General features: G+C 66.8%; 50 protein-coding genes, 1 tRNA gene and 1 pseudogene (2 of these 52 only partly in view). 46 read left to right on the forward strand and 6 right to left on the reverse strand.

Annotated elements, in window-relative coordinates; all coding sequences use genetic code 11:
* The 11 genes and pseudogenes from carB to ABIB54_RS10235 form a co-directional block, all read left to right on the forward strand.
* Nucleotides 1-429: the end of a carbamoyl-phosphate synthase large subunit gene (gene carB / locus ABIB54_RS10185; RefSeq protein WP_354575411.1), read on the forward strand. It extends 2,877 nt beyond the left edge of the window; only the last 429 of its 3,306 coding nucleotides appear in the window; its start codon lies off the left edge, out of view; its stop codon occupies nucleotides 427-429.
* Complete coding sequence (gene pyrF / locus ABIB54_RS10190; RefSeq protein ID WP_502917114.1) at nucleotides 389-1,324, forward strand: orotidine-5'-phosphate decarboxylase; 936 nt, start codon at nucleotides 389-391, stop codon at nucleotides 1,322-1,324. Before carB ends, pyrF begins: the two co-directional genes overlap by 41 nt.
* Nucleotides 1,312-2,235 carry a guanylate kinase gene (gene gmk / locus ABIB54_RS10195; protein WP_354575413.1) on the forward strand — a complete coding sequence of 308 codons (924 nt, stop codon included), beginning with the start codon at nucleotides 1,312-1,314 and terminating at the stop codon, nucleotides 2,233-2,235. The genes pyrF and gmk overlap by 13 nt, the downstream gene beginning before the upstream one ends.
* The gene (gene rpoZ, locus ABIB54_RS10200; protein WP_185200659.1) at nucleotides 2,228-2,494 is read left to right on the forward strand and encodes a DNA-directed RNA polymerase subunit omega; all 267 of its coding nucleotides are present in this window, start codon (nucleotides 2,228-2,230) and stop codon (nucleotides 2,492-2,494) included. Before gmk ends, rpoZ begins: the two co-directional genes overlap by 8 nt.
* A 39-nt stretch (nucleotides 2,495-2,533) precedes the next feature.
* A pseudogene (coaBC, locus tag ABIB54_RS10205) lies at nucleotides 2,534-3,727 on the forward strand (bifunctional phosphopantothenoylcysteine decarboxylase/phosphopantothenate--cysteine ligase CoaBC); the annotation flags it as partial.
* A gap of 54 nt (nucleotides 3,728-3,781) precedes the next feature.
* Nucleotides 3,782-4,990, forward strand: coding sequence for a methionine adenosyltransferase (gene metK / locus ABIB54_RS10210; RefSeq protein ID WP_354575415.1), 1,209 nt, complete (start codon nucleotides 3,782-3,784; stop codon nucleotides 4,988-4,990).
* Between the two features lie 20 nt (nucleotides 4,991-5,010).
* The gene (locus tag ABIB54_RS10215; protein ID WP_502917115.1) at nucleotides 5,011-7,062 is read left to right on the forward strand and encodes a primosomal protein N' family DNA-binding protein; all 2,052 of its coding nucleotides are present in this window, start codon (nucleotides 5,011-5,013) and stop codon (nucleotides 7,060-7,062) included.
* A gap of 35 nt (nucleotides 7,063-7,097) precedes the next feature.
* Entirely contained in the window at nucleotides 7,098-8,018 is a 921-nt protein-coding gene (gene fmt / locus ABIB54_RS10220) for a methionyl-tRNA formyltransferase (RefSeq protein WP_354575592.1), read from the forward strand.
* Nucleotides 8,015-9,445 carry an RsmB/NOP family class I SAM-dependent RNA methyltransferase gene (locus ABIB54_RS10225; RefSeq protein ID WP_354575417.1) on the forward strand — a complete coding sequence of 477 codons (1,431 nt, stop codon included), beginning with the start codon at nucleotides 8,015-8,017 and terminating at the stop codon, nucleotides 9,443-9,445. The genes fmt and ABIB54_RS10225 overlap by 4 nt, the downstream gene beginning before the upstream one ends.
* A gap of 52 nt (nucleotides 9,446-9,497) precedes the next feature.
* Nucleotides 9,498-10,160, forward strand: coding sequence for a ribulose-phosphate 3-epimerase (gene rpe / locus ABIB54_RS10230; RefSeq protein WP_354575418.1), 663 nt, complete (start codon nucleotides 9,498-9,500; stop codon nucleotides 10,158-10,160).
* Nucleotides 10,161-10,195: 35 nt separating this feature from the next.
* Entirely contained in the window at nucleotides 10,196-10,570 is a 375-nt protein-coding gene (locus ABIB54_RS10235; RefSeq protein ID WP_354575419.1) for an FKBP-type peptidyl-prolyl cis-trans isomerase, read from the forward strand.
* 73 nt (nucleotides 10,571-10,643) lie between these two features.
* On the opposite strand, the gene ABIB54_RS10240 is transcribed toward ABIB54_RS10235, so the two are convergent.
* Both ABIB54_RS10240 and ABIB54_RS10245 read right to left on the reverse strand, forming a co-directional pair.
* Entirely contained in the window at nucleotides 10,644-11,828 is a 1,185-nt protein-coding gene (locus tag ABIB54_RS10240; protein ID WP_354575420.1) for a molybdopterin molybdotransferase MoeA, read from the reverse strand.
* A complete protein-coding gene (locus tag ABIB54_RS10245) occupies nucleotides 11,825-12,745 on the reverse strand; it encodes an NTP transferase domain-containing protein (protein WP_354575421.1) in 921 nt (306 codons plus the stop codon). Before ABIB54_RS10245 ends, ABIB54_RS10240 begins: the two co-directional genes overlap by 4 nt.
* Before the next feature lie 98 nt (nucleotides 12,746-12,843).
* On the opposite strand from ABIB54_RS10245, the gene fdhD reads away from it, so the two are divergent.
* The 18 genes from fdhD to ABIB54_RS10335 all read left to right on the forward strand — a co-directional run bounded on the left by fdhD (nucleotide 12,844) and on the right by ABIB54_RS10335 (nucleotide 33,826).
* Nucleotides 12,844-13,716: a formate dehydrogenase accessory sulfurtransferase FdhD gene (gene fdhD, locus ABIB54_RS10250; RefSeq protein WP_354575422.1), complete on the forward strand. Its 873-nt coding sequence runs from the start codon at nucleotides 12,844-12,846 to the stop codon at nucleotides 13,714-13,716.
* Entirely contained in the window at nucleotides 13,713-16,034 is a 2,322-nt protein-coding gene (locus ABIB54_RS10255) for an FdhF/YdeP family oxidoreductase (protein ID WP_354575423.1), read from the forward strand. The genes fdhD and ABIB54_RS10255 overlap by 4 nt, the downstream gene beginning before the upstream one ends.
* 10 nt (nucleotides 16,035-16,044) lie before the next feature.
* A complete protein-coding gene (locus ABIB54_RS10260) occupies nucleotides 16,045-16,308 on the forward strand; it encodes a phosphoribosyl-ATP diphosphatase (protein WP_185200648.1) in 264 nt (87 codons plus the stop codon).
* Between the two features lie 44 nt (nucleotides 16,309-16,352).
* Entirely contained in the window at nucleotides 16,353-17,192 is an 840-nt protein-coding gene (hisG, locus tag ABIB54_RS10265) for an ATP phosphoribosyltransferase (RefSeq protein WP_354575424.1), read from the forward strand.
* 2 nt (nucleotides 17,193-17,194) lie between these two features.
* Complete coding sequence (hisF, locus tag ABIB54_RS10270; protein WP_354575425.1) at nucleotides 17,195-17,959, forward strand: imidazole glycerol phosphate synthase subunit HisF; 765 nt, start codon at nucleotides 17,195-17,197, stop codon at nucleotides 17,957-17,959.
* A gap of 35 nt (nucleotides 17,960-17,994) precedes the next feature.
* Nucleotides 17,995-18,387 (forward strand): phosphoribosyl-AMP cyclohydrolase, encoded by a 393-nt coding sequence (hisI, locus tag ABIB54_RS10275; RefSeq protein ID WP_354575593.1) that lies wholly within the window; start codon nucleotides 17,995-17,997, stop codon nucleotides 18,385-18,387.
* The gene (locus ABIB54_RS10280; RefSeq protein ID WP_354575426.1) at nucleotides 18,380-19,930 is read left to right on the forward strand and encodes an anthranilate synthase component I; all 1,551 of its coding nucleotides are present in this window, start codon (nucleotides 18,380-18,382) and stop codon (nucleotides 19,928-19,930) included. The genes hisI and ABIB54_RS10280 overlap by 8 nt, the downstream gene beginning before the upstream one ends.
* A gap of 3 nt (nucleotides 19,931-19,933) precedes the next feature.
* Nucleotides 19,934-20,563: a Trp biosynthesis-associated membrane protein gene (locus ABIB54_RS10285; protein WP_354575427.1), complete on the forward strand. Its 630-nt coding sequence runs from the start codon at nucleotides 19,934-19,936 to the stop codon at nucleotides 20,561-20,563.
* A gap of 52 nt (nucleotides 20,564-20,615) precedes the next feature.
* Entirely contained in the window at nucleotides 20,616-20,846 is a 231-nt protein-coding gene (locus ABIB54_RS10290) for a DUF6704 family protein (RefSeq protein WP_354575428.1), read from the forward strand.
* A gap of 5 nt (nucleotides 20,847-20,851) precedes the next feature.
* Nucleotides 20,852-21,622 (forward strand): indole-3-glycerol phosphate synthase TrpC, encoded by a 771-nt coding sequence (gene trpC / locus ABIB54_RS10295; RefSeq protein ID WP_354575429.1) that lies wholly within the window; start codon nucleotides 20,852-20,854, stop codon nucleotides 21,620-21,622.
* 27 nt (nucleotides 21,623-21,649) lie between these two features.
* Nucleotides 21,650-22,912: a tryptophan synthase subunit beta gene (gene trpB / locus ABIB54_RS10300; protein WP_354575430.1), complete on the forward strand. Its 1,263-nt coding sequence runs from the start codon at nucleotides 21,650-21,652 to the stop codon at nucleotides 22,910-22,912.
* Nucleotides 22,909-23,721 carry a tryptophan synthase subunit alpha gene (gene trpA, locus ABIB54_RS10305; RefSeq protein WP_502917116.1) on the forward strand — a complete coding sequence of 271 codons (813 nt, stop codon included), beginning with the start codon at nucleotides 22,909-22,911 and terminating at the stop codon, nucleotides 23,719-23,721. The genes trpB and trpA overlap by 4 nt, the downstream gene beginning before the upstream one ends.
* Nucleotides 23,722-23,805: 84 nt before the next feature.
* Nucleotides 23,806-24,867: a prolipoprotein diacylglyceryl transferase gene (lgt, locus tag ABIB54_RS10310; RefSeq protein WP_502917117.1), complete on the forward strand. Its 1,062-nt coding sequence runs from the start codon at nucleotides 23,806-23,808 to the stop codon at nucleotides 24,865-24,867.
* A gap of 155 nt (nucleotides 24,868-25,022) precedes the next feature.
* Complete coding sequence (gltB, locus tag ABIB54_RS10315; protein ID WP_354575431.1) at nucleotides 25,023-29,606, forward strand: glutamate synthase large subunit; 4,584 nt, start codon at nucleotides 25,023-25,025, stop codon at nucleotides 29,604-29,606.
* Nucleotides 29,599-31,053, forward strand: a complete 1,455-nt coding sequence (locus tag ABIB54_RS10320) for a glutamate synthase subunit beta (protein ID WP_354575432.1) — start codon at nucleotides 29,599-29,601, stop codon at nucleotides 31,051-31,053. The genes gltB and ABIB54_RS10320 overlap by 8 nt, the downstream gene beginning before the upstream one ends.
* 53 nt (nucleotides 31,054-31,106) lie before the next feature.
* On the forward strand, nucleotides 31,107-32,552 hold the full coding sequence (gene pyk, locus ABIB54_RS10325; protein WP_354575433.1) for a pyruvate kinase: 1,446 nt from the start codon (nucleotides 31,107-31,109) through the stop codon (nucleotides 32,550-32,552).
* A gap of 108 nt (nucleotides 32,553-32,660) precedes the next feature.
* Nucleotides 32,661-32,933 carry a hypothetical protein gene (locus ABIB54_RS10330; protein WP_185203882.1) on the forward strand — a complete coding sequence of 91 codons (273 nt, stop codon included), beginning with the start codon at nucleotides 32,661-32,663 and terminating at the stop codon, nucleotides 32,931-32,933.
* 2 nt (nucleotides 32,934-32,935) lie between these two features.
* On the forward strand, nucleotides 32,936-33,826 hold the full coding sequence (locus ABIB54_RS10335) for an FHA domain-containing protein (protein WP_354575434.1): 891 nt from the start codon (nucleotides 32,936-32,938) through the stop codon (nucleotides 33,824-33,826).
* A gap of 44 nt (nucleotides 33,827-33,870) precedes the next feature.
* Here the strand turns inward: ABIB54_RS10335 and ABIB54_RS10340 are convergent, their stop codons facing one another.
* Together ABIB54_RS10340 and ABIB54_RS10345 are read right to left on the reverse strand one after the other, a co-directional pair.
* Nucleotides 33,871-34,218 carry a DUF7882 family protein gene (locus tag ABIB54_RS10340; protein ID WP_354575435.1) on the reverse strand — a complete coding sequence of 116 codons (348 nt, stop codon included), beginning with the start codon at nucleotides 34,216-34,218 and terminating at the stop codon, nucleotides 33,871-33,873.
* A 56-nt stretch (nucleotides 34,219-34,274) separates the two neighbouring features.
* Nucleotides 34,275-34,952 carry a DUF2510 domain-containing protein gene (locus ABIB54_RS10345; RefSeq protein WP_354575436.1) on the reverse strand — a complete coding sequence of 226 codons (678 nt, stop codon included), beginning with the start codon at nucleotides 34,950-34,952 and terminating at the stop codon, nucleotides 34,275-34,277.
* Nucleotides 34,953-34,989: 37 nt separating this feature from the next.
* Here ABIB54_RS10345 and ABIB54_RS10350 point away from each other — a divergent pair, with 37 nt between their 5' ends.
* Complete coding sequence (locus ABIB54_RS10350) at nucleotides 34,990-35,790, forward strand: class I SAM-dependent methyltransferase (protein WP_354575437.1); 801 nt, start codon at nucleotides 34,990-34,992, stop codon at nucleotides 35,788-35,790.
* A gap of 30 nt (nucleotides 35,791-35,820) precedes the next feature.
* On the opposite strand, the gene ABIB54_RS10355 is transcribed toward ABIB54_RS10350, so the two are convergent.
* Nucleotides 35,821-35,903 (reverse strand) — tRNA-Leu (locus ABIB54_RS10355).
* A 39-nt stretch (nucleotides 35,904-35,942) separates the two neighbouring features.
* Between ABIB54_RS10355 and ABIB54_RS10360 the strand changes: the two genes are divergently transcribed.
* Nucleotides 35,943-36,548 carry an ANTAR domain-containing response regulator gene (locus tag ABIB54_RS10360; RefSeq protein ID WP_185203877.1) on the forward strand — a complete coding sequence of 202 codons (606 nt, stop codon included), beginning with the start codon at nucleotides 35,943-35,945 and terminating at the stop codon, nucleotides 36,546-36,548.
* Nucleotides 36,549-36,836: 288 nt separating this feature from the next.
* On the opposite strand, the gene ABIB54_RS10365 is transcribed toward ABIB54_RS10360, so the two are convergent.
* Nucleotides 36,837-37,262 carry a hotdog fold thioesterase gene (locus tag ABIB54_RS10365; protein ID WP_185203876.1) on the reverse strand — a complete coding sequence of 142 codons (426 nt, stop codon included), beginning with the start codon at nucleotides 37,260-37,262 and terminating at the stop codon, nucleotides 36,837-36,839.
* 54 nt (nucleotides 37,263-37,316) lie between these two features.
* On the opposite strand from ABIB54_RS10365, the gene polA reads away from it, so the two are divergent.
* From polA to uvrA, 15 genes are all read left to right on the forward strand, one after another.
* The gene (gene polA, locus ABIB54_RS10370; RefSeq protein ID WP_354575438.1) at nucleotides 37,317-39,995 is read left to right on the forward strand and encodes a DNA polymerase I; all 2,679 of its coding nucleotides are present in this window, start codon (nucleotides 37,317-37,319) and stop codon (nucleotides 39,993-39,995) included.
* Between the two features lie 280 nt (nucleotides 39,996-40,275).
* Nucleotides 40,276-41,037, forward strand: a complete 762-nt coding sequence (locus tag ABIB54_RS10375; RefSeq protein WP_185203874.1) for a DeoR/GlpR family DNA-binding transcription regulator — start codon at nucleotides 40,276-40,278, stop codon at nucleotides 41,035-41,037.
* Between the two features lie 8 nt (nucleotides 41,038-41,045).
* Nucleotides 41,046-41,987, forward strand: coding sequence for a 1-phosphofructokinase family hexose kinase (locus ABIB54_RS10380; RefSeq protein ID WP_354575439.1), 942 nt, complete (start codon nucleotides 41,046-41,048; stop codon nucleotides 41,985-41,987).
* A gap of 61 nt (nucleotides 41,988-42,048) precedes the next feature.
* Complete coding sequence (locus tag ABIB54_RS10385; RefSeq protein WP_354575440.1) at nucleotides 42,049-43,281, forward strand: PTS transporter subunit EIIC; 1,233 nt, start codon at nucleotides 42,049-42,051, stop codon at nucleotides 43,279-43,281.
* A gap of 31 nt (nucleotides 43,282-43,312) precedes the next feature.
* Nucleotides 43,313-43,621 (forward strand): PTS sugar transporter subunit IIBC family protein, encoded by a 309-nt coding sequence (locus tag ABIB54_RS10390; RefSeq protein ID WP_354575441.1) that lies wholly within the window; start codon nucleotides 43,313-43,315, stop codon nucleotides 43,619-43,621.
* A gap of 3 nt (nucleotides 43,622-43,624) precedes the next feature.
* Entirely contained in the window at nucleotides 43,625-44,089 is a 465-nt protein-coding gene (locus ABIB54_RS10395) for a PTS mannitol transporter subunit IIA (protein ID WP_354575442.1), read from the forward strand.
* Nucleotides 44,090-44,094: 5 nt separating this feature from the next.
* Nucleotides 44,095-45,135, forward strand: coding sequence for a zinc-dependent dehydrogenase (locus tag ABIB54_RS10400; RefSeq protein WP_354575443.1), 1,041 nt, complete (start codon nucleotides 44,095-44,097; stop codon nucleotides 45,133-45,135).
* A 48-nt stretch (nucleotides 45,136-45,183) separates the two neighbouring features.
* Nucleotides 45,184-45,453 (forward strand): HPr family phosphocarrier protein, encoded by a 270-nt coding sequence (locus tag ABIB54_RS10405; protein ID WP_354575444.1) that lies wholly within the window; start codon nucleotides 45,184-45,186, stop codon nucleotides 45,451-45,453.
* A gap of 43 nt (nucleotides 45,454-45,496) precedes the next feature.
* Nucleotides 45,497-47,182, forward strand: a complete 1,686-nt coding sequence (locus tag ABIB54_RS10410; RefSeq protein ID WP_354575445.1) for a DUF885 domain-containing protein — start codon at nucleotides 45,497-45,499, stop codon at nucleotides 47,180-47,182.
* An 85-nt stretch (nucleotides 47,183-47,267) separates the two neighbouring features.
* Nucleotides 47,268-48,239: an epimerase gene (locus ABIB54_RS10415; protein ID WP_354575446.1), complete on the forward strand. Its 972-nt coding sequence runs from the start codon at nucleotides 47,268-47,270 to the stop codon at nucleotides 48,237-48,239.
* Between the two features lie 252 nt (nucleotides 48,240-48,491).
* Nucleotides 48,492-49,937, forward strand: coding sequence for a 30S ribosomal protein S1 (gene rpsA / locus ABIB54_RS10420; RefSeq protein WP_185203865.1), 1,446 nt, complete (start codon nucleotides 48,492-48,494; stop codon nucleotides 49,935-49,937).
* Between the two features lie 215 nt (nucleotides 49,938-50,152).
* A complete protein-coding gene (gene coaE / locus ABIB54_RS10425) occupies nucleotides 50,153-50,758 on the forward strand; it encodes a dephospho-CoA kinase (RefSeq protein ID WP_354575447.1) in 606 nt (201 codons plus the stop codon).
* 277 nt (nucleotides 50,759-51,035) lie between these two features.
* Nucleotides 51,036-53,105, forward strand: coding sequence for an excinuclease ABC subunit UvrB (uvrB, locus tag ABIB54_RS10430; protein WP_354575448.1), 2,070 nt, complete (start codon nucleotides 51,036-51,038; stop codon nucleotides 53,103-53,105).
* Nucleotides 53,106-53,195: 90 nt separating this feature from the next.
* Entirely contained in the window at nucleotides 53,196-54,908 is a 1,713-nt protein-coding gene (locus ABIB54_RS10435; protein ID WP_354575449.1) for a type III PLP-dependent enzyme, read from the forward strand.
* Nucleotides 54,909-54,954: 46 nt separating this feature from the next.
* Nucleotides 54,955-57,671, forward strand: the 5' portion of a protein-coding gene (gene uvrA, locus ABIB54_RS10440; RefSeq protein WP_354575450.1) for an excinuclease ABC subunit UvrA. The gene runs 208 nt beyond the window's last position; 2,717 of the gene's 2,925 nt are visible here — the first part of the coding sequence; the start codon lies at nucleotides 54,955-54,957; its stop codon lies off the right edge, out of view.

The raw sequence follows: 57,671 nt of genomic DNA on the forward strand, positions 1-57,671 counted from the left end.
TTCGTCTCGGTCGCGGATCGAGACAAGCGCGCGATCATCCTGCCCGTGCTGCGACTCCAGCAGCTCGGCTTCACCATTCTGGCGACGATCGGCACGGCGGAGATCCTGGCGCGAAACGGCATCACCGCGGGAGTCGTGCGCAAGTACGACCAGGGCGATGTGTCGGTCGAGGGGGAGCCCTCGATCGTCGACCTGATCAACCGGTCGCAGGTGGACATCGTGATCAACACCCCCAGCGGTCGGAGTGCCCGGGTGGACGGCTACGAGATTCGCGCGGCCGCCGTTGCGGCAGATCTTCCGCTCTTCACCACGATCGCCCAACTCGGCGCGGCGGTCGCGTCGATCGAGTCGATCCGCGACGGATTCGACGTCAAGTCCCTCCAGGACTATGCGAGCGAACGGGCAGAGCGGCTGGCCGCCCTTGTCTGACCTGCCGGCAGCGTCCTTCGGCGACCGGCTGGTCGACGCCTTCGATCGCTACGGACAGCTGTGCGTGGGGATCGATCCGCATCCGTACCTGCTGGAACGGTGGGGGCTCGGGGACGACGCCGCCGGCCTCCGCCGATTCGGACTGCGGGTGGTCGAGGCCGCCGCCGGCACCGCTGGCATCGTCAAGCCTCAGGTCGCGTTCTTCGAGAGGCACGGGTCGGCGGGATTCGCGGCACTTGAAAGCATCCTCCACGCTGCCCGCGAGGCCGGCCTCCTGGTGATAGCGGATGCGAAACGCGGCGATCTCGGCACCAGCGTCGAGGCCTACGGCCAGGCCTGGTTCTCGGAGGGAAGCCCACTCGAGGTGGATGCGCTCACCCTGACCGCCTACATGGGGCTCGGCTCGATCGAGGCCCCGATGGCCCTCGCGGTGAAGCGTGGAAAGGGAGTGTTCGTGCTCGCGGCGACCTCCAATTCCGAGGCGTATTCCCTGCAGACCGCCCGGATTTCTTCCGGATCGCATGCCGGTCAGACGGTCGCGTCGAGTATCGTCACTGGGGTGGGTGAGTGGAATACTTCAGGGGGATCGGGCACGGCCCTGGCTGACGCGCCGCTGCGAGGGGTCGGTTCGATCGGCCTCGTGCTCGGTGCCACCGTCGACTTCACCGAATTCGAGCTCGACCTCGATGCCATCGCCGCTTCTCCCGCTTCCCCGGTGCTCGCACCGGGCTTCGGCCACCAGGGTGCGCGGTTCGGCGATCTCGCCCGGCTGTACGGCCCCGCCGCGCCGGTCACGGTCGTGAGCGCCTCCCGCAGCATCCTCGAAGCCGGTCCCGATGGCATCGCGGAAGCGATCCGGGTGCAGGCCGCGGAGGTGTTCGAGTGCCGCGCGTAGCCCCGCCGGAGGTCGATCGGGTCGCGGCGGCCCACGCCGCCGTCGCCGCGCGCCGCGCCAGGGCATCCGTCAAGCTCGCCGTCCACGACCGAGAGCGCAGCGCCGTGGATGTCGTCGAGGCCGCCTGGACGGACCCCTCGGCCACCGCCGAGGCGAGCCTCCGCGTGCGTGAACTGCTCACCAGCATCCCGACTCTCGGCCCGACCCGCGCCGCGAAGGCGATGGACCAGCTCGGCATCGCCGAGTCCAAGCGGGTCGGTGGTCTCGGAGTGCGCCAGCGCCGCAAACTCGTGGAATGGCTGGCCCATCGCGAGCACCGGGACAGCCCGGATCTCGCTCGTCTCGTGGTTCTCGCCGGACCGACCGCCGTGGGCAAGGGCACCGTCTCCACCTATATCAGGGAGAACTACCCCGAGGTGCACCTCTCGGTCTCCGCGACCACCCGCGCGCCGCGCGCCGGCGAGGTGCACGGCGTCAACTACTACTTCGTGAGCGATTCCGACTTCGACCGGCTCATCGAGACGGGCCAGATGCTCGAGACGGCGACAGTGCACAACGCCTTCCGATACGGAACGCCCCGTGCGCCCATCGACGAAGCCCTCGCGGCGGGAAAGAGCGTGCTGCTCGAGATCGACCTGCAGGGCGCGCGGTCAGTTCGAGAGGTCATGCCGGAGGCGGTGCTCGTCTTCCTCCTGCCTCCCACCTGGGATGAACTCGTGCGCCGCCTCATCGGTCGGGGCACCGAGGACTCGGCGGAACAGCAGCGGCGACTCGAGACCGCGAAGGTGGAATTGGCCGCCCAGGACGAGTTCGATCACCGCGTCGTCAACTCCGAAGTGAGCGCCGCCGCCCGCGAAGTCGTAGACTTGATGGCAATCCCCAAAAACAACAGGAGTTTTACGCATGGTTGAACGCGCCAAAGGCATCATCGATCCGCCCATCGACGAACTGCTGTCGAAGGTCGACTCGAAGTATGCACTGGTGATCTTCGCTTCCAAGCGTGCTCGCCAGATCAACGACTACTACGCGGACCTTCACGAAGGCAGCCTCTTCGACAACGTCGGACCGCTGGTCGACTCCACCATCGACGACAAGCCGCTCTCCGTCGCGATGCACGAGATCAACGAGGACAAGCTCGTCGTCAAGGCCCTCGCCGAGCCCGTCGAGTAACTTCCGGAGTCTGGTGCTCGAACCCGTCGGAGGGGTGGCCAGGTGAATATCGTCGTCGGTGTCACCGGTGGCATCGCCGCCTACAAAGCGGTGAATGTGATCCGTGGACTGGTGCTGGCGGGTCACGATGTGCACGTCGTCGCGACCGATGCGGCACTGCGCTTCGTCGGAAAGCCGACACTGGAGGCCATCAGCCGCAACATCGTGCACACCGACCTCTACGAGGGTGTGGCCGAGGTTCGGCACGTGGCGATCGGACAGGCCGCCGACCTCATCGTGATCGCTCCGGCGACCGCCAACAGCATCGCGAAACTCGCCGCGGGGCTCGCCGACGACCTGCTCGGTAACACGGTGCTCGCCAGTCGCGCGCCCGTGGTCATCGCTCCGGCGATGCACACCGAGATGTGGCAGCATCCGGCTACCGTGCACAACATCGACGTGCTCCGCTCTCGGGGCGTCACCGTCGTCGGTCCCGCCGTCGGGCAACTCACCGGCGCCGACTCCGGGCCCGGTCGTCTCGAGGAGCCCGACGAGATCGTGCGGGCGGCCCTCGCCGTGCTGGAACCGAAGGATCTGGTGGGCCGACGCATCCTCGTCTCCGCGGGAGGAACCCGGGAGGCGCTCGACCCGGTGCGCTACCTCGGTAACCGGTCGAGCGGCAAGCAGGGACTCGCCCTCGCCCGCGCCGCGGTTGCGCGCGGGGCGGAAGTGACTCTCATCGGAGCGAACCTCGAGGTGCAGACGCCCGCGTCCATGCGCGTCTTGCACGTCGGTTCGACGCTGGAACTCGCGGCCGCGATGCGGGATGCCGCCCCGGAGGCCGATGTGGTGATCATGGCCGCGGCGGTGGCGGACTATCGTCCCGAATCCGTGGCCGAGGCGAAGATCAAGAAAGAGACCACCGGTGACCGGCTCACGCTCGAACTGGTGAAGAATCCCGACATCCTCGCGGGGCTCGGCGAGAGCCGGGGTCCCGGCCAGATCATCGTGGGTTTCGCGGCAGAGACGGAGCAGGATCGGGATGCCCTGCTCGCCCTCGGTCGGGCGAAGATCGTGAGGAAGGGCAGCGACCTTCTCGTCCTCAACCGGGTCGGCTGGACTGAGGGTTTCGGCACAGAAGGCAATACCGTCGTCGTTCTCGACAGGCTCGGAGATATAGTGATGGAGGCCTCCGGGAGCAAGCAGACGGTGGCCGATCGCATCCTCGATGCCGTCGTCGCGCGCTTCGCCTGATCTCGGCCCGAGGCCGTCACTCGCCCCCCGAACGACCTCCACGCTGGGAACACCATGAGCGCAGCATCCTCAACGCCACTCCGCCTGTTCACCTCCGAATCGGTGACGGAGGGCCACCCCGACAAGATCTGCGACCAGATCTCCGACAGCATCCTCGATGCCCTGTTGACGGTGGATCCGAACAGCCGCGTCGCGGTCGAAACCCTCGTGACCACCGGCCTCGTGCATGTCGCCGGCGAGGTCACCACCTCCGGCTACGTCGACATTCCCTCGATCGTGCGGGACCGCATCTGGAACATCGGCTACAACTCGTCCGATGTCTGGTTCGACGGCCGGTCCTGCGGCGTCTCCGTGTCGATCGGTGGCCAGTCGCCGGATATCGCGCAGGGCGTCGATGACGCCTTCGAGAGCCGGGAGGAGTCGAGCATCGACGACCTCGACCGGCAGGGTGCGGGTGACCAGGGCATCATGTTCGGCTACGCGACCACCGAGACACCCGAATTCATGCCCGTGCCCATCTGGCTCGCCCACCGCCTCGCCGAGCGTCTCGCCGAGGTGCGCAAGTCCGGCATGGTCGACTACCTCCGCCCGGACGGCAAGACCCAGGTGACCGTCGGGTACGACGGAATCGTTCCGCGCACCATCGAGACCGTCGTGCTCTCCACGCAGCACTCGCCGAAGGTCAGCACCGAGATGTTGCGTGCGGAGATCGAGGAGCTTGTCATTCGACCGGTGCTCGACCGGGTGGGCCTCGACAGCCTGGACGCTCGCGTGCTGATCAACCCCACCGGTCGGTTCGAGATCGGGGGGCCGCAGGGCGACGCCGGACTCACCGGCCGAAAGATCATCGTGGACACGTACGGGGGAGCGAGCAGGCACGGCGGGGGCGCCTTCAGCGGCAAGGACCCCTCGAAGGTCGATCGCTCGGCGGCCTACGCCATGCGGTGGGTGGCGAAGAACGTCGTCGCCGCTGGTCTCGCCGACCGCCTCGAGGTGCAGGTCGCCTACGCCATCGGCAAGGCCGCGCCGGTGGGACTCTACGTCGAATCCTTCGGCACGGCCCATGTCGACGAGGCGACGATCATCGAGGCGATCCGCCAGGTCTTCGACCTGCGGCCGGCCGCGATCATCCGGGATCTCGACCTGCTGCGCCCGATCTACGCCTCCACCTCGACCTACGGCCATTTCGGGCGCGAACTGCCCGAATTCACGTGGGAGAAGCTGGACCGGGTCGACGCGTTGCGCAGCCTGGCCGGCCTGTAGAAGCGGGCACCGACCTCGCCATGGAGGAGGTGCCTGGCAGGGACACCCCACGGGTCGCGCGGGTGCTCATCGACTCGCCGCTGCCGCAACTCGACAGGCTCTTCGACTACAGCATCCCGTCCGCGATGGTGGCAGATGCTCAACCCGGCGTGCGGGTGCGGGTTCCCCTCCGCTCGATGGGACGCATCGCCGACGGATTCATCGTGGAGGTGACGGGGGCGGGGGAGTTCGCCGGCACGCTGAGCGAGTTGGAGACCGTGGTCTCCACCGCCAGGGTGTTGTCGCCGGAGGTGTGGATGCTCGCCCGCCGTCTCGCCGACCGTGCCGCGGGGAGCGCGAGCGACATCGTGAGGCTCGCAGTGCCGAAGAGGCAGGTGCGCGTGGAGAAGGCCTGGCTGCTCGATGCCAGTGCCAGTGCCAGTGCCGGTGCCAGCGCCAATACCAGTGCACGAGCCGAGCCATCCGGTGTCGTAGTGGCCCGACCTGTGCCGGGCTTCGATACCGACCGAATCGATCTCGCGCTCGCCACGGGCGGACGCCTCGCGGTGGATGCCGTGCCTCGGGTGGTCGAAGTGCCCGCGGCTGGGGGCGGGGCACCGCGCTGGGTGGGACACTGGGCGACCACGATGGCTGCCAGCGCCACGCGGGCGCTGGCGGCAGGCGGATCCGCGATCCTCGCCGTGCCCGACTACCGGGACCAGGAGCAGCTGGTGACCGCACTGCGGGCGGTGCTGCCCGCGGACCGGATCGTGCATCTGGATGCCCGGCAGTCCAACCCCGATCGCTATCGCGCGCTGCTGTCCTGTCTCGGAGACACGCCGCTCGCCATCGTCGGCAACCGTTCGGTGCTGTATGCCCCTGCGGCACGACTCGGTCTGATGGCCATCTGGGACGAGGGCGATCCGCTTCACACCGAGCCGCTGAGTCCCTACGTCCATGCCCGCGACATCGCTCTGGTGCGGCAGGAGCTACAGGGCTCCGCGCTCTTCTTTCTCTCCCATGCGCGCAGCACCGAGGTGGAGCGGCTGGTCGAGGTGGGGTGGCTCGACGAGCTCACCGCCGTTCGCGCGGTTCCCCCCAAGGTGCTCCCCACGGCCCAGCAGCAGTCCCAGGATCGCCTGGCCGCTCAGGCTCGCATTCCCTCCTCCGCCTGGCGGGAGGCGCGGGCCGCGCTCGAACATGGACCGGTGCTCGTGCAAGTGGCCCGCCCCGGTTACGCCCCGCGCCTCGCCTGTGCGAGCTGCGGCACTACGGCCCGCTGCCAGCGGTGCGAGGGCCCGTTGCGCCTCAAGACGGCTCGCTCCACCCCCTCGTGTTCCTGGTGCGGGAAACTCGCCACGGACTGGAGCTGCGCGAACTGTGCGGGCACGGCATTCCGAATGATCGGGCAGGGCACGGGGCGTACCGCGGAGGATCTCGGCCGTGCCTTTCCCGGCGTCCGGATCATCATCGCCGACGGGGACCGCCCGATCCTCTCCGTCGACGCCGAGCCCGCTCTGGTCATCGCCACCCGCGGAGCCGAACCGATCGCCGCCGGCGGTTACCGGGCGGTCCTGCTGCTCGATGGCGAGCGGATGGTGGCGCGGGAGAGCCTGCGGGTCGGTGAGGACTGCCTCCGCTGGTGGGCGAACGCGATCGCCCTTGCGGCACCGGGGGCGACGACGGTGCTGGTGGGTGTTGGCGGGGCACTGGCATCCGCCCTCGCCACCTGGAGGCGTGCGGACTACCTCCGGTCCGAACTCGCTGACCGGCGCACTCTCCGGTTCCCTCCCGCGGTTCGGGTGGCTACCGTCACCGGAACCTCGGAGACGGTGCAAGCCGCGGTCGACGCCATCCACACCATCGACCGGGTGGATGTGCTCGGCCCGGTGGAAACACCGGACGGCGGTGTGCGGGCCATCGTGCGATTCGATTACGGCGAGGGCGCTGCCGTCGCGTCCGGCCTTCGAGCGGAGGTGATCCGGGCGGCGACGTCCCGGCGCAAGCGCCCCGGCGGCGCGACGGGGCGGGTCGGCCTGCCTACACTGAGAGTGCGTTTCGACGACGCACTGTCCTTCGACAGCTCAGAGTAGCCACCCCTCAACGAACGAGTTCCTCCATGTCCGATCTGGTCATCGTCTTCGCCGGAAGCCCGGCGGCCGCTGTGCCGAGCCTTCAGGCTCTCACGGCGAGTCGCCACGAGGTCGCCGCCGTGCTGACCCGTGATGACTCGCCCCGGGGGCGTCGTCGCGAACTCACCCCGACCGCGGTCGCCTCTGCCGCGGGGGAACTCGGTCTGCCGATCATCCGGGCCAATCGTCCCGCGGGACCGGCTACCGCGGAGATCACCGCGCTGCGACCCGACCTCGGGGTGATCGTGGCGTACGGCGGTCTCGTTCGCGAGCCGCTGCTCTCCGTGCCACGGCTCGGATGGATCAACCTGCACTTCTCGCTGCTGCCGCGGTGGCGCGGAGCTGCTCCGGTGCAACGGGCGATCATCGCCGGGGACGAGGTGACCGGCGCCTCCGTCTTTCAGCTGGTGCCCGAACTCGATGCCGGTGACGTGTTCGGCCAATTCACCCAGGCGATCGGTGCCCACGAGACCGCCGGGCACCTGCTCGACTCGCTGGCGGTGAGCGGCGCGGAGCTGCTGGTGCGAGTGGTGGATGCGATCGCGGACGGCATCGCGCGGGCCGAACCCCAGCGCGGAGACGTGACTCTCGCGCCCAAACTCGAGCTCGCCGATGCCCGGCTGGACTTCGCCGAGCATGCCTCCACCGTGTTCGATCGCCTGCGCGGGGTCACTCCAGAGCCCGGGGCGTTCACCCAGGTCGACGATGTGCGCGTCAAGGTGCTCGAGGCGGCGATCGTGCGCGATCAGCCGCCCCTTGCCCCCGGTCAGCTCGAACTCCGCGACGGACGGGTGCTGGTGGGCACCGCGAGCGACCCGCTCGAGCTGGTCTCGGTGCATCCGGCCGGGAAGAAGCCGATGAGGGCCGCCGACTGGTGGCGCGGGCGCCCGGCCGGAGCCGGAACGGTGGCGCGATGAACGACCGTCGCCCGGCTCGCCGCACCCGCGCGCCTGAGCCCCCGTCCCGGGTGCAGCCCGCCCGGCGAATCGCTCTCGACGTGATCATGGCGGTGCGCGAGACGGATGCCTACGCCAACCTCCTGCTGCCGGTGAAGCTCGAGCGTGCCCGACTGAACCCGCAGGATGCCGCCCTCGCGACAGAGCTCACCTACGGCACGCTGCGCCAGCAGGGATACTACGACGCGGTGATCGAGCTCGCCGCCGGGCGCTCGACCGAGGAGATCGATTCGCCGATTCTCGACGTGCTTCGGCTCGGAACGCACCAGCTGCTGTCGATGCGCGTTGCGCAGCATGCTGCGGTGGATGAGGCCGTCTCCCTCGCCAAGGAGGTCGGATCCCGGTCGGCCGCCGGCTTCGTCAACGGAGTCCTGCGCACCATCACACGAAGCGAGCCTTCGGCCTGGCACGACCGGGTGATGGCGAAGCCGCGCAATGACGACGAACGACTCTCGCTCGAGCACTCTCATCCGCTCTGGATCGTGCGCGCGTTCCGCCAGGCGCTTGCGGCGGAGGGCCGGGAGGAGGAGCTGGAAGACCTGCTGATCGCCGACAACTTCGCTCCGCGCGTGTCGTTGGTCGCGCTGCCGGGACTCGCGACCATCTCCGAGATCAGGGGAAGCCAGAAGGCGAAATACTCGCCTCTCGCAGCGGTGAGTGACGGGGGAGACCCCGCCCTCTGGCCGGCGGTGCACGAGGGGCGCGCCCGCGTGCAAGACGAGGGATCGCAACTCGCAGCCCTCGCGCTCAGCCGCGCCCGTCCGGTGGTCGCCGGCGAGCGCTGGCTCGACCTGTGCGCGGGGCCGGGAGGCAAGGCCGCACTTCTGGCCGCCGAAGCCCGTGAGGGCGGGGCGATTCTCGTCGCGAACGAGATCACGCCCGTGCGCGCGGAGCTGGTGCGCAAGGCGCTTGCCGTGTTCCCCGATCCTCCGCAGGTGCTGGTGCAGGATGGCACGCTGTTCGGCGACCGGATGCCGCAGCAGTTCGACCGCATCCTGCTCGACGCTCCCTGCACCGGGCTCGGTGCGCTTCGTCGCCGCCCGGAGGCGCGCTGGCGCAAGCAGCCGAGCGATGTCGCGGACCTCACCGGGCTGCAGATCGGGCTTCTCGAGTCCGGGCTCGCCGCTCTGAAACCCGGCGGGATCCTCGCCTACGTCACCTGCTCTCCGCACCTGGCCGAGACGAAGGTCGTGGTGGAGACGGTTCTGCGCCGCAGCCCCGGCGTCTCTCGAATCGACACCGTCGCCGTGCTCGCGGCTGTCACCAAGCGCGAGCTCGACCTGGGTGACTCCGCGGGCGACGGGCACGTGCAACTCTGGCCCCATCGACACGGCACGGACGCGATGTTCATCTGTCTGCTGGAAAAGGCCGCACCCGTCGAGCCGTGAAGCGCCTCGCGGAGATCCCCGGCGCCACAGCGCGCCGTCTAGGCTGACGCAGGTGACTGTACGAATCAATCCGAGCATCCTGACCGCCGACTTCGCGAACCTCGAGCACGAGCTCGGTCGTATCGCGACTGCCGACCTGGTGCACGTCGACGTCATGGACAACCATTTCGTGCCGAATCTCACCTTCGGACCACGCATGGTGGAATCCCTGCAGCGGGTCTCGCCCCTGCCGCTCGACATCCACCTGATGATCGACGACCCCGACCGCTGGGCTCCCGGCTACGCCGAGGTGGGTGCCTACTCGGTCACCTTCCATGCCGAGGCTGCGGCGGATGCCGTCGGCCTCGCGCGGCGCCTGCGCGCCATCGGCGCCCGGGCCGGGATCGCGGTCAAGCCCGGCACAGCGATCGAGCCCTATCTCGAGCTGCTGCCCGAGTTCGACCAGGTGCTCGTGATGACCGTCGAGCCGGGCTTCGGCGGGCAGTCGTTCATGGGCGAGACGATGCCGAAACTCGTCGCGCTTCGCGCCGCCGTGGCGGCATCCGGTCTCGACGTCTGGCTGCAGGTGGATGGCGGGATCACCGTGAGCACCATCGAGATCGCCGCGGAGGCCGGAGCCGACACCTTCGTCGCCGGCTCGAGTGTGTTCAACGTGGGGGAGCCGGTCGAACAGATCGCGCTCCTGCGAGCGGCAGCATCCGCACACTCCCACTGAACGGGCGGGCTCGCCGACTCTGCTTGAATTGACCCATGACTGAGTTCAACAAGACCAAGCCAGAAATCGAGTTCTACGAGGGAGACGTGCCCGCCGAACTGGTGTCCATCGACATCGAGGTCGGCACCGGAGACGAGGCCAAGACCGGCGACAAGGTCGACGTGCACTACCTCGGCGTCGACTTCGAATCCGGTGAGGAGTTCGACTCCTCCTGGAGCCGCGGCCAGTCCGTGGACTTTCCACTGCGCTCCCTCATCGCCGGCTGGCAGGAGGGCATCCCCGGCATGAAGGTCGGCGGTCGCCGCCAGCTGATCGTGCCTCCCGCCCTCGCCTACGGCGCAGCGGGTTCCGGCCACCGGCTCTCCGGCCGCACGCTGATCTTCGTGATCGACCTGCTCGGCGTCAGCTAGACCCCCACGGCATCCCGCCCTGCCTAGCGGGCAGGGCGGATGCCCCCGGCGCGATGGGGCAGCCGGCCGCGCGTCACTGCCAGGGCAGCGCGACGGTCTCGACCTGCTCGCCGGTGCCGGCGCCACCCGGGGGGACGACCAGTACCCCCTCGGCATCCGCGAGCCCTCGCATCATGCCGGAGCCGAGCCATGGGTTGGCCACGCCTTGTCCGTCCACGATTCGGAATGGCACGAGGATGCTCGAGGCGCCGCGACCCTCGAGGGGGTCCGCAGATACCACGCGGCCGACCTCGGAGACGCGCCCATGGAATCCGGCCAGGAGCGGTACCGCGAGGGTGAGGAACCCCATCATCGCGGCAAGCGGGTTGCCCGGAAGACCCACGACCAGGCGGCCGTCGGGCATCCGGGCGAGCATCGTCGGTCCTCCCGGGCGCATGGCGACCCGGTGCACCAGGAACTCGGCGTCGAGGAACCGTAGGGCGGACCGCAGGTGATCGGACGCGGAGTCGCCGGTGCCGCCGGTGGTGACGATGAGGTCGACGGAACCGGAGTGCCCCTGAAGCGCCTCCACAGTCGCGGCGAAGTCGTCGCGCACGCGCCGCTGTGAGACGACCGCGGCGCCCAGCATTCCCAGCACGCCGGGCAGCTGCGGACCGAAACTGTCGCGCACGCGCCCCGGACCGGGGATTCCGTGCTCGTCGACCTCGTCACCCGTGAGAAGGAGGAGCGCCTGCGGGCGTCGGATGACGTCGAGGTCATCGTGCCCGCATCCCGCGGCCAGCGCGACGTGTGCCGGATTGAGCAGGGTCCCGGCCGAAACGACGATCTCGCCGCAGCGGGCCTCGCGCCCCGGGACCCGGATGTGCTGGCCGGGATGGGGTTCGCCGCTGGAGGAGGTCGACTGGAGCACCGCGCCGGCGATGGTGCCGCTCTCGCTGCGGAGCACGGCATCGGCGCCCGGCGGCACCAGGCCGCCGGTGACGATCGCGGCCGCGAATCCGGGTTCGAGCCTCGATTCGCTGGTGAGGTGCCACGGACCCGCGCCGCTGACCGCCCAGCCGTCCATTGCCGAGGAGGAATAGTGCGGCACATCGCTTAACGCCAGAAGGTCCCTGGTGAGAATGCGCCCGATTCCGTCCTCTAGCGGCACCGTCTCGGAGGGGAGCACGGATGCCGCGGCCGCCGCGACGAGGCGTGCCGCATGCCAGTCATGGGCGAGCGGGGGTCCGGGCTCCGCACCGGGGAGGCCTCCGATCACTGTCTCTCGGATTTCGCGAGCTGCGTCGCTATTGCCACTGCCTGGCCGAAGGCGGCGGTCGCGCCTGCCGGCCCCGTCGAGGCTGCGGCGATCCCGGCGGCGTAGCCGACCAGGTAGGTCGTGAGTGGCGCTGCCGGGCGCAAGACCGCGTGGGCGGCGGTTCCGGCGAGGGCGAGTACGGCGTCGATGTCGACATCCACCGCTTCGAGGCCGAGCGCCTCGGTGAGTCGATCGCTCCACTCTGACAGTGCAACGCGCATCGCCTCATCGTCCCGGTCGCTCGTGGGCTGTCCTTTCGTTGTGGTGGGTCGCGCTGTCGCCGCGGGCTGCGGGATGCCGAAGCCCGCAGCATCCGCCCACGTGTCGATGTCATCGGTCGACCCCTCCGGCATCGGGATCTCGGCGAGATCGAGCGAGGTGAGCAGGGCGCGAACCGAGAGGCCGGTGAGGTCCCGCCCGTGCACCGCCGCGCTGAGCGGCCCGTACCGGTACAGGCCGAGCAGGGGTTGACGGCGACCCCCGGAGTCGATCGCGAGCACCCCATCTGTGCCTTCGGAGGCGTGAGTGAGCAATTCGGCCACGGCCTTCGCGCTGTTCGGCAGGTCGCTCGCGAGCACCAGCAGGTAGTCGGGGGAAGCCGCGCCACGAGATTCTGGGCCCGGCGATTCCGGGCCGAGGGCCAGTATGCCGGCTCCGATCGCCGCGGCCGGCCCGCCGTAGGCCGGATCTTCCCGGGTGACGAGGACACCGGCCGGCACTACCGAGGGCGTGCCGACGACGACGCTGTGGCGGGCACCGGATGCCGCGTCGAGGGCGCGGGAGAGCAAGGACCTGCCGTCGACCTCCAACTCTGGCTTCGAGACGCCGTCCAGTCGGGATGCCCGCCCACCGGCGAGCACGATGGCGTCGAAGATCATGCGTTCAACTCTAGGTCGCTGGCACCGCGGCTCGGTCGGTACCTGCAATTCCGGTGTGGATCACGGCGCGTCCGGCAGACGGGTGGATACTCGAGAGTATGGGCAGAATCACGGTCAGGCGCAGGGTCACACGCATCACGGTGGGAGAGGGGTCGGTGCGGCGCGAAGATGTGCTCGCCGTCGAGGAGCCTCTGGAGATCCGGGTGGGAGGCAAGGCACTCGCCATCACCATGCGTACCCCCGGGCACGACTTCGACCTGGCGGCGGGATTCCTTGTGTCCGAAGGGGTCGTTTCGAACGGAGACCACTTCGCCGCAGCCCGCTATTGCGCGGGGGCGACGGTCGACGGCGAGAACACCTACAACGTGCTGGATGTCACGCTCGGTGAGGGCGTTCCGGCGCCAGATCCCAGCCTCGAACGCAATTTCTACACCACCAGCTCCTGTGGCCTGTGCGGGAAGGCGAGCATCGATGCCGTGCGAACCCTCTCCGCCTTCGCCGTCTCCGAGGACCCGCTCGTGGTGGATGCCGAGCTGCTCGCGACGTTCCCCGACCGCCTGCGCGCCGGGCAGGATGTCTTCGACAAGACCGGGGGGCTTCATGCCGCGGCGCTGTTCGACGGTGTCACCGGCGAGATGCTGGTGCTTCGCGAAGACGTGGGTCGGCATAATGCGGTCGACAAGGTGGTGGGTTGGGCGCTCACCCAGAACCTCTTGCCGCTGCGAGGCATGGTGCTGATGGTCTCCGGGCGAGCGAGTTTTGAACTCACGCAGAAGGCGTCGATGGCGGGCATCCCGGTGCTTGCCGCGGTGTCTGCGCCGTCATCCCTCGCCGTCGAGCTCGCGAGCGAGGTGGGGATAACCGTCGTCGGCTTCCTGCGCGGACGGTCCATGGTCGTATACAGCGGCGAGCACAGGCTCGACACCGACACCCCAGCCACGAGACTCGATGAGACGGTAGCAGCGAAATGACGAAGAAGACAGAGTCCAAGGGATCCCTGAACCCGGGCCACGACTATCCGGATCTCGAGGTCTCCCCTCCCGAGGACTGGGCCGTCGGGCTTCCCGCGATCTACCACTCGATGGAGCCGGCCATCGTGCAACTCGGCCTCACGCGCACCGCGAAGCTCATGACTTCGATGAACCAGAAAGACGGGTTCGACTGCATGAGTTGCGCCTGGCCGGATCCCGACAAGCGCAAGACGCTTGAATTCTGCGAGAACGGCGCCCGCGCTGTCACCTGGGAGGCGACCCCGGTGACCGTTCCCACCAGCTTCTGGGCCGAGAACTCCGTGTCGGACCTTCTGACCAAATCGGAGTATTGGCTCGGGATGCAGGGTCGACTCACCGAACCCGTCTACAAGCCGGCGGGATCCGATCACTACGAGCCGATCTCGTGGGACAAGGCGTTCTCCCTCCTGGGCGAGCGGCTGCGCGGACTCGATTCGCCCGACAAGGCCGTGTTCTACACGAGCGGGCGCACCGCCAACGAAACGGCATTCGCCTACCAGCTCTTCGCGCGCGCCTACGGAACCAACAATCTGCCGGACTGCTCGAATATGTGCCACGAGTCGACCAGCCTCGCTCTCGGCGAGGTGATCGGGATCGGCAAGTCGACGATCGCCTACGACGATTTCGAACGCGCCGACCTGATCATCATCCTCGGCCAGAATCCGGGCACGAATCATCCGCGGATGCTCACCGCCCTCGAGGATGCGAAGAAGAACGGCGCGAAGATCGTTGCGGTGAACCCGCTGCCAGAGGCCGGGCTGATGCGCTACAAGAACCCGCAGAAGGTGCGCGGAATCGTGGGCCGGGGCACCACCCTCGCCGATCAATTCCTGCAGATCCGATCGGGCGGGGACATGGCACTGCTGCAGGCCCTGTCGAAGCGCGTGCTGGACGCCGAGGCGGCGAACCCCGGCACGGTGCTCGACCACGACTTCCTCGCTAAGCACAGCTCCGGCCTGGCCGAATTCACCGCCCATCTCTCCGGGCTGGATGAGGCGGAGGTGCTCGCGGCGACCGGGCTCGACACCGCGGAGATCGACGAACTCGCCGAACGCTATCTCTCCTCCGACCGGGTCATCATCTCCTGGGCGATGGGGCTGACCCAGCACCGCAACTCTGTCGCCACACTCAAGGAGGTCATCAACCTGCTGCTGCTGCGCGGCAACATCGGCAAGCCCGGTGCCGGGGCATCCCCCATCCGCGGCCACAGCAACGTGCAGGGGGACCGCACCATGGGCATCTGGGAGCAGATGAAGCCGCCATTCCTCGACGCTATCGAGGCGGAGTTCGGATTCTCGCCCCCACGACCGCACGGGATGGATGCCCTGAAGTCGATCGCGGCGATGCAGAAGGGCGAGGTCTCGGTCTTCTTCGCGCTCGGCGGCAACTTCGTCGCGGCGCTGTCCGACACCGAGGCGACCGAAGCCGCGATGCGGGGCTGCGATCTCACGGTGCAGGTGTCGACCAAACTCAATCGTTCCCACGCGGTGATCGGCTCGGAGGCGCTGATCCTGCCGACCCTCGGCCGCACCGAGTTCGACCTGCAGAAGTCCGGCCCGCAATTCCTCTCCGTCGAGGACACGGTGTGCGCGGTGCACGCCACCCACGGGAGCGTTCCTCCCGTCGCGCCGGGCCTGCTGTCCGAAGTGTCGATCGTCACCCGGCTGGCGACCGCGGTGCTCGGCGACTCCGGGCCCATCGACTGGAAGGGGATGGAGGCCGACTACGACCGCATCCGTGAGCACATCTCCCGGGTGGTCCCGGGCTTCGAAGACTTCAATGAGAAGGTTCGTCGCTCGAGCGGATTCATCCTGCCGAACGGGCCACGGGACACCCGCAGCTTCGACACCGAGACCGGCAAGGCCATGATCACGGTCAACGACCTCGAGCCGCTCGAACGCCCGGAAGGCCGGCTCATCCTGCAGACGCTCCGGTCGCACGACCAGTTCAACACCACGATCTACAGCCTGAACGACCGCTATCGCGGCATCAAGAACGGCCGGGATGTCGTCTTCGTCAACCCCGAAGACCTCACCGAGCTGGGGCTCGAGGATGGCCAGAGGGTTGACATCGCCAGCGAGTGGCCGGGGGAGCCCGACCGGTATCTTCGCAACTACCGGGTCGTGTCCTACCCGACGGCGAAGGGCTGTGCCGCCGCGTACTTCCCCGAAGCGAATGTGCTGGTTCCCCTGGCCAGTGCGGCGATCGGCAGCAACACCCCGGTGTCGAAGGCCGTCATCGTGCGGCTCGAGCCCGTGGCATCCGCCAGCACCCGGTAGCCTTGCAGGTGTGAAATCGTTCGACGACCTGTTTGCTGAGCTCAGCGAGAAGTCGGTGTCGCGCCCCGAGGGTTCGGGCACCGTCGCCGAGCTCGACGCCGGAGTGCACGCCATCGGCAAGAAGATCGTCGAAGAAGCCGCCGAGGTGTGGATGGCGGCGGAATTCCAGTCTCTCGACGAGACGGCGGAGGAGATCTCCCAGCTGATCTACCACCTTCAGGTGCTCATGATCTCGAAGGGCCTGACCACGGCGGATGTCTACCGACATCTGTGAGTCCCCCCCTCCCTCCACCGCCACCCTCACCTGAAGAGACCACCATGTTGCGAATCGCAGTGCCCAACAAGGGCTCCCTGAGCGAGACCGCCGCCGAGATGCTGTCCGAAGCCGGATACGCCGGCCGTCGCGATCCGCGCGCGCTCAACCTGTCCGACCCTCGAAACGACGTGGAGTTCTTCTTCCTTCGTCCCCGCGACATCGCCACCTACGTCGGGTCCGGCGCGCTCGATGTCGGGATCACCGGGCGCGACCTGCTGCTGGACTCCGGATCGACCGCTGTCGAGATTGCCAGCCTCGACTTCGGGGCATCCACCTTCCGCTTCGCCGGTACGGCCGGTCGTTTCTCGACCCTCGAGGATCTCGAGGGGGTGCGGGTCGCGACAAGCTACCCCGGACTTGTCGGTGATTTCCTCGCGCGGAACGGCGTGAACGCCGACCTCGTCACACTCGATGGCGCGGTCGAATCGGCCGTGAAGCTCGGGGTCGCTGATGCCGTCGCCGACGTCGTCTCGACCGGTTCGACACTGCGTGCCCAGGGTCTGGAGATCTTCGGCCCGGTCATCCTCGAATCCTCGGCCGTGCTGATCAGCGCGAAGAGCGGAATGGCCGGGATCACCACGCTCCAGCGCCGCCTGCAGGGCGTGCTCGTCGCCCGCCAGTACGTGCTGATGGACTACGACCTCCCCGTCACCCTGATCGAAGCGGCCTCGGCCATCACTCCGGGTCTCGAGTCCCCGACGGTCTCGCCGTTGCGGGATCGCGAGTGGGTCGCGGTGCGGGTGATGGTGCCGCGCGAAGACACCAACCAGGTCATGGACCGGCTCTACGAGCTCGGAGCACGCGCCATCCTGGTCAGCCCCATCCACGCGGCCCGGATCTGACCGTGCCTGTCGCTGTTCGAGTGATCCCGTGCCTTGATGTCGCGGCCGGCCGGGTGGTCAAGGGCGTCAATTTCCTCGACCTGCGCGACGCCGGCGATCCCGTCGAGCTCGCGCGCCGTTACTACGAGCAGGGTGCCGACGAGATCACCTTCCTCGACGTCACCGCCACGGTCGACGACCGCGCGACGATGTACGACGTCGTGCAGGCGACGGCCGAGCAGGTCTTCATCCCGCTTACGGTGGGCGGAGGGGTGCGGACCGTCGAGGATGTCGCACGCCTTCAGGGTCACGGGGCGGACAAGATCGGCGTGAACAGCGCTGCGATCGCGCGTCCGGCGCTCCTCGGCGAGATCGCCGACCGCTTCGGAGCCCAGGCCCTTGTTCTCTCCCTCGACGTGAAGCGTTCCGCACGCGGGGCGAGCGGATGGGTGGTCACCACTCACGGTGGCCGCACCGAGACCGACATCGACGCGCTGGCGTGGGCGATCGAGGCGATCGAACGGGGTGCCGGTGAGCTTCTGGTGAACTCCATCGACGCGGATGGTACGAAGAACGGCTTCGACCTCCCGCTGATCGCCGCCATGCGTGAGATCAGCCGGGTGCCTGTGATCGCGAGCGGCGGAGCGGGGTCGATCGAACACTTCGCACCGGCGATTGCGGCCGGCGCGGATGCCGTGCTCGCGGCATCCGTCTTCCACAACGGAGAATTGACCGTCGGTGACGTGAAACAGGGACTCGCCGAGGCCGGCATCCTGGTGAGGAATTGAGCCCTATGGACACTCCACCGAGTGGTACCGCATCGATGGGCGCCGCGCCTCTCGACCCCTTGATCGACGCCGTGCTCGCCAGGGCGAGTTTCGACGACACCGGCCTGCTGCCCGCAATCATCCAGCAATGGGACAGCCGCGAGGTGCTCATGCTGGGCTACATGGATGCGGAGGCGCTGCGCCGCACGCTGACCGAGGGGCGGGTGACCTTCTGGTCGCGCTCGCGCCAGGAGTACTGGCGTAAGGGGGACACCTCTGGTCACCGCCAGTACGTGCGGGGCGCCGCTCTCGACTGCGACTCCGACACCCTGCTGGTGCAGGTGGAGCAGGTCGGGGCCGCCTGCCACACGGGAGCGCACGCCTGCTTCGATGTCGATCCCCTTCACCCGCTCGTGCTCGAGGTGACGGAAGGTGCTGCGCATGAGTGAGACCACCAGCCGCGAACAGTTCGAATCGCTCCTCGACGGTCATCGCGTGGTGCCGGTGATCCGCGAGCTCTTCGCCGACGGCGAGACGCCGGTGGGCATCTACCGCAAGCTCGCGAAGGGCGAACCGGGTAGCTTCCTGCTCGAATCGGCCGAGCAGGGTGGCATCTGGTCGCGGTTCTCCTTCATCGGGGTGTCCAGTTTCGGAGTGCTCACCCAGTCCACCGATGGGTCGGGGGAGGATGTCGCGGTCTGGCTCGACTACGGGCTCTCCGCCGATCGCGCGCTCGGGAGCGACTGCCCGAGGGGCCCGCTCGCGGCTCTCGCGCACCTCTACGAACGGTGGGGGACCCCGCACGTTCCCGGTCATCCTCCCCTCACGGGCGGGCTCGTCGGCTTCATCGGGTGGGAGGCGATCCGTCAGATCGAGCGTCTGCCCAACCGGCCCCCGGCCGATTTCGATTTCCCCGGGCAGGCACTGAGCTTCGTGTCTGAACTCGTGGTCGTCGATCACCGCACCGGCACGGTGCTGCTCATCGCCACGGTCCTGAACGACGGGGTGCTGAATGACGGGGTGGATGCCGGCGACGAGCTCTGGTCGGTCGCCCAATCCCGGCTCGATCGGATGCAGGCCGGCATCGCGCAACCCGCCGAAGCCTGGCTCGCGGAGGTCGACCTGTCGACGCCGGCGGCGGCCGTGCCGCGCATCGAGGCCCCGGTCTTCCATGAGGCGATCGAGAAGTCGAAGCGATTCATCCGCGACGGAGATGTCTTCCAGGTCGTGATCTCCCAACGATTCGACCACGAGATCACCGCCGACCCGATCGACGTCTACCGGGTACTGCGCACCCTCAACCCGAGTCCCTACATGTACCTGTTGTCCCTGGTGACGGCGGAGGGTGAGCCCTATTCCATCGTGGGCTCCTCCCCGGAGGCTCTCGTAAAGGTGGAGAACTCGCGGGTGTACATGCACCCCATCGCCGGATCCCGCCCCCGGGGCATCGGCCCGGAAGAGGATCTCGCTCTCGCGGACGAACTTCTTGCCGACCCGAAGGAACGGGCGGAGCACCTGATGCTGGTCGACCTCGCCCGGAACGACCTGCTCAAGGTCTGCGTCCCCGGCACCGTCGAGGTGAGCGAATTCATGCAGGTCGAGCGTTTCAGTCACATCATGCACCTCGTCTCTTCCGTCGAGGGAGACCTGAGGCCGACGGCGAATTCGATCGACGTGTTCCGTGCGACCTTCCCGGCCGGCACGCTGTCCGGTGCGCCGAAGCCGCGGGCACTGGAGATCATCGACGAGCTCGAGGTCGCCCAGCGCGGCCTCTACGGGGGAGTGGTGGGCTACTTCGGATTCGCGGGGGATCTCGATCTCGCCATCGCCATCCGCACCACCACGATTTCGGGAGGGATCGCGCGCGTGCAGGCCGGGGCCGGGCTCGTCGCGGATTCCGATCCGCAGAGCGAATACCTCGAGTCCCAGAACAAGGCTGCCGCCCCGCTCCGGGCGGTCGCCATCGCCAACGCGATGCGGCGGGTGCAGTAGCCCATGACACCTCGTCGATTGAAGACCACCACGCTGCTGGCGGCGATCGTGCTGAGCGGTCTCACCCTGCTCACCTGGACCGGTGAATGGTTCTCGCTCACCCTGCGCGAGACGGCCACCGGCCATCCGGTGCTCAGCGTCACCGGCGATGTCGCGGCCCCGGCGCTCATCGCCCTCGCCCTCGCCAGCCTCGCCCTCGTGGCAGCACTCGCCATCTCCGGACCCTTCTTCCGGGTCGTTCTCGGTGTGCTTCAGGTCGTCATCGGGTTCACCGTCACCCTCTCCGCGATCATCGCGGTGTCTAATCCGGTGCGCGCGTCGGAGGCTGCCATCTCGGCGGTCACCGGAGTCGGCGGCTCCAAGTCGATCGCCGCACTCGTCACGGCGGTGTCGGAGTCCGCATACCCTGTGATCGCCATCGCTGTCGGCATCCTCACGGCAATGCTCGGTGTGGTCGTGCTGGTGACCGGCCGGCGCTGGCCGGGTTCGTCCGGGCGTTATCGCCAGCCCGTCGTTCTCGAGGATCCGGATGCGGCCATCGGCAGCGAGGATTCCGGGCCGGAGGATGCCGCGGCCCACGCCGTCTCGGACTGGGACACGCTGAGCGGCGGAAGCGACCCGACCTCGCGGTAGAGGCATCGCCCCTCGCGATAGACTGTGGGCTGAACACCCACGAAGGAGACCTGTGAGCGACGAATTCCCCGAGCCGGGCGAAGGCAATTCCCCGGCTGCCTGGACTGCCGTGATCATCATGCTTATCGCATTCAGCATCGGCACGATCGCGTTCTTCTTCAACGTGCAATTCATGGTCTGGGCCTCTGTCGGCCTCCTCCTCGTCGGCATCATCGTCGGTTTCGTGATGAAGCGCATGGGGTACGGCGTCTACGGCGCCAAGTACACACCGAAGGGCCACTGACTCAGGTGCTCGCCGATCTCGTTTCCGGGGCCATCCAGGATGCTTCGGAGCGTCGTGCCCTGCGCACCCTCGCCGAAGTCGAAGCCGCCGCCCTCGCCCGGCCAGCGGCGATCGATGCCCTTGCGGCGCTCGCCCCGGCCTCCCGCGTGCGCATCATCGCGGAGGTGAAGCGGGCAAGCCCGTCCCGCGGCGCTCTCGCCGACATCCCCGACCCCGCCGCTCTCGCCGTGTCCTACGAGACCGGAGGGGCCAGCGCGATCAGTGTGCTCACCGAGGGACGCAAGTTCGGCGGTTCCCTCGCCGATCTCGAGGCGGTGCGGGCCGCGGTGACGGTGCCCGTTCTCCGCAAGGATTTCATCGCCGAGCCCTACCAGGTGTTCGAAGCCCGCGCAGCGGGAGCGGACCTGGTGCTGCTGATCGTCGCGGCGCTCGACCAGGCGACGCTCACGGAACTGTTCGAGCTCACCCGCCAGCTCGGCATGGCCGTGCTGGTGGAGACCCACAGTGCCGACGAGGTATCCCGGGCGCTCGACATCGGTGCCGGCCTTGTCGGGGTCAACGCGCGAGACCTCTCCACCTTCGAGCTCGACCAAGACCTCTTCGGCACGCTGGCCGGGCAGATCCCCTCCGGTGTGATCCGGGTCGCCGAGTCCGCGGTGAAGTCCGCAGCGGATGTCGCCCACTACCGGGAGGCCGGAGCAGACGTCGTGCTCGTGGGAGAGGCGCTGGTCACAGGAGATCCGGTGCGAACGCTGGCAGAATTCCTCGGTAACTAGTCAATCTCGAGCAAGGGTGATAGATCCATGGCACTGCGTGATGAACTCGGTCCGTACTTCGGTGAGTATGGCGGGCGTTTCGTCCCGGAATCGCTAATCGCGGCCCTCGACGAGCTGGATGCCGCCTACACGGCCGCAAAGACCGATCCGCTGTTCCAGGAGGAGCTGGCCGAGCTTCACCGCACCTACACGGGTCGCCCCTCCATCATCACCGAAGCCCCGCGTTTCGGAGCGCATGCGGGCGGCGCGCGGATCATCCTCAAGCGTGAAGATCTCAACCACACCGGCTCGCACAAGATCAACAATGTGCTCGGGCAGGCTCTTCTCGCCCGTCGGCTCGGCAAGACCCGCCTGATCGCGGAGACCGGGGCGGGCCAGCACGGCGTGGCGACCGCAACGGCCGCCGCGCTGTTCGGCATGGACTGCGTCGTCTACATGGGCGAGGTGGACACCGAGCGCCAGGCGCTCAACGTCGCACGGATGCGCCTTCTCGGCGCAGAGGTCATCCCGGTGACGGCAGGCTCCCGCACCCTCAAGGACGCGATCAACGAGGCACTGCGCGACTGGGTCGCGAACGTGGAGAACACCCACTACCTTCTCGGTACGGTCGCTGGGCCGCATCCCTTCCCCGTCATGGTGCGGGACTTCCACAAGATCATCGGCGAAGAGGCCAGGGCCCAGGTGCTCGAGCTCACCGGTGCGCTTCCGGATGCCGTCACCGCCTGTGTCGGCGGGGGCTCCAACGCGATGGGGATCTTCCACGCCTTCCTCGACGACCCCGGCGTCGCGCTCTACGGCTACGAGGCTGCCGGAGAGGGCCACCTCACCGAACGGCATGCCGCAACCATCACCCGCGGTCGCCCGGGGGTGCTGCACGGCACCCGCACCTACCTCCTGCAGGACGAGGACGGCCAGACCGTCGAGTCCCATTCGATCTCCGCCGGCCTCGACTACCCGGGTGTGGGTCCGGAACACTCCTGGCTCAACGACATCGGGCGCGCCTCCTATCTGCCGATCACCGACGACGAGGCGATGTCGGCCATGCGGCTGCTCTCGATGACCGAGGGAATCATCCCGGCCATCGAGTCGGCTCATGCCCTTGCCGGCACGATAAAGCTCGGGCTGGAGCTCGGGCCCGACGCGACGATCCTGGTGAACCTCAGCGGTCGCGGGGACAAGGACATGGAGACCGCCGGCAAGTACTTCGACATCCTCGACACCGAGGCTCTCACGGCCGAGGCCGCGGGGGAGTTCGCCCTGCAGGCCGGCTCGACCGGGGACAACGCGTGAGCACCGCGACCGCGAGTGCCGCCGGCGTGAGCACCGTCGAAGCGGTCATCGCCGCGCGAAAGGCGGCCGGAAGTGGCGCGCTGGTGGGTTACCTCCCCGTGGGATTCCCCGACCTGCGGACGAGCATCGAGGCGGCTGTCGCCCTGGCCGAGAACGGGGTCGACGTGATCGAGCTCGGCCTGCCGTACTCCGATCCGGTGATGGATGGACCGGTCATCCAGGCCGCCACCCTCACGGCCATCAATTCCGGTTTCAAACTGCGTCACGGATTCGAGGCGATCGCCGAGATCACCGCGCGCACGAACGTTCCGGTCCTGTTGATGACCTACTGGAACCCCGTGGTGCAGTACGGCGTCGAGCGATTCGCCGACGACCTCGTTGCTGCGGGTGGCGCCGGACTGATCACCCCCGACCTGATTCCCGACGAAGCGCGCGACTGGCTGGCCGCCTCCAGCCGTACCGGGCTCGACCGGGTGTTCCTCGCAGCGCCCTCCTCCACCGAGACCCGGCTGGAGCAGGCCGTCGAGCGCAGCAGGGGCTTCGTCTACGCCGTCTCGACGATGGGGATCACCGGCGCCCGCAGCGATGTGGATGTCGCGGCGAAGACCCTTGTCGCGCGCCTCCGTGCGGCGGGGGCCACCTCCACCTGCGTCGGTCTCGGCATCTCCTCTCCGGAGCAGGTGCGCGAGGTCATCCAGTACGCCGATGGCGCCATCGTCGGTTCCGCTCTGGTGAAGGCCCTCGCCGATGGCGGTGTGTCCGCCGTCGCGGCGACGGCCGCGCACCTCGCGACCGGTACGCTTAGCTAGGTCTTCCCCCGCGGTCGAGGCCGGAGACTCCAGCACCACACTCACGCAGCACACCAGCGTCAGTACGAAAGGCACCCTCGAAAAGTGGTTATTCCCCTGAGCATCCCCAGCCCGAGCGAAGCCTGGCAGGCGATCCACCTCGGCGAATGGCTCAACAGCCTCGGCCTGACCTTCGTCTCCCCGAACCTCAGCATCCGTACCTACGCCATCTGCATCCTCGTCGGCATCATCGCCGCGACCATCCTCACCAACCAGCGTCTCAAAGCGCGCGGCGCGGAGTCCGGTGTCGTGCTCGACATCGCGCTGTGGGCAGTGCCGCTCGGCATCATCGGCGCCCGCATCTTCCATGTCGTCACCCATCCGGACGACTATTTCGGCTCCGCCGAGAAGATGCTGCACATCCTCTACATCTGGGAGGGTGGCATCGCGATCTTCGGATCGCTCATCGGTGGTGCGGTCGGTGTGTACATCGGTTGCCGCATGACCGGCGTGCGGTTCTGGACCTTCGCGGATGCCCTCGCGCCCGGCCTCCTGCTCGCCCAGGCCTTCGGCCGCTTCGGCAACTACTTCAACCACGAGCTGTACGGCGTGCCCACGAACGCCTGGTGGGGACTCGAGATCGAGAAGTCGAACCCGGCCTTCCCCGCGGGGCTTCCGGCGGGAACGCTCTTCCAGCCCACCTTCCTCTTCGAAGTGATCTGGGACGTCGCGGGCGTGCTGGTGATCCTCTACCTCTCGAAGAAGTTCACCCTCCAGTGGGGCAAGACCCTCTCGGTCTACCTGATCTGGTACGGCCTCGGCCGCAGTTATTTCGAGTCGATCCGCATCGACCCGAGCCTGATCTTCCTGGGGGTGCGCACGAACATCTGGGCGGCCTGGGCGGCGATCCTCATCGGTGTGATCATCTTCGTCGTGCAATCGCGTCGTCACCCCGGCCTCGAGCCGAGCGCCTATGTGCCCGGTCGGCAGTGGTCACCGACGCCTGCGGTAGACTCTGCGGACACCTACTCGGAATACGATGAGACCGACAACGATGCCGATCTCGATAGCAACTCGCACTCCGAATCGGCAACGGCATCCGCTCCTCAGGGCGGCGCCGCACCAAGGGGGAAGTCCGTCACAAGCGGCACCCGCCTGAAGTCGTAATACCCTGAAGTCTCACCGGAAAAATGCCGTGAAGTACGGCATCGAAGGTCGGGCGCCGCACCCCAGCGTCTGAGTATCGCAATCATCTCGGGCTTCAACTCTTCGGGCCGCCGCCGTCCCACCTGCCGACGTAACTTCGTGAGGACGGTTTCACCATGGCACTCACGCCAGCTTTTTCCCGCTTCAGCACCACTCCCGCCGCGACCGGAATGTACGACCCGCGCCGCGAAAAGGATGCCTGTGGCCTCGCGATGGTCGCGACCCTGCGTGGTGCCGCCGGGCACGACATCATCGACCTCGCCCTCGGTGCCCTGCGCAACCTCGAGCACCGCGGTGCCATCGGGTCGGACGCAGGCACGGGCGATGGCGCGGGCATCGTCACGCAGATTCCGGATGCCTTCTTCCGCGCGGTCTCCGGCATCTCGCTCCCGCCCGTCGGTGAGTACATCGCCGGCACGGCCTTCCTGCCCGTCGACGACGACGAACGCGCCTCGATCAAGCAGGCATTCGCCGCCCTCGCCGAGCAGGAGCACCTCACGGTGTTGGGCTGGCGTGAGGTTCCTGTGCGTCCGGATGGGCTCGGCAACCTCGCTCGTGAGGCGATGCCCTTCTTCGAGCAGGTCTTCCTCGCGAGCACGCTCGGCTCCGTGGGCGCGCCGGTGCGGGGCATCGCTCTCGACCGCCAGTCGTTCCGGCTCCGCAAGCGGGCCGAGCGCGAACTCAATGCCTACTTCCCCTCACTGAGCTGCCGCACCATCGTCTACAAGGGCATGGTCACGACCCTTCAGCTCGAGCCCTTCTACCCCGACCTCTCCGACGAGCGGTTCGCGTCGAAACTCGCCCTCGTGCACTCCCGGTACTCGACCAACACCTTCCCGTCGTGGCCGCTCGCCCAGCCCTTCCGCATGATCGCCCACAACGGCGAGATCAACACGGTGCAGGGAAACCGCAACTGGATGCGCGCACGGCAGTCGCAACTGGAGTCGGAGCTGCTCGGTGACCTGGCGCCGATCCTGCCCATCGTCACGCCGGGCGCAAGCGACTCCGCGTCCTTCGACGAGGTCGTCGAACTGCTGAACCTCGGTGGCAGGTCGCTGCCGCACGCGATGATGATGATGGTGCCGGAAGCCTACGAGAACCAGCTGGACATCGATCCAGCCCGTCGCGACTTCTACGAGTACCACTCGATGCTCATGGAGCCGTGGGACGGCCCGGCCGCCCTCGTCTTCACCGATGGGTCACTCGTCGGCGCCACGCTCGACCGCAACGGACTGCGCCCCGGCCGCTACCTCGTCACCGACGACGGTCTCGTCGTGCTCGCGAGTGAGATCGGTGTTCTCGACATCGCCCCCGAGCGGGTCGTGCGAAAGGGCCGGTTGCGCCCGGGCAAGATGTTCCTCGTCGACACGGAGGCCGGCCGCCTCATCGAAGACGACGAGATCAAGAGCGAGCTTGCGGCATCCGAGCCCTGGGGTGCCTGGCTGGATGGCGGTCGCATCAACCTCAAAGACCTGCCGGAGCGCGAACACATCGTTCACACCCCCGCCTCGGTCACCCGTCGCCAGCGCACCTTCGGATACACCGAGGAGGAGGTGCGGATCCTGCTGAAGCCGATGGCGGAGAACGGCGCCGAACCCCTCGGGGCCATGGGCTCCGACACCCCGATCGCCGTGTTGTCGAAGCGACCCCGACTGCTTTTCGACTACTTCACCCAGCAGTTCGCCCAGGTGACGAACCCGCCCCTCGACAGCATCCGCGAGGAGGTCGTCACCTCGCTCAAGCTGGGTCTCGGCCCCGAGCGAAACCTCCTGGATGCCACTCCGGAGCACGCTCGCCAGGTGATCCTCGACTTTCCGGTGATCGACAACGATGAACTGGCCAAGATTCAGCACATCGCGCCCAAGTCCTCTCGCCAGGCTTTCAACCCCACCCGCACGATCAAGGGGCTCTACCGCGTCGACCAGGGCCCGAAAGCCATGGAGCAGCGCATCGCCGCTATGTGTGAAGAGGTCGATACCGCCATCGCCGACGGGGCCCTGTTCATCGTGCTGTCGGATCGCGACTCCAACAAGGACTTCGCCCCGGTGCCGTCGCTGCTCATGCTCGCGGCGGTACATCACCACCTCATCCGGGCCGAGAACCGCATGAAGGTCGGGCTCATCGTCGAGGCCGGGGACGTGCGGGAGGTGCATCACGTCGCGCTCCTGATCGGCTACGGCGCGTCGGCGATCAATCCATACCTCGCCATGGAGTCCGCCGAGGAGCTCGTGCGCAGTGGCATGATCTCCAGCATCGACGCGCAGAAGGCCGTGAAGAATCTGATCAAGGCCCTCGGCAAGGGCGTGCTCAAGATCATGTCGAAGATGGGCATCTCCGTCGTCGGCTCTTATGCCGGCGCGCAGGCCTTCGAGGCGGTCGGACTCGACCAGGCATTCGTCGACCAGTACTTCACCGGAACCTCGAGCCTGCTCGGCGGGATCGGCATCGACGTGATCGCCGCGGAGAGTGCGTCACGCCACCTGGCCGCCTACCCGGAAGACGGCGCGATCAACGCGCACGAACGGCTCGCCATCGGCGGGGAGTACCAGTGGCGCCGTGAAGGCCCGCCTCACCTCTTCAACCCGGACACGGTCTTCAAGCTGCAGCACGCGACCCGGTCACGGCGTTACGACATCTTCCGCCAGTACACGAAACTCGTGGATGAGCAGGCCACCCAGCTCATGACACTCCGCGGGCTGTTCTCGCTGCGCGATGGTGAGCGGCCCGCCGTTCCCATCGACGAGGTGGAGTCCGTAGCCTCCATCGTCACCCGGTTCTCCACCGGTGCCATGAGCTACGGCTCGATCAGCGGCGAGGCGCACGAGACCCTGGCCATCGCCATGAACAGCCTCGGAGCGAAGAGCAACACGGGGGAGGGCGGCGAGGATACCGCGCGTCTCCTCGACCCGGAGCGCCGCAGCGCGATCAAGCAGGTCGCATCCGGTCGATTCGGTGTCACCAGCATGTATCTCACCCATGCCACCGACATCCAGATCAAGATGGCACAGGGGGCGAAGCCCGGCGAGGGCGGCCAGCTGCCGTCGAACAAGGTCTACCCCTGGATCGCGAAGACCCGCCACGCCACCGCCGGTGTCGGCCTCATCAGCCCCCCGCCGCATCACGATATCTACTCGATCGAGGATCTCAAGCAGCTGATCTTCGACCTCAAGCGAGCGAACCCGGATGCCCGGGTGCACGTCAAACTGGTGAGTCAGTCGGGCATCGGAGCGGTCGCCGCAGGTGTCACGAAAGCCCTCGCGGACGTCGTGCTGGTCTCCGGCCACGATGGGGGCACCGGCGCGAGCCCGCTCAACTCGTTGAAGCACGCGGGAACGCCCTGGGAGCTCGGCCTCGCCGAAACGCAGCAGACGCTGATGCTCAATGGCATGCGCGGACGCGTCGTTGTGCAGGTGGACGGCCAGATGAAGACCGGCCGTGACGTGATCGTCGCCGCTCTGCTCGGAGCCGAAGAATACGGCTTCGCGACCGCTCCCCTCGTGGTCTCCGGGTGCATCCTCATGCGCGTCTGCCACCTGGACACCTGCCCCGTCGGCGTCGCCACCCAGAACCCCGAGCTGCGCAAACGCTTCACCGGAAAGCCGGAGTTCGTCGTGAACTTCTTCGAGTTCCTCGCGCAGGAGGTGCGGGAGTATCTCGCCGAGCTCGGGTTCCGGTCGATCGAAGAGGCGGTCGGGCACTCCGAGCTTCTCGACGTCAACCGCGCGATCGAGCACTGGAAGGCCGATGGATTGAACCTCGCGCCGATCCTCGACGGCCCGGTCTTCGGTGCGGACGAACCGCGATCCAACGTCTCCCAGCAGGAGCACGAGCTCGATAAGCACTTCGATGTGGAGCTGATCCGGCAGAGCGCGGGCGCGCTGCAGAGTGGCGAGCCCGTGGCCATCTCCCTCCCCATCCGCAACACGGAGCGTGCCGTCGGCACGATGCTCGGGCACGAGGTCACCCTTCGTCACGGGGAGAACGGCCTGCCAACCGGCACCATCGACATCACCCTGCGCGGAACCGCCGGTCAGTCCTTCGGTGCGTTCGTGCCGAGCGGCATCACCCTGCGACTGGAGGGGGACAGCAACGACTACGTCGGCAAGGGTCTCTGTGGCGGCCAGATCATCGTGCGCCCCGATCGAAACAGCAGCTTCCCGGCCGAGCGCAACGTGATCGCCGGCAATGTGATCGGCTACGGTGCGACGCAGGGCAGCCTGTTCCTTCGCGGCATCGTGGGGGAACGCTTCCTCGTGCGTAACTCCGGGGCGACCGCGGTCGTCGAGGGAGTCGGCGATCATGCCCTCGAATACATGACCGGCGGCCTCGCCGTGATCCTCGGCGGCACCGGGCGTAACCTCGGCGCCGGTATGTCCGGTGGCACCGCCTACGTCTTCGACCTCGCTCCCGAGCGGGTCAACCGCGATGCCCTCGCCTCGGGCGAGCTCGAACTGCTGCCGCTGGGCGCGGGCGATGTCGAGATCGTGACAGACCTGCTCCAGCAGCACCTCGCACAGACGGATTCGGCAGTCGCGGCCCGGATGCTCGAGAACCTCGACGAGTCGATGGCCCGGTTCGTCAAGGTTCTGCCCCGCGACTACGCCGCGGTCATCGCGACGCGCGCGACCGCGGTCGAAGAGGGGCTCGACCCCGACGGGGATGTTGTCTGGTCTCGGATCATGGAGGTAACCGGTGGCTGATCCCAAGGGATTCCTGAAGACGCGTGAGCGGGAGCTGCCCGCGCGGCGCCCGGTCGCGCTGCGGCTGATGGACTGGAAAGAGGTCTACGAGCAGGGTGATGCCGCAACCGTGCGCAAGCAGGCGGGTCGCTGCATGGACTGCGGCATCCCCTTCTGCCACCATGGCTGCCCGCTCGGCAACCTCATTCCCGAGTGGAACGACCTCACCTGGCGTGGGGAGGGTCGACAGGCCATCGAGCGTCTGCATGCCACCAACAACTTCCCCGAGTTCACCGGTCGGCTGTGTCCCGCCCCGTGCGAGTCGTCGTGCGTCCTCGCCATCAACCAGCCCGCCGTGACCATCAAGAACGTCGAAGTGGCGATCATCGATCAGGCCTTCGCCAATGACTGGGTTGAGCCGCATCCCCCCGAACGCCTCACCGGCAAGACGGTCGCGGTCGTCGGATCCGGCCCCGCCGGTCTCGCCGCGGCCCAGCAGCTCACCCGCGCCGGTCACACTGTCGCGGTGTTCGAGCGGGACGACCGCATCGGCGGTCTCCTCCGCTACGGCATCCCTGACTTCAAAATGGAGAAGCGTCACATCGAGCTGCGGCTCAAGCAGATGCAGGCCGAGGGCACCCGTTTCCGGGCTGGCGTGAATATCGGCGTCGACATCACCTGGGATGACCTGAGGGCGCGCTACGACGCGGTGGTGATCGCCACCGGAGCCCTCACGCCGCGAGACCTTCCCATCCCCGGGCGCGACCTTTCCGGCGTGCACTTCGCGATGGACTACCTTGTGCAGCAGAACCGGGTGGGTGCCGGTGACGTGATCGTCGATCAGCTCACCGCCGACGGCAAGCATGTCGTCGTCCTCGGTGGCGGCGACACCGGTGCGGACTGCATCGGCACGGCGCACCGCCAGCAGGCCCTCTCCGTCACCAACCTGGCCATCGGACTCCAGCCGCCCCACGAACGTCCGGAGCACCAGCCCTGGCCGATGTCCCCGACCCTCTTCGAGGTGTCGAGTGCGCACGAGGAGGGCGGCGAACGGGTCTACCTCGCATCCACCGTGGAATTCCTCTCCAACGACGCCGGAGAGGTTCGCGCCATCCGCGTCGCGGAGACCGAATACCTCGACGGTCGTCGGGTTCCGAAGGCGGGCACCGAGCGGGAGATCCCGGCGGATCTCGTCCTTCTCGCCCTCGGATTCACGGGAACGGAGAGCGATGCGCTGGAGTCCCAGTTGCACCTCCCCCTCGAGCGTGGAAACGTTGAGCGCGATTCCGATTACCACACCAGCGAATCCGGCGTGTTCGTCGCCGGCGACGCGGGCCGGGGCCAGTCCCTCATCGTCTGGGCCATTGCGGAGGGGCGAGCCGCCGCCGCCGCCGTGGACCGCTTCCTCGAGGGCGACACTGAACTCCCGTCCCCTGTCGCCCCGACCGACCGCGCCATCGCGATCTAAGGCTCCTCTTCCCCTCACTCTTCACGAGTTCTTCCCACAACAGAAAGAAACACATGAGACGCGCAAAAATCGTCGCAACCCTCGGTCCGGCAACGGCCAGCTATGAAAACATCCGTGCCATCGTGGATGCCGGAGTTGATGTCGCCCGGATGAACCTCAGCCACGGCAGCTATGACGTGCATGAGGAGGTCTACGCGAACATCCGCAAGGCGAGTGCCGACTCCGGCCGTGCCGTCGCCGTGCTGGTCGACCTGCAGGGCCCGAAGATCCGCCTCGGCAAGTTCGCGAACGGGCCCCACGATCTCGCCGTCGGCGACACCTTCAAGATCACCATCGAAGACGTGCTCGGTACCAAGGAGCTCTCGAGCACAACCTTCAAGGGCCTGCCCAACGACGTGAAGCCGGGGGACCCCCTCCTCATCGATGACGGCAAGGTCAAGCTCAAGGTCATCTCGACCGACGGCACCGTCGTCACCACCGAGGTCGTCGTCGGCGGAGCGGTGTCGAACAACAAGGGCATCAACCTGCCCGGTGTCGCTGTGAACGTTCCCGCTCTGTCCGAGAAGGATGAGGCGGACCTCCGCTGGGGCCTGAAGCTCGGCGCGGATCTCATCGCGCTCTCCTTCGTGCGCAACGCCGAAGACATCGTGCGCGTACACGAGATCATGGCCGAAGAGGGCGTCAAGGTGCCGGTCATCGCCAAGGTCGAGAAGCCGCAGGCCGTCGACAACCTCGAAGCCATCATCGACGCCTTCGACGGCATCATGGTCGCGCGGGGAGACCTCGGAGTGGAACTACCGCTCGAGGCCGTACCGATCGTTCAGAAGCGCGCGGTCGAGCTCTCTCGTCGCATGGCCAAGCCCGTCATCGTCGCAACCCAGATGCTCGAATCCATGATCTCGAGCCCGATCCCGACCCGTGCGGAGACCTCGGATGTCGCAAACGCCGTGCTCGACGGAGCCGATGCCGTGATGCTGAGCGGCGAGACCAGCGTGGGGGAGTACCCCGTGATCACGGTTCAGACCATGGCACGCATCATCACCTCCACCGAGGAGCACGGGCTCGAGCGCATCGCGCAGCTCGGTACGAAGCCGCGCACCCAGGGCGGCGCCATCACCCTCGCCGCCGCCGAGGTAGCGGAGTTCGTCGAGGCCAAGTTCCTCTGCGTGTTCACCGAGTCCGGGGATTCGGTGCGACGGATGTCCCGGCTGCGCAACCGCATCCCCATCATCGCTTTCACCCCGGAGGAGCGCATCCGCAATCGCCTCGCCTGGGTGTGGGGCACGGAGACCTATCGTGTCGAGCGCAAGAAGCACACCGATGAGCTGTTCGGCCAGGTCGATGACATCCTGATCGGTCACAACCGGGCCGTCGTCGGCGAGAAGGTCGTGGTCATCGCCGGGTCCCCTCCCGGAATCTCCGGAGGCACCAACGATATGCGGGTACACCGTATGGGAGATGCCCACAACGCGGTAGCGCCGGCGTACGCCGCGGAATGACTTCGAGCGCCCCGTAGTCGGGGATGAGGCTGGCTGTCGGCTGTGAAATCGGCGGCCAGCCTCACCGTCTCGGTACGGTGAGTCAACGCACTCGGGAAGGATTTCATCGTGACAGACTCACAGCAGGTTTCGGGCCCATTCGACGATTCAGCGGGACCGGAGGGTCGCAGTATCAGCGACTGGACGGACCTCGGGCGGGAGATGTGGTCGTATCTCACCGGTCGTGGTGCAGCGGTCAACTACAGCTTCATCGACATGACCGTCGAGGTGCCGAGAGACATCGGTCCCGATGCCCCGCGTGCGACCTGGAAGCTCAACGGCACGCTGCGGGTCACCACGAGTGACGACCAGGCTGCCGGCGCAGACCAGCACCGCAACTGATCATGGTGGCCGTTCCCCGGCTGGAGATCGACCTCAGCTTCTCGCTGGATGAGCCGCACGCCGAGGGCGCAGATGCCGCGCATGCCCTCGAGGGCACCGTCACGGCGGCGGGCACCGATATCCAGATCTTCGCGAACCACCCCGAAATGCTGATGCAGGGGCGCAGTGTCAAGCTCGCCGACATCCGCACGCTCGCTCAGGAGATCGCGGGGTACGGCCTGTCCGTCACCCTGACCGGACCAGAGGGGGTCATCGCGCGGATCGGCGACGTGAATGCCCCGGTGGTGCAGCGTGTCGTGACCGGCTCACCGCACATCAGGCTCGGGAGCGCGGCGGCGGTCGCTCCGCTGCTTCGGCGGCGCGGCACTGCCGCGCCCGCGGTGTCTCTCCCTCCCGCTACCCTGTTCCCGCTCGTGCCGACGGTGAGCCGTCGCATCCGACGCACGGTCACCACCACGCACTACCTGCCGGGGTCCGGTCGACCTCGACTGATCTTCGTCATCGGCTCGAAGAACTGGAACGGCCAGATGCCGCGGGAGTTCGATCTGCTTCCCGACGGCACGACCATCGGCTCCGGAGCCGAGGCCGACCTGCAGCTCGAGGGCCTGAGCCCCGTTCACGCGGAAATCCGCCACACGAAAGACGACGAGTACGTGCTCTATCCCATCGGCGAGCTGAGCGGCAGTTCGCGTCTTGCCGATGCGGGCGGGCGGAAGGATGGCGGGCAGGTTCTGCGCACCGGCACCCGGATCGAACTCGGCAAGTGGAAGATGGCATACTTCCGGGAGGAGTTCGCGGACCACGGCCGACCCTACGGAGGGCGCGTCGGCGGGGAATTAGCCCGGCAGAAGCCGCAGGCAGACCCTCGACCGGGACGATCCTCCCCGCGGTAGCGGGTGGGACGCGGGAGCCGGGTCAGCGCTGGGTCAGCGCCGGGTCAGCGCCGAGGCTGGGTCCCACCCGGGCCGGGCGACGCGGTGCGAACGGCGATCGGCTCGCTCGAGAACTGCAGGCCGGCGGCACTGTTGGCGGAAAGCATGAGCGTTTCGATCCAGTCACGGTTGAGGGACGGGGCTCTGCTCCCCGCGAATCGATAGACGATGGCGTTGCCCTGGGCGAACAGGATCGAACTGCGACCGCCGCCGCCCTCGGCGGAGTTGATCCAGGTGAAGAGGAAGCTCTCTCGCCGCCGGAGTTTCGCCGTGATGACCACCTGCAGATGCATGAGCGAACGGTCGTCGAAACCGATCTCGGTGCCTGAATCGCCGTGCAGCAGACTACCCATGGGGGTGCTCCAGAAGTTGAGGCAACCCTAGCGCTGATTGATCAACGCCAAGGTTCTCAGCTCGAGAGCGGGGTGGTGCCGACCAGGCCGGCCACGAACATGCTGAATTTCACCACGTTGATCACGACGACGAACACGGTGATGGCGACCCAGACCCAGAGCGGGGCCCTGCCGTGACCCGCTCTTCTCCCGACGATCACGGAACGCCCGATCACGTAGACCCCGCCGCTGAAGAAGGTCCAGGCCCAGTGGAATGGACGATCGTAGCCGTCGCGCAACAGTCGCTTCCGGTCGAAGTAGGCGAGCACCACCGCTCCGCCGTAGACGATCCAGCCGAGCACGAGGCTCGTGATGTATCCCGGGTCCCGGTACATCGCCAGGGGGTCGGAGGAGGTTGCCACTAGAGCGGACAGGTTGATCGTGAGTAGAGTCACGATGCCGAGTAACGGAAGCAGGGCGATGACCCAGATGAACACGTTATACACCGGGGTGTTGGCTGGCACCGTCCGTGGTGCCGGTCTGAGCGAATACGGCGCGACTCCGGATGCCGGTGTGACAGGGCTCACCCGTTCCGTCCAGGCCGCACCGTCCCACCAGCGCAATTGGGGAGCACCGGTATGGTCCGGGTACCAGCCGGCGGGCGTGTTCGGGACCGATGGAGCAGGTGTTGGCAGGTCAGTCACGAGTTCTCCAGCGGTGTCGTCACGGTAGTGGGCGAGCACCAGCCTAGCCACGCCCCGCAGTTCAAGCCCGACCAAGGAGGAGCGAAAAATGACTGAGGATGCCCGATCGAGCCTGTTCCAATCGCACTCGATCGCCGAGAACTACCGCCAGTACCTCCTGCCGACGGTCTTCGAGCCATGGGCGCGGCACCTGGTGGAGACCGTCGCGCCCCGGCCGGGCCTAACGGTGCTCGATGTCGCCTCGGGCACCGGAGCGGTCGCCAGGGCCGCTGCGACGGCGGTGGGACCGGCCGGCCGGGTGATCGCGAGCGATATCAGCACGGGAATGCTCGCCGAGGTCTCTCGCGGTGCAGACCCGGAAGGCGCGTCGATCGAGACCCTGGAGGCACCGGCGACAGCCCTTCCGCTCGAGGACGACTCGGTCGACATCGTGCTCTGCCAGCACGGACTGCCCTTCGTGCGCGACCAGGCGGCCGCCCTCGCGGAGATGAAGCGAGTGCTTCGTCCTGGCGGCAGTCTCGGCATCGTCGTGTGGGTCGCCGCCATGCGCCTTGAGCCCTTCGACAGTTACGGAGACGCCCTCCGCGACGAGGGCATCGACGAGCCGTTCACCCGGGCCTGGGACTTCGACTCATTCAAGATGACCCGGGCGAAGCTCGTGAAAATACTCGCGGGATTCGAGAGCACCACGATCGAGACCACCTCGCTGCGCCTCGACTGGCCGAGCGTCGACGACGCGGTCAACGGCATTTTCGGTACACCCTACGGACCGGTGCTCTCCGCCCTCATGCCCGAGCGACGGGATCATGCGGTATCGGCGCTGAGGGACTGGATGACGGCCTCGCCGCATCCGCTCGTCACCGCGTTCGTCGCGACGGCTACGGCCTGACCGACGGCGCCCTGCGGTCGTGCCCCATCGTGCCGGTGGTGGGACTCGAACCCACACGCCCTTTCGAGCAAAGCATTTTGAGTGCTCCGCGTCTGCCATTCCGCCACACCGGCGCACGATACCGAGCCCAAGAATACCGTAGGGTTGTGATCGTGCCAGACCAGGAAAACGCTACTCAGACCCCCCGCCGTGTGGTGGTGGCCGAGGATGAGTCGCTCATCCGCCTCGACATCGTCGAAACGCTTCGAGACAACGGCTTCGAGGTCGTCGGTGAGGCCGGGGACGGGGAGACCGCCGTCGCCCTGGCCACGGAACTGCGACCGGATCTCGTGATCATGGACGTGAAGATGCCGCTCCTCGACGGGATCTCCGCCGCCGAGCGACTCACCAAGAACCACATCGCACCCGTGGTCCTGCTCACCGCCTTCAGCCAGAAGGAGCTCGTCGAGCGGGCGACCGAGGCCGGCGCCCTCGCCTACGTCGTGAAGCCCTTCACGCCCAACGACCTGCTTCCGGCGATCGAGATCGCTCTGGCGCGGTACGCGCAGATCATCACCCTCGAGGCCGAGGTCACCGACCTCGTCGAACGCTTCGAGACCCGCAAGCTCGTGGATCGCGCCAAGGGCCTCCTCAACGAGAAGATGGGGCTCACCGAGCCCGAGGCATTCCGCTGGATCCAGAAGGCATCCATGGACCGCCGTCTCACCATGCACGATGTCGCCCAGGCGATCATCGAGCAGCTCTCCGCCAAGAAGTAGCGCACAGCTCCGCTCGATCCCACGCGCCTCGGTGCGTGGCTTTTCTCGGTGCCGGTAAGCCGACAGCGGAGATCCCGGATGACGCGCCGGTTCTGCCGTCCGCCGCGCGGCGTGTCCGAGCCGGGGTCCGCCGGTGGACTCTCCCTGCGGGCGCCGCTGGCTAGACGACCGCGCCGCAACCGCTCCCCGCGAAGCCTCGACGCAGCACGCTCGACGCGGTCGAAGCCTCGACGCAGCACGGTCGACGCGACCGAGGCAGGCCGACGCCTGCCTCGGCGGCCGTCGAGGTCAGGCGTCGCGCAGGAAGTTGGTCATGCGCACGGTCGACAGTCGTCGACCCTGCTCGTCCCGCATCACGATTTCGTGAGTGGCGAGGGTGCGACCCAGGTTGAGCGCCACACAGGTGCCGGTGACGATTCCCGACGTGATGGAGCGACTGTGGGTCGCGTTGATCTCGATGCCGACCGCGATGCGCCCGGGTCCGGCATGGATCGCGGATGACACGGATCCGAGGGTCTCGGCGAGTACGACATGCGCGCCGCCGTGGAGGAGCCCGACGACCTGGGTGTTGCCATCGACGGGCATGGTCGCGACGGACCGTTCGGCCGAGAGTTCGAGGAATTCGAAGCCCATCTTCTGGGCGAGGGCACCGCCGCCGGAGTTCACCAGCCGCTCCACCAGTTCCGGGTCGAGATCGTCGGGGATGATGGTCATCGTCTTCTTCCTGGCGGGCTGCGGGGTGTCGGCGGCCGCGGATAGGCTGGCTTCGTGCCGGACAACGAAAAGCCTACCCTCCTCGTTATCGACGGGCATTCGCTTGCCTTCCGGGCGTTCTACGCCCTACCCGTCGACAGTTTCCAGAACCGGGAGGGACAGCACACCAACGCGATCCACGGGTTCATCTCGATGATGCTGAACCTGCTTCAGAAAGAGAAGCCGAGCCATCTCGCGGTGGCCTTCGATATCTCGCGCTACTCCTTCCGCACCAGGGAATATCCCGAATACAAGGGCACAAGGGGCGAGACCCCGGCGGAATTCATCGGCCAGATCCCCCTTCTCGAAGAGGCGCTCCACGCCATGGGTATCACCACGATCTCGAAGGAGGACTACGAGGCCGACGACATCCTCGCCACCCTCGCCTCGAAGGGAGCGCAGGAGGGCTTCCGGGTGCTCATCGTCTCCGGCGACCGGGACGCGATCCAGATGGTGAACGACGACGTGACCCTTCTCTACCCGAACGCCCGCGGGGTGTCGGAGCTCAAGCGTTACGACCGGGATGCCGTGTTCGAGCGGTACGGCATCGAACCGCACCAGTACCCGGATGTCGCCGCTCTCGTCGGCGAGACCAGCGACAACCTCATCGGCATCGACAAGGTGGGGGAGAAGACCGCCGTCAAGTGGATCACCCAGTACGGCGGACTCGACGAGGTGCTCGCTCACGCGGATGAGATCAAGGGCGTGGTCGGGGAGAAGCTGCGTGAGCAGCAGGACCGTGCCATCCGCAACCGAAAGCTCAACCACCTGCTCACCGATGTCGAATTGCCTGTCGGCCCCCACGATCTCGATCGGCGGCCGATCGACGAAGCGGCCGTGCGCGAGGTCTTCGACAAGCTGCAGTTCCGAACCTTGCTCGACCGCGTACTGAAGATCGCGGCGGCCGCGGGTGACCCCGTCTCGGTGGAGTCCACCGGCGAGGGTTCCGCTGCCCCGGTATCGGAGATCCCCGGCGTGCGAACGATGATCGATGAAGAACTCGGACACTGGATCGCGACGGTGACGGCGAAGGGAACCAGAGCACTCGGCCTCCACCTCGACATCGGTCTCGATGGCATCACCGGATTCGGGCTGGCGACGACGGATGACTCCGCCTATGTTCCGTGGGCTGCCGGCCGCCCGGACTACGACGCCCTCGCCGCGTGGCTCGCGTCCCCCGCTCCGAAGTACCTGTTCGACTACAAGCCAGCGCTCAAGCGACTGCAGAAGGCCGGCCTCCCCATCGACGGCGTCGCCTTCGACACGACCCTCGCCGCCTGGCTGCTGAAGCCCGGCGGTCACGACCAGCCCCTCGCGGATCAGGTCTACACGCACCTCGGCGAGCACCTGGCCGAACCGGATCCCAACCAGCTCGTGCCGGAAACGGATGCGGTGAGTGCGGCAACCCAGGCGTGGTACGTCCTTCGGCTCTCGGAGTACCTGAGCGAACGGCTCGACGAGGGATCGCTGCGCGTGCTTCGCGAGATCGAGTTGCCTCTCGTCCCCGTCGTCTCGGCGATGGAGTCGACGGGCATCACGGTGAATTCGGGTATCCTCGAGCGGCTCAATCGCGAGCTCGGAGAGACGGCGGCGGATCTGGCCGCGCGCGCCTACGCGGAGATCGGCGGCCGGGAGATCAATCTCGGGTCGCCCAAGCAGCTGCAGCAGGTGCTTTTCGAGGACCTGCAGATGCCCAAGACGCGGGCCAACAAGACCGGCTATTCGACGGATGCCGCCTCCCTCGCCGACCTTCAGGAGCAGAATCCGCATCCATTCCTCGACCTGCTGCTGCAGCATCGGGACGCCACCAAGCTCCGACAGATCGTCGACACGCTGGAGAAGGCCATCGCCGACGACCACCGGGTGCACACGCGCTACGACCAGACCGGCACGAGCACGGGGCGCATCTCCTCGACCGACCCGAACCTGCAGAACATCCCGGTGCGCACGTCGGTGGGCCGTGAGATCCGCACCGCCTTCGAGTGCGGACCGGAGTTCACGACACTGCTCACCGCCGACTACTCGCAGATCGAGATGCGGATCATGGCTCACCTCTCCGGGGACGCCGGGCTCATCGAGGCCTTCAACTCCGGCGAGGACCTCCACCGTTTCGTCGGCTCCCGCATCTTCGGCGTCGACCCGTCTGACGTCAGCTCGGCGATGCGCACCAAGGTCAAGGCGATGTCGTACGGACTCGCCTACGGCCTCAGCGCTTTCGGGCTGAGCAAGCAACTGCGGATCGAGAACTCCGAGGCGAAGCAGCTGATGACCGACTACTTCGAGCGCTTCGGCGCCGTGCGCGACTACCTGCGGAGTGTCGTGGACCAGGCGCGGGAAGACGGCTACACCGAAACGATCTTCGGTCGTCGCCGCCCGTTCCCCGACCTCGCGTCGAATAACCGGGTGCTCAAGCAGAATGCGGAGCGCGCCGCACTCAACGCGCCGATCCAGGGCTCGGCCGCGGACATCCTCAAGATCGCGATGCTCGGGGTGGCCTCGGACCTCGACGAGCGGGGGCTCGAGTCCCGGCTGCTGCTCCAGGTTCACGACGAGCTGGTCTTCGAGGTTGCCGCGGGCGAGCTCGATGTGCTCACCGCGGTCGTCACCGATCGGATGGGGCACGCCGCAGACCTCGCGGTGCCGCTCGAGGTGCAGATCGGCCTCGGGGCGAACTGGGACGCCGCAGCCCACTGACGGTTTAGCCCACTTACGGTCCAGCCGACTGACGGTCCAGCCCACTGGCGGCCCAGCCGCATCCCCTCGCCGCGCTCCGGTGTGAGACTCGCGCCCGAACAGTGGGATGCGGGTGGGATTCTCTGGCGCACAGTCTCGGCAGAGTGACGGCGCGCCCCCCGAAGTATTGCGACACGCCGCGCCTGTGAATGGCATGTGAGTTGACAAGCGGACACAAACGGACTTATATAAACGCAGAACAACATTCCCGATGTTGTTATGTCCCAGACAAAGAGGTCCGATGTACGCTCCTGAGCGACACAAGCAGATCCTGGAGACTGCGCGGTCCTTCGGCCGCGTGGAGGTCGCCGGACTCGCGCGTGACCTCGCGGTGACACCGGAGACCGTGCGCCGTGATCTCACGGCCCTCGAGCGCCGCGGGGTTCTCCGTCGGGTGCACGGGGGAGCCATCCCGGTCGAACGCTTCGGTAACGAACCGGATGTCGCGGACCGCGAAGCTCACTCCACCGGGCAGAAGGAACGCATCGCCCGCGCAGCCCTCGAAGAGCTCCCCGACGGCGGCTCGATCATCCTCGACGCCGGAACGACGACGGTGCGTCTCGCGCAACTGCTTCCGACCGACAGGGAGCTCACCGTCGTCACCCACTCGATCCCCGTCGCGGCGATTCTCACGGGACGATCGAACATCAACCTGCACCTTCTCGGCGGTGTCGTGCGCCCGCGAACGCTGGCCGCGGTGGGGGAGTGGACCAAGGCGCAGATCGTCGATGTCTTCGCGGATGTCGCCTTCATGGGTACCAACGGGATCAGCGTGGAACGCGGGCTCACCACTCCCGATATCGCCGAGGCCACCATCAAGCGCGCCCTGATCGAGGCATCCCGACGCGTCGTCGTGCTCGCCGACCACACCAAGTTCGGCCGGGAGGACTTCGCCCGTGTCGCGCCGCTCAGCGTGGTGGACACGATCATCACGGATGTCGGCCTCGACGTGGAGTTCGCCGAGGACATCGAGAGCGCCGGCCCGACGGTGGTGATCGTGTGATCGTCTCCGTGACGCTGAATCCCAGCCTCGACCGCACGGTGCAGGTCGATCGTCTCGAGCGCGGTGCTGTTCTCCGCACGAGCGCGCCGACGCTGGAGCCCGGCGGCAAGGGCGTGAATCTCACCCGCGCACTCTCGCGCAACGGCATCGACAGCATCGCCGTGCTGCCCGTCGGTGGCCCGGAGGGCGCCGAGCTGAGCGCGTTGCTGGATGCTGCCGGGGTGGCAACCCGGCTCGTGCCGGTGAACGGTCGCACCCGGTCGAACCTCACGGTCTCCGAGCCCGATGGCACCGCCACCAAGTTGAATGAGCCGGGCTCCCCGCTCTCCACCGCGGATTTCTCCGTGCTCGCCACCGTGCTCGCCGGGCTGGTTTCGGCACGCGACTGGGTGGTCTTCTCCGGGAGCATCCCTCCGGAGTGCTCCGCCGACCAGCTCGTGGCGCTCATGACCTCCGTCACGGACCTCGGAGCATCCCTCGCCGTCGACACCAGCGGGGATGCCCTCACCGCCTCGATTTCGGCCCGGCCACGGGTGATCAAGCCCAACCGTGCCGAACTCGCGGAGGCGGTCGGCCGTGAGCTTGGCTCCATTTCCGAAGTGATCGTCGCAGCGGAAGAGCTTCGGTCACGCGGAGTCGAGCGCGTCCTGGTGAGTCTCGGTGCCGATGGTGCCGTCCTCGTCGGGGAGCACGGGGCGATCGTCGGTGAATCGACAGTGCTCGAGCACCGCAGCACCGTCGGGGCGGGCGACTGCTTCCTCGCCGGTTTCCTCTCCAAATTCAGCGCCGACGAATCAGACGAGGAATCGGCTCTGGTCGAGGCTCTCGCCTGGGGTGCGGCCGCAGTCGGTCTTCCGGGTACCTCCGTTCCCGGTCCGGGCGATATCGCCTACTCAAACGTCCATCTGGTCTGGCAGCCGGATTTGGATCGGCCACTCGTGGCTACCTGATTACCGCCGAACCCCCACCCATCCGTACAGTCCTGATCCGTACAAAGGAGTACCACTAGAAATGTCCGATTACACTCCCGTGGCCGCCGGTACCGGCGCCCGCGCACGCATCCAGCGGGGCGGTGCATTCCTCGCCGGAATGATCATGCCGAACCTTGGTGCGTTCATCGCCTGGGGCCTCGTCACTGCCCTCTTCATCCCGAATGGCTGGGTCAACGAAATCGCCCGAGCGACCGGTGCGGTCGCGAAGGATGGCGTCGTGCCGTTCGCCAGCCAGGCGTCGACCATCGTCGGCCCGATCATCGTGTTCCTGCTTCCGATCCTCATCGGTTACACCGGTGGTCGCACGGTTCACGGCCAGCGAGGTGCCGTCGTCGGCGCGATCGCGACGATCGGTGTCATCGTCTCGCCGCTCGCGCTCGGTCTGGCCGCGGCAGGGGCCACTGCGCCGAAGTCGATCGCCGACCTCGGTCCGCAGTTCCTCGGGGCACTCATCATCGGCCCGCTCGCAGCCCTGCTGCTCAAGTGGATCGACAGCATGATCGACGGAAAGCTCCGGGGCGGTTTCGAGATGCTGGTGGATAACTTCACCTCCGGCATCGTCGGAGGCTTCTCCGCGCTCGTCGGTGTGTTCGCCCTCGGCCCGGCCGTGTTCTGGCTGACCACCGTGTTCGCGAACTTCGTTGACGCCCTCATCAACGCGAAGCTGCTTCCCCTCGCCTCGATCATCATCGAACCGGCGAAGATCCTGTTCCTCAACAACGCGATCGGTAACGGCGTGCTCGTTCCGCTCGCGGCGAAGCAGGCGGCCGGACCGGATGGCAAGTCCATCCTGTTCATGCTCGAGTCGAACCCCGGCCCCGGCCTCGGCATCCTCGTCGCGATGATGCTCTTCGGACCGATCGCCATCCGCGCGACCGTGCCGGCGGCGATCGTCGTGCAGTTCCTCGGCGGCATCCACGAGATCTACTTCCCGTATGTGCTCATGAAGCCGATCCTGCTCATCGCCGCCATCGCGGGTGGAGCCTCCGGTGTGCTCATGTTCAGCCTGTTCAACGACGGACTGCTCGCTCCGGCTTCGCCGGGAAGCATCTTCGCCTACATCCTCGTGGCCTACCCGGGTGATCTTCCGACCATCCTTCTGGGAATCCTCGTGTCTGCGGGCGTAGCGTTCATCGTGGGAGCTGCGCTGCTCGGCTTCGGTCGCAACCAGAACAGTGGACTCGACCTCGAGGCCGCCAAGGAGCAGAGCGCGCGCAACAAGAACAAGCCGGCGACCGCCCCAGTCGCCTGACCCGTAGTACAACACTCAAGGAGAAACACACATGGCAACCATCGACGGATCGAGCATCAAGAAGCTCATCGTTGCGTGCGACGCGGGAATGGGCAGCAGCGTGATGCTGGCCGCGACGCTGAAGAAGCAACTCGCGAAGAACGGAGTGACGGTGGCGCATTCCCCCGTCGCATCCATTCCCAGCGACGCCGACCTGGTGTTCACCCACACGGGACTGGCCGACCGGGCACGGCACACCGTGCCGGATGTCCCGGTCGTGCCGTTCCAGCTGTTCCTGGGTGACCCTGCCGTCGCCAAGATCGTCAAGGCCATTCAAAACGGCGAGACCTTCGAGGCGTAGAAGATGACAGACGAAACCGCTCCCGCCCTCTCGACGCTGCTGGCCGAGTCGTCCATTCGACTCGACCAGTCAGCGAAGAACCAGGAAGACGCGATCAGGCAGACCGGGGCAGCCCTGCTGGAGGCCGGCGCGATCGATGCCTCCTACATCGAGGCCATGCTCGAACGCGAGCGGTCGGTTTCCACCTTCGTCGGGGAGGGTGTCGCGATTCCTCACGGCACCCTCGCCGGCAAGGACTCGGTGAAGAACGATGCACTCGTCGTTCTCCGCTTTCCGGATGGCGTGGACTGGGACGGCAACGATGTGCGGGTCTGCGTCGGCATCGCCGCGCGCGGCAACGGGCACATCGCCCTGCTGTCCCAGCTCGCCACCGTGCTTCTCGACCCGGACAAGGCCGCCGCGCTCCGGGCGGCCACCACGAGTTCAGAGGTCTATGAGCTTCTGAAGCCCGACCCGGAAGACGAGTAGGACGCGTGAAGGTAGCGAGGTTCTACGCGCCCGGCGACATCCGGCTGGAAGAATTAGCCGAACCGCAGGTCTCTGCGGGTGAAGTGAAGATCCGAGTGCGCAACTGCTCCACCTGCGGCACCGACGTCAAGATATCCCGTTCGGGTCATCCCAACATGACACCGCCGCAGGTGATGGGGCATGAGATCGCCGGTGAGATCGTGGATGTCGGGGACGGCGTCGAGGGCTGGGCCGCGGGAGACCGCGTGCAGGTCATCGCGGCGATCCCGGACGGCACCTGCCCCGACTGCCTGGCCGGTCGCCAGACCGTCTGCCCCCACCAGCTGTCGATGGGCTACCAGTTCCCCGGCGGTTTCGCGGAATTCATGATCGTGCCGCGTGAGGTCTTACGAGTGGACGGGCTCAACCGCATCCCCGAGGGTCTCGGTTTCGCCGAGGCCAGCCTCGCCGAACCCCTGGCCTGCGTGCTCAACGGCCAGGAACTGGCCAGGGTCGGAGCGGGCGATGTGGTCGTCGTCATCGGATCCGGCCCGATCGGCTGCCTGCACGTGCGACTCGCACGGGCGCGCGGCGCCGCTCGGGTGATCCTCGTCGATCTGAACGCCGACCGTTTGAAGAAGGCCGCCGATCTCGTGAAACCAGACCTCGCGATCGCCTCGGAATCGACGGACCCCGTCGCGGCCGTACTCGAGGCGACAAGCGGTCGGGGAGCGGATGTCGTGATCACCGCGGCCGCATCCGGAGCCGCCCAGGAGCAGGGGCTGTTGATGCTCGCACGCCGTGGTCGCCTCAGCCTGTTCGGCGGACTGCCGAAGGACCATCCGACGATCACCGTCGATTCGAACCTCGTGCACTACCGTGAACTCACGATCGTGGGCGTGAACGGGTCGAGTCCCGCCCACAACAAGGAGGCCCTGGAATTGATCGCGTCGGGAGCTGTGCCGGTGACCGATCTCATCACCCATCGGCTGCCCCTCGACGAGGTGCTCGAGGCCATCGAAATCGTCGCTCGCGGCGACGGTATCAAAGTCACGATCGAACCCTGAACCATCCACTCTCGACCTCTTGCAGCACCGAACACCAAGGAGCCAGAAATGCCTGAACGTACCGTCACCGTCGCCTCCAGCGTCGGACTCCACGCCCGCCCCGCATCCCTGTTCAGCCAGGCCGCCGCGAAGGTCGGGGTGCCGGTCACCCTCACGAGCGCCGCCGGTAAGACGGTGAATGCGGCCAGCATCCTCGGTGTGCTCTCGCTCGGAATCGGACACGGCGAGGTGGTCACGCTCAAGGCGGACGGCGACGAGGCCGAGACGGCCCTCGATTCACTCGCCGAGCTTCTGAACACCGATCTCGACAAAGAGTGACGTCGCTCTGAACAGGAGCGACCGACTGTTCTAGGCTCGGGGGATGACTGATGCAGACCAGGCCCACGAGGCCCGTCCCACGACCCCCATCGATGCGATAGCCGAGACCTGGGTCGACACAGAGCTCGATCTCTTCCCGGAGTATCGCGTCTACCTCGGCCGCGAAGGACACGAGGGCGAGTACGCCGACTACTCGCCGGAGGGCGCCGAGCGGGTGATCTCGGAGGTCAGGAAGACCCTCGCGAGCATCCAGGCGGCCACCGCCGTCGATGCGGTGGACGAGGTCACCAAGATGGACCTCAGCCGTGAACTCCAACTCCAGATCGACAAGCACGAGGCCGGATTCGACCAGCGTGACCTCAACGTCATCGCGTCCGCACCGCAAAGTCTCCGCGACATCTTCGACCTGATGCCGACCGACACGGAAGAGGACTGGTCACACGTGGCCACGCGGATGCGCAACCTCCCGGCGGCCATGGACGGCTACATCCGCACGCTGCGAACCGGCATCGCCGCCGGAAATGTGCCGGCAATCCGCCAGGTGCGGGAGGTCCTGGCGCAGGCGGCCAAGCAGGTCGCCGATACCGGGTTCTTCCATCGGCTGGCCGAGGGAGCCCGGGCGGGAGAGAGCGATCTTCCCGTGTCGTTGCGCGGAGACCTCGCGGCTGCGGCGCGCGACTCCGCCGGCGCCTATGCGAGCCTCTCCGACTTTCTCCAGAACGAGCTCGCCACGCACGCACCGGAGCGCGATGCCGTGGGCCGCGACATCTACACGCTCGCCTCGCGGGACTTCCTCGGCGCCGTCGTCGACCTCGATGAGACCTATGAGTGGGGCATCGAGGAGCTCGCTCGGATGACGGCGGAGCAGGAGTCGATCGCGCGCGAGATCAAGCCCGGCGCGACGGTACTCGAGGCGATCGAGTTCCTCGACCAGGATGCGAGTCGCAAGCTGCATGGCACGGATGCCCTGCAGAAATGGATGCAGGAGACCAGCGACCGCGCCGTGGAGGAGCTCTCGCGGGTGCACTTCGACATCCCCGCCGAGGTTCGTCGGCTCGAATGCATGATCGCCCCGACCCAAGAGGGCGGCATCTACTACACGCCTCCCACCGATGATTTCTCCCGCGCGGGACGTATGTGGTGGAGCGTGCCAGAAGGTGTCACCGAATTCGACACCTGGCGCGAGCTCACGACCGTGTACCACGAGGGAGTGCCCGGGCATCACCTGCAGATCGGTCAGGCCGTCTATAACAAGGCACTGCTCAACACCTGGCGTCGCAATGCCGGAACCTCGGGGCACGCCGAGGGCTGGGCGCTCTACGCGGAGCGCCTGATGGAGCAGCTCGGTTACCTCGATGACCCCGCCGATCGGCTCGGAATGCTCGACGGACAGCGGATGCGCGCTGCCCGGGTGGTGCTCGACATCGGGGTGCACCTCGAAAAGACGCTTCCCGACGGCTCGGGCCCCTGGACCGGCGAATACGCCTTCGGATTCCTCGGCGAGAACGTCAACATGAGCCCGGAGTTCGTGCGTTTCGAAGTCAACCGCTACCTCGGCTGGCCCGGACAAGCCCCCTCCTACAAGATCGGGCAGCGCATCTGGGAGCAGCTTCGCGACGAATATGCCCGTCGCGAGGGGGCGGCATTCGACATCAAGGCGTTCCACAAGAAGGCCCTCGACATCGGCGGTGTCGGCCTCGACACGCTGAAGGCGGCTCTGCTCGCGTAGTTGCCTCACCGTCGGGAGGTCGGGCGTGGCCCGGCGTTCCCGCGAGGTTCCCTCTCATCACACCAGCTCAGGATCGAGATAGCCCATGACCGAGACCTCTGCCGACCGGATCGTGATCGCCGGGGCATCCGGCTTCATCGGACGCTATCTCGCCGATGCATTCGGTGACGCCGGCGCATCGGTGCGGGTGATCGGGCGCGACGGCGCGGATGCCTCGTGGGGGGATACCGCCGCCATCGTCGACCTGATCGACGGGGCCGACCTGCTCATCAATCTGGCAGGGAAGAGCGTCAACTGTCGCTACACCGCGGCCAACCGGGCCGAGATTGTGCGCTCCCGCGTGGAGACCACGCGGGAGCTCGCCGAGGCGATTCGTGAGTGCCAGAACCCGCCGTCGCTCTGGATCAATTCATCGACAGCGACGATCTATCGGCATGCCGAAGACCGACCGATGACCGAGTCGACCGGCGAGCTCGGCGACGGCTTCTCGGTGGACGTTGCACGGGCATGGGAACAGGAGTTCTTCGATGGCGAGTTGCCGGGCACGAGGCGGGTCGCGCTCCGGATGGCGATCGTGCTCGGCGACGGCAGCGCCCTCCTCCCGCTGATCGCGCTGGCCCGGATGGGACTCGGGGGACCCCAGTTGGATGGCCACTGGTTCGCGAGTCCCGCCCGTCGCGCGGCCGGCACGTTCCACGAGAACCGGGGGAGTGCGGGCCGGCAGAAGTTCAGCTGGATTCATCTGGCCGACGTGCTCGGCATCATCCAATTTCTTCGCGAACATCCCGATATCGACGGTCCGGTCAACCTGAGCTCGCCACACCCGAGCGATAACCGCACCGTGATGCAGATCATCCGGGATGTCGTGGGGATGCCGTTCGGGCTCCCGGCGGCACGCTGGATGCTCGAGATCGGTTCGGCCGTAATCAAGACCGAGACCGAGTTGGTGCTCAAGAGTCGCTGGGTGCTGCCCGAGCGGCTCACCGGGGCCGGCTACACCTTCGAATACCCCGAGCTGCGGCCCGCCGTGCGAGCAATTGTCGCCGCGCGCAAGTGAGCCGGTGGGTCACCCGAGCGCGCCGATCCGTCGATAAGAGCTGACCGGGTAGCGCCAGGGAGCAGAAACTGACGGGCGCAACGCGCGGATCGGGGCGGGTGGCGCGGGCCATGGGGGGGCTATAGACTGAAATGTCGCAATTCTGTGACAATCCATCCGCCTGCCAGTCGCGGAAAACACACGAAATACTCTGCAAGACAGCACGTCCCTGCGGCCGGCCCAAATAAATGTCCATCCTGGAGCAACTACTACATGACAATCGTAACGACCGACAAGGCGCCCAAGCAGGTCGCAATCAACGACATCGGATCTGCTGAAGACTTTCTCGCCGCGGTCGAAAAGACTCTCAAATTCTTCAACGACGGAGACCTCATCGAGGGCACCGTCGTCAAGATCGATCGTGACGAGGTCCTCCTCGACGTCGGTTACAAGACCGAGGGTGTAATCCCCTCTCGTGAACTCTCCATCAAGCACGACGTGGACCCCACCGAGGTCGTCCAGGTCGGCGATGTGGTCGAAGCCCTCGTCCTCCAGAAGGAAGACAAAGAAGGCCGGCTCATCCTCTCCAAGAAGCGCGCTCAGTACGAGCGTGCGTGGGGCGATGTGGAGAAGATCAAGGATGCTGACGGCGTCGTCACCGGTTCGGTCATCGAGGTCGTCAAGGGCGGCCTCATCGTCGACATCGGACTCCGCGGATTCCTCCCGGCCTCGCTCATCGAGCTGCGCCGCGTGCGCGACCTCACGCCGTACCTCGGCCAGGAGATCGAGGCCAAGATCCTCGAGCTCGACAAGAACCGCAACAACGTTGTGCTTTCTCGCCGCGCCCTCCTCGAGCAGACCCAGTCCGAAAGCCGCACGACCTTCCTCAACAACCTCGCCAAGGGCCAGGTCCGCAAGGGTGTCGTCTCGTCGATCGTCAACTTCGGTGCGTTCGTCGACCTGGGTGGCGTCGATGGTCTCGTCCACGTCTCCGAGCTCAGCTGGAAGCACATCGAGCACGCCTCAGAGGTCGTCGAGGTTGGCCAGGAGGTCACCGTCGAGATTCTCGAGGTCGACCTCGAGCGCGAGCGCGTCTCCCTGTCGCTCAAGGCCACTCAAGAGGACCCGTGGCAGGTATTCGCCCGCACCCACGCCATCGGCCAGGTTGCTCCCGGAAAGGTCACGAAGCTCGTCCCCTTCGGCGCGTTCGTTCGCGTTGCAGAGGGCATCGAGGGTCTCGTGCACATCTCGGAACTCTCCGGCAAGCATGTCGAGCTCGCCGAGCAGGTCGTTTCGGTCGGCGACGAGGTCTTCGTCAAGGTCATCGACATCGACCTCGAGCGTCGCCGCATCTCCCTCTCGCTGAAGCAGGCGAACGAGGGCGTCGACCCCGAAGGCACCGAGTTCGACCCGGCGCTATACGGAATGCTCACCGAGTACGACGAGGCGGGCAACTACAAGTACCCGGACGGCTTCGACCCGGAGACCAACGAGTGGAAAGAGGGCTTCGAGTCCCAGCGCGAGAAGTGGGAGCAGGACTACGCTGCAGCCCAGGCTCGCTGGGAAGCCCACAAGAAGCAGGTTGCGACCGCCGACGAGATCAGCGACGCACCGGTCGCCGGAGGCTCCTCGTTCTCGAACGACGCCGACTCCGCCGGAACGCTGGCGGATGACGAGGCACTCGCGGCTCTTCGCGAGAAGCTGAGCTCCAACTCCTAAGCAGTCCCCATCGCAACGGCCGGGCCCCTCGGGTCCGGCCGTTGCGTAGTTAAGCGGGCCGCACGACGGACCGGGTCGCTCGTCAACTGGGTCGCCCGCGGAATGCGGGCCGTCGCGGACAATCCGGGCCGGCGCGCCGGCCCGATCGGTCCGCACTGGCCCGCCGGAGGGGCGCGCAGGGGAGGGAATACCCGGCGGCGGCTAAACTGGCGCACGTGTATCTCATCGGCCTCACCGGAGGCATCGCTTCGGGCAAGACCGTCGTCGCGAAGCGCCTCGAGCAACTCGGGGCGACGGTGGTGGATGCCGACCAGCTCGCGCGGGATGTGGTCGCCCCCGGAACTCCAGGCCTCGCGGCGATCGCGCAGCGCTTCGGCCCCGGCGTCATCTCCGCCGACGGCTCCCTCGACCGCGCTGCCCTCGGGGCGCTGATCTTCCAGGATCCGGATGCCCGGCTCGCGCTCAACGGCATCACCCACCCGGCCATCCGAGAACTCAGTGGGCAGCTGTTCGCGGCCGCTGAGCGTGCCGATCCGGATGCGGTGGTGGTCTATGACGTCCCCCTTCTCGTGGAGGCGTCACAGGATCCGGGATATCACGACTTCGACCTCATCGTCGTGGTGAACGCGAGCGCGGAGACCCGCCGTGAACGGCTCGTGCGGTTGCGCGGACTCAGCCGAGAAGAGGCGAAACACCGGCTCAATTCCCAGGCCACCGACACGGAACGTCTCGCCATCGCAGACGTGGTGATCGACAGCAACGGCACTGTGGACGAGACGATCGCGCAGGCGGATGCCCTCTGGGGCAGCCTTCCCCGCTGACCTCGTCACAGGGTCTGTCGACGGGACAGACGCACTGTGCCCGGAAGGGCAACGATGCGCATCACTCCGCGCCTGCGACAGAGGATCGGGCGGACCTGTGACGGTCAAGGAGTTTTGCTCTGCCGCCCGGCGTCGTGAGCGAACCGGAAATCCATCGCCCCTGCAGATCGTGCGTGGGCACCCGCACAATCGACGGCAGGCAATCCCTCGCACGTCGCGAGTTCTCCCGGGGGAGATATCCGGCGACTCTGTCAGTGGCCGTGCCTAAGCTGGAGGTATGGAACCGACACGTTCAGTGCGCCCGTTTGAGGTCATCAGCGAATACACGCCGAGCGGCGACCAGCCCGCGGCGATCGCCGAGCTGACGTCGCGGATCAACGCGGGCGAGACCGATATCGTGCTGCTCGGCGCCACCGGAACCGGCAAGTCCGCGACGACGGCCTGGCTCATCGAGGCCGTGCAGCGGCCCACTCTCGTGCTCGCGCACAACAAGACCCTCGCGGCGCAGCTCGCCAACGAGTTCCGCGAACTCATGCCGAACAACGCCGTCGAATACTTCGTGTCGTACTACGACTACTACCAGCCGGAGGCCTATGTGCCCCAGACCGATACCTTCATCGAGAAGGACTCCTCGGTGAACGCCGAGGTGGAGCGGCTGCGTCATTCGACCACGAACGCACTGCTCAGTCGTCGTGACGTCATCGTCGTCTCCACGGTCTCCTGCATCTACGGGCTGGGGTCGTCCGAGGAGTACCTGGAGGCCATGATGGCGCTCCAGGTCGGCATGTCGATCAACCGCGAGACGCTCATCCGCAAGTTCGTGTCGATGCAGTATCAGCGCAACGACGTCGACTTCTCGCGCGGCAACTTCCGTGTGCGCGGAGACACCATCGAGATCATCCCCATGTACGAGGAACTCGCGATCCGGATCGAGATGTTCGGCGATGAAATCGAAGGGCTATACAGCCTGCATCCCCTCACCGGAGACGTGGTGCAGAAGCTCGACGCGGTATCGGTCTTTCCCGGGTCTCACTACGTCGCCGGCCAGGAACGCATGCATGCCGCGATCAAGACCATCAAGATCGAGCTCGAGGATCGCTTGAAGCAGCTCGAGCGAGAGGGCAAGCTGCTCGAGGCGCAGCGACTGCGCATGCGCACGACCTTCGATATCGAGATGATGGAGCAGATCGGGTTCTGCAGCGGGATCGAGAACTATTCGCGCCACATCGACCAGCGCCAGCCGGGTGAAGCACCGCACTGCCTGATCGACTACTTCCCCGACGACTTCCTCGTGGTGATCGACGAATCGCACGTCACCGTTCCTCAGATCGGCGCGATGTACGAGGGGGATGCCTCGCGCAAGCGCACTCTCGTCGATCACGGTTTCCGCCTGCCGAGCGCGCTCGACAACCGCCCGCTCAAATTCAACGAGTTCCTCGACAGGGTCGGCCAGAAGGTCTACCTCTCCGCGACCCCGGGCAAGTACGAGATGGGCATCACCGACAGTGTGGTCGAGCAGATCATCCGTCCGACCGGTCTCATCGACCCGGAGATCGTGGTGAAACCCTCGAAGGGCCAGATCGACGACCTGCTCGAGGAGATCCGCAAGCGCACCGCCGCCAACGAACGCGTGCTGGTGACGACGCTCACCAAGAAGATGGCCGAAGAGCTCACCGAATTCCTCGGGGAGGCGGGCGTTCGCGTTCGCTACCTCCACTCGGATGTCGACACTCTTCGTCGGGTGGAGCTGCTCACCGAACTCCGCCAGGGCGTCTACGACGTTCTGGTGGGGATCAACCTGCTGAGAGAGGGCCTCGACCTGCCAGAGGTCTCGCTCGTGGCGATCCTCGATGCGGACAAGGAGGGCTTCCTGCGGTCGTCGACCTCACTGATCCAGACGATCGGTCGCGCCGCACGAAACGTCTCCGGGGCCGTGCACATGTACGCCGACGTGATGACCGACTCGATGAAGCTCGCGATCTCCGAGACGACGCGGCGACGCGAACTCCAGGTCGCCTACAACCTCGAGCGGGGCGTCGATCCGCAGCCGCTGCGCAAGAAGATCGCCGACATCACCGAGTCGCTCAACCGCGAGGGCGCGGACACGGCGGAGCTGCTCTCCAGCCGGGACGGGCGCAAGCGATCTCCGACGCCGAACCTCAAGCGTCACGGTGGCCTCGCGGCCAGCGGGGCGAACGATCTCGAGTCGATCATCCGTGACCTCAACGACCAGATGCTCCAGGCCGCGGGCGAGCTCAAGTTCGAACTCGCCGGACGGCTGCGCGACGAGGTCTCCGACCTCAAGAAGGAACTTCGTCAGATGGAAGCGGCCGGACACATCTCCTGAATTCACGAGACGCGGCCCGTATCAGCGCGCGCTCTCCTGCCTCCTAGTCGGTGATGAGGTCGCCCCCGTGGCCTCGGGAGAGCGGATGTCGTGTCGTCTGGGAATGCACGAGGGCTCGGATTCTGGATTCGGCGGTACCTTCCGAGCGAGATCGTGGGCACCGCGACAGCCCTGGCTGCCGCCGCGATCTCCTACCGACTGAGTGGCTCGCTCTTCGTCGCGGCGATCGCGGGCACCATCGGCGAGAACCTCGGGTTTTACGGGGTCGCCGGTGCCCGCAACTTCGCCGAGCTGTGGCGCCGTTCGCGGGGGGATCCCGGCGCGCGACGGCGATCGGTGATCGCCCGCACCGCCTGGCTCTCGGCGGTCGAATTCGGTCCGGCCGAGCTGATCGACACGCTTGCCGTCCGCCCGCTGCTGCTCTGGCTCGCTCCGCTGCTCCTCGGACTTCCCGCAGCGGGGTGGATCGCTGGAAAGATCGGTGCCGACCTCGTCTTCTACGGCATTGCGGGGTTCGGCTATGTGCTCGGTCGACGCTGGGATGACGCCAGGAGGCAGGCCGGGACACCGCCGGTCGACGATATGGTCCTCAGCCCGCAGATCAGGGCCAAACGCATCGACGCAATCCGCCGCTCGCTCTCGGGAATCGATCTCGACGCCCTGGTGACGACCCACGGCAGCCCGCTCATGCTGCTCGATCTGGGCACCGTGGCTTCACAATACGGCCGCCTCTGCGCCGCACTTCCCTTCGTCCACTGGCACTACGCGGTGAAGGCGCTGTCTCATCCGGAGGTCATCGAGACCATTGCTTCGCTCGGCGGATCATTCGACGTGGCGAGCGACGGGGAGATCGATCTGGTGGCCGGCCAGAATGTGACCCCGGACCGAATCATCCACACCCAGCCGATCAAGTCCGCGACCGAGATCACCCGCGCCTACGTCCTCGGCATCCGCACCTTCGTGATCGACAGTCCGGGCGAGCTGGCGAAGTTTCACAACGTGCCGGCGAACGTGTCCCTCCTCATCCGTCTGGCCTATCGCAACCCTGACGCGAAGAGCGACCTCTCCAGCAAGTTCGGGGTGTCGCCCGTCGAGGCCGAGGTATTGCTGTCCCAGGCGATCGCACAGGGCAGTCACATCGCCGGATTCAGCTTCCACGTCGGCAGCCAGCTCGACAGCGTCGACGCGTTCGTGCGGGCGACCACGGCGACGCTCGAGCTGATGGACCGGCTCGAAGAGAACTGGAACGTGGAGTTCACGACGCTCGACATCGGTGGCGGGTTCCCGGTCGGCTATCGGACCGAGGTCGCGAGCATCGAGCAGATAGCCGGTGCCCTGCGTCCGCTGCTCGAGCCCCGATCCCCGCGACTCAACATCATCGCCGAACCCGGGCGCATCCTCGTCGCCGACGCCGCCACGCTGGTGAGCCGGGTCAATGGCGTGCGAGACCGGGACGGTGAGGCCTGGTGTTTCATCGACGACGGGGTCTACGGGAGCTATTCCAATGTGGTGTCCGAGGCGGTGAACCCGGTGATCCTCTCCCGCGCGGAACTCGACGGCGAGGAATCCGCGCTCGTCCCGACTACCGTGGGCGGTCCCACCTGCGACAGCGCGGATGTCGTGGCGCGCCGTTACCCCCTGCCCCCGTTGCGCGAGGGCGATCTGCTGCTCAGCCCCACGATGGGCGCGTATACCTCTGTGACCGCAACGACCTTCAACGGTCGCCGCGCGGCCAAGGTCGTCGTCCTGGAGCGAGCCGTGGCCGTCCAGCGTGCGGATGCCTTACGCCTGAGTACGCACTGAGCGAACCCCGAGGTTCAATGTCGGTGGCCTGCATAGAATCTATAGAGTGTCTATTTCCCGCGTCGAGTCCGGTTCGAAGCTCTCCGTCCACGGTGCACGAGTGCACAATCTCAAGGGTGTCGACCTCGAGATTCCGCGTGATTCACTCGTCGTATTCACCGGGCTCTCGGGTTCGGGCAAGTCTTCCCTCGCCTTCGACACGATCTTCGCGGAAGGGCAGCGCCGCTATGTGGAGTCTCTGTCGGCGTACGCCCGCCAGTTCCTCGGGCAGGTGGACCGGCCCGACGTCGACTTCATCGACGGGCTGAGTCCCGCCGTCTCGATCGACCAAAAGTCGACAAACCGCAACCCGCGGTCCACCGTCGGAACGATCACCGAGATCTACGATTACATGCGCCTTCTCTGGGCCCGAATCGGTGTGCCTCATTGCGCGGTCTGCGGCGAGAAAATCGAGCGACAGACGGTGCAGCAGATCGCCGACCAGCTCATGACTCTCGAAACCGGCGTGCGGTACCAGATCGTGAGCCCGGTCATCTCCCAGAAGAAGGGGGAGTTCGTCGACCTCTTCAAGGAACTGGCCGCGAGCGGATACTCCCGCGCGATCGTCGACGGTGAGCAGGTGCAGCTGAGCGACCCCCCGATCTTGAAGAAGCAGTACAAGCACGACATCTCCGTGGTCGTGGACCGCCTCGTCGCCGCCGACGACATCCTCACCCGCCTCACCGATTCACTCGAGACCGCCCTGCGGCTCACCGACGGGCTCGTCAGTGTGAACTACGTCGATGCCACCGGCCCGGACGCCTGGCGCAACTTCAGCGAGAAGCTCTCGTGCCCCAACGGTCACCCCGTTCAGCTCACCGAGATCGAGCCACGCACCTTCTCGTTCAATGCGCCGTTCGGTGCCTGCCCGGAGTGCTCCGGGCTCGGCACCAAGATGTCGGTCGACTCCGAACTGCTGCTCGGAGACCCCGCCTTGAGTCTCGCCGACGGTGTGATCCTCCCGTGGACCCAATCGGGAAAGGGCCTCTTCAACTACTTCCAGCGCCTGCTCGAGGGCCTCGCCGCCGACCTCGACTTCTCACTCAAGACTCCGTGGCGCGATCTCGACGCCGACATCCAGAGCGCAATCCTCAAGGGCAACGACTTCCAGGTCACGGTGAAGTGGAAGAACCGCTTCGGGCGTGAGATGAAGTATTCGACCGGCTTCGAAGGCGTCATGCCCTACATCGAGCGCAAGTTCCTCGAAGCGGAGACCGACTCGGCCCGCCAGCGTTACTCTGCCTACCTCCGGGAGATCAACTGCCCGGTGTGCGACGGCAAGCGTCTGAAGCCCGAGGTTCTCGCGGTGACCGTGCACGACTTCAACATCGCGGATGTCGCGGAGCTCAGCCTGCTCGACGCGTTCGACTTCATGCAGCGCCTCGAACTCTCCGCTCGGGATGCCAAGATCGCAGCCCAGGTGCTGCGCGAGATCCGGCTTCGGCTCGAATTCCTCATCGAGGTGGGGCTGAGCTACCTCAACCTCGCCCGTTCTGCAGGATCCCTCTCCGGTGGCGAGGCCCAGCGCATCCGCCTCGCGACCCAGATCGGATCGGGTCTCACCGGAGTTCTGTATGTGCTCGACGAGCCGAGCATCGGCCTGCACCAGCGAGACAATCGCCGGCTGATCGAGACCCTCGTGAAGCTCAAGAATCTCGGCAACACCCTCATCGTTGTCGAACATGACGAAGACACGATCCGCACCGCGGACTGGATCGTCGACATCGGCCCAGGAGCGGGCGAACACGGGGGAGAGGTCGTGCACTCCGGCTCCTACGAGGCTCTCCTCGCCAATACGGGATCGATGACCGGTGACTACCTCTCCGGGCGCCGCTCCATCGCCACTCCCACGTCGCGGCGTCCGATCGACAAGAAGCGCATGCTCACGGTCGAGGGTGCACGCGCCAACAACCTGCGGAATGTCACAGCGGAGTTCCCGCTCGGTACCTTCACCGCGGTCACGGGGGTCAGCGGATCGGGCAAGTCGAGCCTGATCAACGACATCCTCTACAAGGTGCTCGCGAACGAGCTCAACGGCGCGCGGCAGATCCCCGGAAAGCACACCCGGGTCACCGGCCTCGACAACCTCGACAAGGTCGTTCACGTCGACCAGGCCCCGATCGGGCGCACCCCGCGGTCGAACCCGGCCACCTACACGGGCGTCTTCGACAAGATCCGCACCCTGTTCAGCGAGACCCAGGACGCCAAAGCCCGCGGCTACCTTCCCGGTCGTTTCAGCTTCAATGTCAAGGGCGGCCGTTGCGAGAACTGCTCCGGTGACGGCACGATCAAGATCGAGATGAACTTCCTTCCCGATGTCTACGTGGTCTGTGAGGTCTGCAATGGGGCCCGCTACAACCGCGAGACCCTCGCGGTGCACTACAAGGGCAAGAGCATCGCCGAGGTGCTCGACATGCCGATCAGCGAGGCCGCGGACTTCTTCGAGGCCATTTCATCGATCAGCCGGTTCCTCAAGACGCTCGTCGACGTCGGACTGGGCTATGTGCGTCTCGGCCAGAGCGCCACGACCCTCTCCGGGGGCGAGGCACAGCGGGTGAAACTCGCCACCGAGCTGCAGAAGCGATCGATGGGTCGCAGCATCTACGTGCTCGACGAGCCGACGACCGGCCTGCACTTCGAAGACGTTCGCAAGCTCCTTCTCGTGCTCAACGGCCTCGTCGACAAGGGCAACACGGTGATCGTGATCGAGCACAACCTCGACGT

It is taken from the genome of Frigoribacterium sp. UYMn621 (assembly GCF_040549525.1).
GTDB lineage: Bacteria > Actinomycetota > Actinomycetes > Actinomycetales > Microbacteriaceae > Lacisediminihabitans.

What these genes read in the sequence shown, in the direction of transcription:
- pyrF (WP_502917114.1), top strand. Translation starts at nt 389, where the DNA reads ATGCGAGCGAACGGGCAGAGCGGCTGGCCGCCCTTGTCTGACCTGCCG.
- rpoZ (WP_185200659.1), top strand. Translation starts at nt 2,228, where the DNA reads ATGGTTGAACGCGCCAAAGGCATCATCGATCCGCCCATCGACGAACTG.
- metK (WP_354575415.1), top strand. Translation starts at nt 3,782, where the DNA reads ATGAGCGCAGCATCCTCAACGCCACTCCGCCTGTTCACCTCCGAATCG.
- ABIB54_RS10215 (WP_502917115.1), top strand. Translation starts at nt 5,011, where the DNA reads ATGGAGGAGGTGCCTGGCAGGGACACCCCACGGGTCGCGCGGGTGCTC.
- ABIB54_RS10225 (WP_354575417.1), top strand. Translation starts at nt 8,015, where the DNA reads ATGAACGACCGTCGCCCGGCTCGCCGCACCCGCGCGCCTGAGCCCCCG.
- ABIB54_RS10235 (WP_354575419.1), top strand. Translation starts at nt 10,196, where the DNA reads ATGACTGAGTTCAACAAGACCAAGCCAGAAATCGAGTTCTACGAGGGA.
- ABIB54_RS10245 (WP_354575421.1), bottom strand. Translation starts at nt 12,745, where the DNA reads ATGATCTTCGACGCCATCGTGCTCGCCGGTGGGCGGGCATCCCGACTG.
- fdhD (WP_354575422.1), top strand. Translation starts at nt 12,844, where the DNA reads ATGGGCAGAATCACGGTCAGGCGCAGGGTCACACGCATCACGGTGGGA.
- ABIB54_RS10255 (WP_354575423.1), top strand. Translation starts at nt 13,713, where the DNA reads ATGACGAAGAAGACAGAGTCCAAGGGATCCCTGAACCCGGGCCACGAC.
- hisG (WP_354575424.1), top strand. Translation starts at nt 16,353, where the DNA reads ATGTTGCGAATCGCAGTGCCCAACAAGGGCTCCCTGAGCGAGACCGCC.
- hisI (WP_354575593.1), top strand. Translation starts at nt 17,995, where the DNA reads ATGGGCGCCGCGCCTCTCGACCCCTTGATCGACGCCGTGCTCGCCAGG.
- ABIB54_RS10280 (WP_354575426.1), top strand. Translation starts at nt 18,380, where the DNA reads ATGAGTGAGACCACCAGCCGCGAACAGTTCGAATCGCTCCTCGACGGT.
- ABIB54_RS10285 (WP_354575427.1), top strand. Translation starts at nt 19,934, where the DNA reads ATGACACCTCGTCGATTGAAGACCACCACGCTGCTGGCGGCGATCGTG.
- trpB (WP_354575430.1), top strand. Translation starts at nt 21,650, where the DNA reads ATGGCACTGCGTGATGAACTCGGTCCGTACTTCGGTGAGTATGGCGGG.
- gltB (WP_354575431.1), top strand. Translation starts at nt 25,023, where the DNA reads ATGGCACTCACGCCAGCTTTTTCCCGCTTCAGCACCACTCCCGCCGCG.
- pyk (WP_354575433.1), top strand. Translation starts at nt 31,107, where the DNA reads ATGAGACGCGCAAAAATCGTCGCAACCCTCGGTCCGGCAACGGCCAGC.
- ABIB54_RS10335 (WP_354575434.1), top strand. Translation starts at nt 32,936, where the DNA reads ATGGTGGCCGTTCCCCGGCTGGAGATCGACCTCAGCTTCTCGCTGGAT.
- ABIB54_RS10340 (WP_354575435.1), bottom strand. Translation starts at nt 34,218, where the DNA reads ATGGGTAGTCTGCTGCACGGCGATTCAGGCACCGAGATCGGTTTCGAC.
- ABIB54_RS10350 (WP_354575437.1), top strand. Translation starts at nt 34,990, where the DNA reads ATGACTGAGGATGCCCGATCGAGCCTGTTCCAATCGCACTCGATCGCC.
- ABIB54_RS10365 (WP_185203876.1), bottom strand. Translation starts at nt 37,262, where the DNA reads ATGACCATCATCCCCGACGATCTCGACCCGGAACTGGTGGAGCGGCTG.
- ABIB54_RS10375 (WP_185203874.1), top strand. Translation starts at nt 40,276, where the DNA reads ATGTACGCTCCTGAGCGACACAAGCAGATCCTGGAGACTGCGCGGTCC.
- ABIB54_RS10385 (WP_354575440.1), top strand. Translation starts at nt 42,049, where the DNA reads ATGTCCGATTACACTCCCGTGGCCGCCGGTACCGGCGCCCGCGCACGC.
- ABIB54_RS10390 (WP_354575441.1), top strand. Translation starts at nt 43,313, where the DNA reads ATGGCAACCATCGACGGATCGAGCATCAAGAAGCTCATCGTTGCGTGC.
- ABIB54_RS10395 (WP_354575442.1), top strand. Translation starts at nt 43,625, where the DNA reads ATGACAGACGAAACCGCTCCCGCCCTCTCGACGCTGCTGGCCGAGTCG.
- ABIB54_RS10405 (WP_354575444.1), top strand. Translation starts at nt 45,184, where the DNA reads ATGCCTGAACGTACCGTCACCGTCGCCTCCAGCGTCGGACTCCACGCC.
- ABIB54_RS10410 (WP_354575445.1), top strand. Translation starts at nt 45,497, where the DNA reads ATGACTGATGCAGACCAGGCCCACGAGGCCCGTCCCACGACCCCCATC.
- ABIB54_RS10415 (WP_354575446.1), top strand. Translation starts at nt 47,268, where the DNA reads ATGACCGAGACCTCTGCCGACCGGATCGTGATCGCCGGGGCATCCGGC.
- rpsA (WP_185203865.1), top strand. Translation starts at nt 48,492, where the DNA reads ATGACAATCGTAACGACCGACAAGGCGCCCAAGCAGGTCGCAATCAAC.
- uvrB (WP_354575448.1), top strand. Translation starts at nt 51,036, where the DNA reads ATGGAACCGACACGTTCAGTGCGCCCGTTTGAGGTCATCAGCGAATAC.